Annotated in this window: 58 protein-coding genes (2 of these 58 cut by a window edge); 35 read left to right on the forward strand and 23 right to left on the reverse strand. The window is 60.8% G+C overall.

The window, feature by feature from the left end; genetic code table 11:
* Window positions 1-1032: the 5' end (the start) of an adenylate/guanylate cyclase domain-containing protein gene (locus FHT79_RS05555; protein ID WP_168333130.1), read on the reverse strand. It extends 1188 nt beyond the left edge of the window; 1032 of the gene's 2220 nt are visible here — the first part of the coding sequence; it begins with the start codon at window positions 1030-1032; its stop codon lies off the left edge, out of view.
* Window positions 1033-1265: 233 nt separating this feature from the next.
* Between FHT79_RS05555 and FHT79_RS05560 the strand changes: the two genes are divergently transcribed.
* Complete coding sequence (locus FHT79_RS05560; RefSeq protein ID WP_028759161.1) at window positions 1266-2033, forward strand: adenylate/guanylate cyclase domain-containing protein; 768 nt, start codon at window positions 1266-1268, stop codon at window positions 2031-2033.
* 71 nt (window positions 2034-2104) lie between these two features.
* Here the strand turns inward: FHT79_RS05560 and FHT79_RS05565 are convergent, their stop codons facing one another.
* A complete protein-coding gene (locus FHT79_RS05565) occupies window positions 2105-2482 on the reverse strand; it encodes a hypothetical protein (RefSeq protein ID WP_028759162.1) in 378 nt (125 codons plus the stop codon).
* Between the two features lie 207 nt (window positions 2483-2689).
* Window positions 2690-3079, reverse strand: coding sequence for a hypothetical protein (locus tag FHT79_RS05570; protein ID WP_183903040.1), 390 nt, complete (start codon window positions 3077-3079; stop codon window positions 2690-2692).
* A 362-nt stretch (window positions 3080-3441) separates the two neighbouring features.
* Between FHT79_RS05570 and uvrB the strand changes: the two genes are divergently transcribed.
* The 6 genes from uvrB (at window position 3442) to dusA (ending at window position 13127) form a co-directional block, all read left to right on the forward strand.
* Window positions 3442-6480 carry an excinuclease ABC subunit UvrB gene (gene uvrB, locus FHT79_RS05575; RefSeq protein ID WP_127430316.1) on the forward strand — a complete coding sequence of 1013 codons (3039 nt, stop codon included), beginning with the start codon at window positions 3442-3444 and terminating at the stop codon, window positions 6478-6480.
* 141 nt (window positions 6481-6621) lie between these two features.
* Window positions 6622-7008 (forward strand): GNAT family N-acetyltransferase, encoded by a 387-nt coding sequence (locus FHT79_RS05580; protein ID WP_028756377.1) that lies wholly within the window; start codon window positions 6622-6624, stop codon window positions 7006-7008.
* A 383-nt stretch (window positions 7009-7391) separates the two neighbouring features.
* Window positions 7392-10241 carry a cadherin domain-containing protein gene (locus tag FHT79_RS05585; RefSeq protein WP_028827923.1) on the forward strand — a complete coding sequence of 950 codons (2850 nt, stop codon included), beginning with the start codon at window positions 7392-7394 and terminating at the stop codon, window positions 10239-10241.
* A 230-nt stretch (window positions 10242-10471) separates the two neighbouring features.
* Complete coding sequence (locus FHT79_RS05590) at window positions 10472-10939, forward strand: DUF3828 domain-containing protein (RefSeq protein WP_028756073.1); 468 nt, start codon at window positions 10472-10474, stop codon at window positions 10937-10939.
* A 789-nt stretch (window positions 10940-11728) separates the two neighbouring features.
* Window positions 11729-11941 carry a cold-shock protein gene (locus FHT79_RS05595; RefSeq protein ID WP_003540801.1) on the forward strand — a complete coding sequence of 71 codons (213 nt, stop codon included), beginning with the start codon at window positions 11729-11731 and terminating at the stop codon, window positions 11939-11941.
* Between the two features lie 184 nt (window positions 11942-12125).
* Window positions 12126-13127 carry a tRNA dihydrouridine(20/20a) synthase DusA gene (gene dusA / locus FHT79_RS05600; protein WP_028756074.1) on the forward strand — a complete coding sequence of 334 codons (1002 nt, stop codon included), beginning with the start codon at window positions 12126-12128 and terminating at the stop codon, window positions 13125-13127.
* A 10-nt stretch (window positions 13128-13137) separates the two neighbouring features.
* Here the strand turns inward: dusA and FHT79_RS05605 are convergent, their stop codons facing one another.
* Window positions 13138-14094, reverse strand: coding sequence for a trypsin-like peptidase domain-containing protein (locus tag FHT79_RS05605; RefSeq protein ID WP_028756075.1), 957 nt, complete (start codon window positions 14092-14094; stop codon window positions 13138-13140).
* 460 nt (window positions 14095-14554) lie between these two features.
* Between FHT79_RS05605 and FHT79_RS05610 the strand changes: the two genes are divergently transcribed.
* The 6 genes from FHT79_RS05610 (at window position 14555) to FHT79_RS05635 (ending at window position 18706) form a co-directional block, all read left to right on the forward strand.
* Window positions 14555-15391, forward strand: a complete 837-nt coding sequence (locus tag FHT79_RS05610) for an alpha/beta hydrolase (RefSeq protein WP_028756076.1) — start codon at window positions 14555-14557, stop codon at window positions 15389-15391.
* A gap of 41 nt (window positions 15392-15432) precedes the next feature.
* Entirely contained in the window at window positions 15433-15702 is a 270-nt protein-coding gene (locus FHT79_RS05615; RefSeq protein WP_246713932.1) for a hypothetical protein, read from the forward strand.
* A 199-nt stretch (window positions 15703-15901) separates the two neighbouring features.
* A complete protein-coding gene (locus FHT79_RS05620; RefSeq protein ID WP_028756077.1) occupies window positions 15902-16117 on the forward strand; it encodes a hypothetical protein in 216 nt (71 codons plus the stop codon).
* A gap of 382 nt (window positions 16118-16499) precedes the next feature.
* The gene (locus FHT79_RS05625) at window positions 16500-16988 is read left to right on the forward strand and encodes a BA14K family protein (RefSeq protein ID WP_028756079.1); all 489 of its coding nucleotides are present in this window, start codon (window positions 16500-16502) and stop codon (window positions 16986-16988) included.
* Window positions 16989-17345: 357 nt separating this feature from the next.
* Entirely contained in the window at window positions 17346-17873 is a 528-nt protein-coding gene (locus FHT79_RS05630) for a BA14K family protein (RefSeq protein ID WP_028756080.1), read from the forward strand.
* Window positions 17874-18121: 248 nt separating this feature from the next.
* Window positions 18122-18706 carry a GNAT family N-acetyltransferase gene (locus FHT79_RS05635; protein WP_183903041.1) on the forward strand — a complete coding sequence of 195 codons (585 nt, stop codon included), beginning with the start codon at window positions 18122-18124 and terminating at the stop codon, window positions 18704-18706.
* Between the two features lie 129 nt (window positions 18707-18835).
* On the opposite strand, the gene FHT79_RS05640 is transcribed toward FHT79_RS05635, so the two are convergent.
* The 3 genes from FHT79_RS05640 to FHT79_RS05650 all read right to left on the reverse strand — a co-directional run bounded on the left by FHT79_RS05640 (window position 18836) and on the right by FHT79_RS05650 (window position 21826).
* On the reverse strand, window positions 18836-19657 hold the full coding sequence (locus tag FHT79_RS05640) for a DUF3313 domain-containing protein (RefSeq protein WP_206114819.1): 822 nt from the start codon (window positions 19655-19657) through the stop codon (window positions 18836-18838).
* A gap of 151 nt (window positions 19658-19808) precedes the next feature.
* Complete coding sequence (locus FHT79_RS05645) at window positions 19809-21155, reverse strand: HAMP domain-containing sensor histidine kinase (protein WP_183903042.1); 1347 nt, start codon at window positions 21153-21155, stop codon at window positions 19809-19811.
* A complete protein-coding gene (locus FHT79_RS05650; RefSeq protein WP_028756072.1) occupies window positions 21155-21826 on the reverse strand; it encodes a response regulator transcription factor in 672 nt (223 codons plus the stop codon). Before FHT79_RS05650 ends, FHT79_RS05645 begins: the two co-directional genes overlap by 1 nt.
* Before the next feature lie 139 nt (window positions 21827-21965).
* On the opposite strand from FHT79_RS05650, the gene FHT79_RS05655 reads away from it, so the two are divergent.
* On the forward strand, window positions 21966-22112 hold the full coding sequence (locus FHT79_RS05655; protein ID WP_164735916.1) for a hypothetical protein: 147 nt from the start codon (window positions 21966-21968) through the stop codon (window positions 22110-22112).
* 19 nt (window positions 22113-22131) lie between these two features.
* Here FHT79_RS05655 and FHT79_RS05660 read toward each other — a convergent pair whose 3' ends face one another.
* Complete coding sequence (locus FHT79_RS05660) at window positions 22132-22674, reverse strand: NADPH-dependent FMN reductase (RefSeq protein ID WP_028756071.1); 543 nt, start codon at window positions 22672-22674, stop codon at window positions 22132-22134.
* Between the two features lie 158 nt (window positions 22675-22832).
* On the opposite strand from FHT79_RS05660, the gene FHT79_RS05665 reads away from it, so the two are divergent.
* From FHT79_RS05665 to FHT79_RS05675, 3 genes are read left to right on the forward strand one after another with little or no spacing between them, the layout of a single operon-like run.
* Window positions 22833-23852, forward strand: coding sequence for an ATP-binding cassette domain-containing protein (locus FHT79_RS05665; protein ID WP_028756070.1), 1020 nt, complete (start codon window positions 22833-22835; stop codon window positions 23850-23852).
* Window positions 23849-24649, forward strand: coding sequence for an ABC-2 family transporter protein (locus FHT79_RS05670; protein ID WP_028759028.1), 801 nt, complete (start codon window positions 23849-23851; stop codon window positions 24647-24649). The genes FHT79_RS05665 and FHT79_RS05670 overlap by 4 nt, the downstream gene beginning before the upstream one ends.
* A gap of 2 nt (window positions 24650-24651) precedes the next feature.
* Window positions 24652-25455: an ABC-2 family transporter protein gene (locus FHT79_RS05675; RefSeq protein WP_047614029.1), complete on the forward strand. Its 804-nt coding sequence runs from the start codon at window positions 24652-24654 to the stop codon at window positions 25453-25455.
* Window positions 25456-25470: 15 nt separating this feature from the next.
* Here FHT79_RS05675 and FHT79_RS05680 read toward each other — a convergent pair whose 3' ends face one another.
* Window positions 25471-25992: a helix-turn-helix domain-containing protein gene (locus tag FHT79_RS05680; protein ID WP_028827836.1), complete on the reverse strand. Its 522-nt coding sequence runs from the start codon at window positions 25990-25992 to the stop codon at window positions 25471-25473.
* Between the two features lie 90 nt (window positions 25993-26082).
* Here FHT79_RS05680 and FHT79_RS05685 point away from each other — a divergent pair, with 90 nt between their 5' ends.
* Both FHT79_RS05685 and FHT79_RS05690 read left to right on the forward strand, forming a co-directional pair.
* Window positions 26083-26724: a dihydrofolate reductase family protein gene (locus FHT79_RS05685; protein ID WP_028758904.1), complete on the forward strand. Its 642-nt coding sequence runs from the start codon at window positions 26083-26085 to the stop codon at window positions 26722-26724.
* Between the two features lie 199 nt (window positions 26725-26923).
* Window positions 26924-27127 (forward strand): hypothetical protein, encoded by a 204-nt coding sequence (locus tag FHT79_RS05690; RefSeq protein ID WP_028756389.1) that lies wholly within the window; start codon window positions 26924-26926, stop codon window positions 27125-27127.
* Window positions 27128-27228: 101 nt separating this feature from the next.
* Here FHT79_RS05690 and FHT79_RS05695 read toward each other — a convergent pair whose 3' ends face one another.
* Window positions 27229-28104 carry a helix-turn-helix domain-containing GNAT family N-acetyltransferase gene (locus tag FHT79_RS05695; protein ID WP_028756390.1) on the reverse strand — a complete coding sequence of 292 codons (876 nt, stop codon included), beginning with the start codon at window positions 28102-28104 and terminating at the stop codon, window positions 27229-27231.
* 143 nt (window positions 28105-28247) lie between these two features.
* Here FHT79_RS05695 and FHT79_RS05700 point away from each other — a divergent pair, with 143 nt between their 5' ends.
* The gene (locus FHT79_RS05700; protein ID WP_028758905.1) at window positions 28248-29060 is read left to right on the forward strand and encodes a hypothetical protein; all 813 of its coding nucleotides are present in this window, start codon (window positions 28248-28250) and stop codon (window positions 29058-29060) included.
* 16 nt (window positions 29061-29076) lie between these two features.
* On the opposite strand, the gene FHT79_RS05705 is transcribed toward FHT79_RS05700, so the two are convergent.
* Window positions 29077-29886, reverse strand: coding sequence for a class I SAM-dependent methyltransferase (locus FHT79_RS05705; protein ID WP_028758906.1), 810 nt, complete (start codon window positions 29884-29886; stop codon window positions 29077-29079).
* 48 nt (window positions 29887-29934) lie between these two features.
* On the reverse strand, window positions 29935-30312 hold the full coding sequence (locus tag FHT79_RS05710) for a helix-turn-helix domain-containing protein (RefSeq protein WP_028758907.1): 378 nt from the start codon (window positions 30310-30312) through the stop codon (window positions 29935-29937).
* 131 nt (window positions 30313-30443) lie between these two features.
* Here FHT79_RS05710 and FHT79_RS05715 point away from each other — a divergent pair, with 131 nt between their 5' ends.
* Both FHT79_RS05715 and FHT79_RS05720 read left to right on the forward strand, forming a co-directional pair.
* Entirely contained in the window at window positions 30444-31283 is an 840-nt protein-coding gene (locus FHT79_RS05715; RefSeq protein ID WP_028757499.1) for an SDR family oxidoreductase, read from the forward strand.
* A 117-nt stretch (window positions 31284-31400) separates the two neighbouring features.
* Complete coding sequence (locus FHT79_RS05720) at window positions 31401-31763, forward strand: hypothetical protein (protein WP_028757500.1); 363 nt, start codon at window positions 31401-31403, stop codon at window positions 31761-31763.
* Window positions 31764-31780: 17 nt separating this feature from the next.
* Here FHT79_RS05720 and FHT79_RS05725 read toward each other — a convergent pair whose 3' ends face one another.
* Window positions 31781-32248: an Lrp/AsnC family transcriptional regulator gene (locus FHT79_RS05725; RefSeq protein ID WP_028757501.1), complete on the reverse strand. Its 468-nt coding sequence runs from the start codon at window positions 32246-32248 to the stop codon at window positions 31781-31783.
* A gap of 128 nt (window positions 32249-32376) precedes the next feature.
* Between FHT79_RS05725 and FHT79_RS05730 the strand changes: the two genes are divergently transcribed.
* Window positions 32377-33588 (forward strand): argininosuccinate synthase, encoded by a 1212-nt coding sequence (locus FHT79_RS05730; RefSeq protein ID WP_049812577.1) that lies wholly within the window; start codon window positions 32377-32379, stop codon window positions 33586-33588.
* A gap of 246 nt (window positions 33589-33834) precedes the next feature.
* Window positions 33835-34008 (forward strand): hypothetical protein, encoded by a 174-nt coding sequence (locus tag FHT79_RS05735; protein ID WP_168333141.1) that lies wholly within the window; start codon window positions 33835-33837, stop codon window positions 34006-34008.
* A gap of 173 nt (window positions 34009-34181) precedes the next feature.
* Here FHT79_RS05735 and FHT79_RS05740 read toward each other — a convergent pair whose 3' ends face one another.
* On the reverse strand, window positions 34182-34565 hold the full coding sequence (locus FHT79_RS05740; RefSeq protein ID WP_028758941.1) for a VOC family protein: 384 nt from the start codon (window positions 34563-34565) through the stop codon (window positions 34182-34184).
* Between the two features lie 206 nt (window positions 34566-34771).
* Here FHT79_RS05740 and ubiA point away from each other — a divergent pair, with 206 nt between their 5' ends.
* From ubiA to FHT79_RS05755, 3 genes are all read left to right on the forward strand, one after another.
* Window positions 34772-35686 (forward strand): 4-hydroxybenzoate octaprenyltransferase, encoded by a 915-nt coding sequence (gene ubiA / locus FHT79_RS05745; RefSeq protein ID WP_028758942.1) that lies wholly within the window; start codon window positions 34772-34774, stop codon window positions 35684-35686.
* Window positions 35687-35709: 23 nt separating this feature from the next.
* Entirely contained in the window at window positions 35710-36486 is a 777-nt protein-coding gene (locus FHT79_RS05750) for a phosphodiester glycosidase family protein (RefSeq protein ID WP_028758943.1), read from the forward strand.
* Window positions 36487-36644: 158 nt separating this feature from the next.
* Window positions 36645-37259 (forward strand): LysE family transporter, encoded by a 615-nt coding sequence (locus FHT79_RS05755; protein ID WP_028758944.1) that lies wholly within the window; start codon window positions 36645-36647, stop codon window positions 37257-37259.
* Window positions 37260-37294: 35 nt separating this feature from the next.
* Here FHT79_RS05755 and FHT79_RS05760 read toward each other — a convergent pair whose 3' ends face one another.
* Window positions 37295-39175: an ABC transporter ATP-binding protein gene (locus tag FHT79_RS05760; protein WP_028827838.1), complete on the reverse strand. Its 1881-nt coding sequence runs from the start codon at window positions 39173-39175 to the stop codon at window positions 37295-37297.
* Window positions 39176-39406: 231 nt separating this feature from the next.
* On the opposite strand from FHT79_RS05760, the gene FHT79_RS05765 reads away from it, so the two are divergent.
* A complete protein-coding gene (locus FHT79_RS05765; protein ID WP_028827839.1) occupies window positions 39407-39808 on the forward strand; it encodes a GFA family protein in 402 nt (133 codons plus the stop codon).
* A gap of 100 nt (window positions 39809-39908) precedes the next feature.
* On the opposite strand, the gene FHT79_RS05770 is transcribed toward FHT79_RS05765, so the two are convergent.
* The gene (locus tag FHT79_RS05770) at window positions 39909-40382 is read right to left on the reverse strand and encodes a VOC family protein (protein ID WP_018242578.1); all 474 of its coding nucleotides are present in this window, start codon (window positions 40380-40382) and stop codon (window positions 39909-39911) included.
* A 245-nt stretch (window positions 40383-40627) separates the two neighbouring features.
* On the opposite strand from FHT79_RS05770, the gene FHT79_RS05775 reads away from it, so the two are divergent.
* The 3 genes from FHT79_RS05775 (at window position 40628) to dapB (ending at window position 42554) form a co-directional block, all read left to right on the forward strand.
* On the forward strand, window positions 40628-41212 hold the full coding sequence (locus tag FHT79_RS05775; RefSeq protein ID WP_028758918.1) for a histidine phosphatase family protein: 585 nt from the start codon (window positions 40628-40630) through the stop codon (window positions 41210-41212).
* Between the two features lie 147 nt (window positions 41213-41359).
* Complete coding sequence (locus FHT79_RS05780; protein WP_028758919.1) at window positions 41360-41575, forward strand: hypothetical protein; 216 nt, start codon at window positions 41360-41362, stop codon at window positions 41573-41575.
* Between the two features lie 133 nt (window positions 41576-41708).
* Window positions 41709-42554, forward strand: a complete 846-nt coding sequence (dapB, locus tag FHT79_RS05785) for a 4-hydroxy-tetrahydrodipicolinate reductase (RefSeq protein WP_348649666.1) — start codon at window positions 41709-41711, stop codon at window positions 42552-42554.
* Here the strand turns inward: dapB and FHT79_RS05790 are convergent.
* The 3 genes from FHT79_RS05790 to FHT79_RS32045 all read right to left on the reverse strand — a co-directional run bounded on the left by FHT79_RS05790 (window position 42495) and on the right by FHT79_RS32045 (window position 44519).
* On the reverse strand, window positions 42495-43415 hold the full coding sequence (locus FHT79_RS05790; RefSeq protein WP_028827840.1) for an NAD(P)-binding domain-containing protein: 921 nt from the start codon (window positions 43413-43415) through the stop codon (window positions 42495-42497). The genes dapB and FHT79_RS05790 overlap by 60 nt on opposite strands.
* Window positions 43416-43501: 86 nt before the next feature.
* Entirely contained in the window at window positions 43502-44008 is a 507-nt protein-coding gene (locus tag FHT79_RS05795; RefSeq protein WP_028759167.1) for a GNAT family N-acetyltransferase, read from the reverse strand.
* Window positions 44009-44117: 109 nt separating this feature from the next.
* Complete coding sequence (locus FHT79_RS32045) at window positions 44118-44519, reverse strand: hypothetical protein (protein WP_028759166.1); 402 nt, start codon at window positions 44517-44519, stop codon at window positions 44118-44120.
* Window positions 44520-44828: 309 nt separating this feature from the next.
* Between FHT79_RS32045 and FHT79_RS05800 the strand changes: the two genes are divergently transcribed.
* The 3 genes from FHT79_RS05800 to FHT79_RS05810 all read left to right on the forward strand — a co-directional run bounded on the left by FHT79_RS05800 (window position 44829) and on the right by FHT79_RS05810 (window position 47927).
* Window positions 44829-46226, forward strand: a complete 1398-nt coding sequence (locus FHT79_RS05800; RefSeq protein WP_183903043.1) for an aspartate aminotransferase family protein — start codon at window positions 44829-44831, stop codon at window positions 46224-46226.
* Between the two features lie 140 nt (window positions 46227-46366).
* Window positions 46367-47032: a hypothetical protein gene (locus FHT79_RS05805; protein WP_246713934.1), complete on the forward strand. Its 666-nt coding sequence runs from the start codon at window positions 46367-46369 to the stop codon at window positions 47030-47032.
* Between the two features lie 109 nt (window positions 47033-47141).
* Window positions 47142-47927 (forward strand): class I SAM-dependent methyltransferase, encoded by a 786-nt coding sequence (locus FHT79_RS05810; RefSeq protein ID WP_168333150.1) that lies wholly within the window; start codon window positions 47142-47144, stop codon window positions 47925-47927.
* A 39-nt stretch (window positions 47928-47966) separates the two neighbouring features.
* Here the strand turns inward: FHT79_RS05810 and FHT79_RS05815 are convergent, their stop codons facing one another.
* The 3 genes from FHT79_RS05815 to tyrS all read right to left on the reverse strand — a co-directional run bounded on the left by FHT79_RS05815 (window position 47967) and on the right by tyrS (window position 51484).
* Entirely contained in the window at window positions 47967-48389 is a 423-nt protein-coding gene (locus tag FHT79_RS05815; protein ID WP_028758913.1) for a TIGR02594 family protein, read from the reverse strand.
* A 503-nt stretch (window positions 48390-48892) separates the two neighbouring features.
* Entirely contained in the window at window positions 48893-50068 is a 1176-nt protein-coding gene (locus FHT79_RS05820; protein ID WP_028758912.1) for an MFS transporter, read from the reverse strand.
* A 135-nt stretch (window positions 50069-50203) separates the two neighbouring features.
* Window positions 50204-51484, reverse strand: a complete 1281-nt coding sequence (tyrS, locus tag FHT79_RS05825; RefSeq protein WP_183903312.1) for a tyrosine--tRNA ligase — start codon at window positions 51482-51484, stop codon at window positions 50204-50206.
* 347 nt (window positions 51485-51831) lie between these two features.
* Here tyrS and FHT79_RS05830 point away from each other — a divergent pair, with 347 nt between their 5' ends.
* On the forward strand, window positions 51832-53733 hold the full coding sequence (locus FHT79_RS05830) for a potassium transporter Kup (RefSeq protein ID WP_028827843.1): 1902 nt from the start codon (window positions 51832-51834) through the stop codon (window positions 53731-53733).
* 99 nt (window positions 53734-53832) lie between these two features.
* Here FHT79_RS05830 and FHT79_RS05835 read toward each other — a convergent pair whose 3' ends face one another.
* Window positions 53833-54914, reverse strand: the 3' portion of a protein-coding gene (locus FHT79_RS05835) for a Na+/H+ antiporter (RefSeq protein WP_183903044.1). Its footprint extends 502 nt past the window's final position; only the last 1082 of its 1584 coding nucleotides appear in the window; its start codon lies beyond the right edge, outside the window — the gene reads right to left on this strand; the stop codon is at window positions 53833-53835.

A 54914-nucleotide genomic window follows, 5' to 3' on the forward strand; every position in this document is an offset into this window, starting at 1 on the left:
GTCCTGAACCGCGAAGAGATCGGTATACTGGCGGTCGTAGCGCTCGGCCCAGAGCGACAGGCCGGTGACCGCGTCGATCAGTTTGACATTGATCCGCAGCCGCGGCCCGGCGCGCTGCAAGGTGCCTTCGAGCACATAGTGAACACCGAGTTCGGCAGCCACGTCCTGGATCTTGCCGGCGGAGTCCTGGATGGCGAAGACCGAATGGCGTGCGATGACGAAGAGACCCGATACTTTCGATAGTTCGGTGATCAGGTCGTCCGTCAACCCTTCCGCGAGGTGGTCGTGCTCGGTATCGCCGCTGACGTTGATGAAGGGCAGAACCGCAACCGAGGGCCTGTCCGGCAGCGGATAGGCAAAACGTTCGCCGAGCCCCGGGGGTTTAGCCGGCATCCACGGCTGCCACCACCAGAGCGCCGCACCGGCAAGAGCGAGGATGACGGCGGCTGCGATGCCCGCAATGAGGCGGCGCATCGGCGGGCGCCTGCGGGTCTTGACGGTTTTGCCGGCAGCAGTCGGGTCGAGCAGGACGCGATAGACCCGGACCGGTTCGGTGATGCTCTTCAGCCGCTGCTCGCCGAGCGACGCGAAACCGACCGGGACTTTCGATTTCACCTGGTCGTATGTCGTGCCCGATATGGCGATGCCGCCCGGCTCCGCCAGCGCCTGCATTCGATCGGCGATATTGACGCCGTCGCCCTGGATGTCCTCGCCCTCGACGATGATATCGCCGAGATTGATGCCGATCCGGAACTCGAGCCGATGCTCCGGGACAACAGCGGCATTATGCGTGGCTTTCAGCTGTTGAACCTCCACCGCGCAGCGCAAGGCATCGACGACACTCTGGAATTCGACCAGCAGACCATCGCCCATGGTTTTGACCAGCCGGCCGTGATGACGCTCGATCGCCGGCTCGAAGACATTGTCCTGATCCGCCTGGAAACGCGCACGCGTGCCCTCTTCGTCGATCTGGCTCAATCGACTGTAACCGACGACATCAGCGATCAGGATTGCTGCAAGACGGCGCTCCATCCCCGGTCTTTCCTGGAGAGCGAATGTATTGTTAACAATATCCTACAGGATGTCCTATCGCGATGCTATCGCCGGACCACACGATATTCGACTTGGCGGCGATGTGTCTGATCAGGATGGCGCCGGACGAAATACTTCAAGCCATCATTGTCTTCGATGATTGAGAGAGTTGTCAAAAGCAACCAAGTATTGGAAGCTTGTTTTTTTGGCTATCAGGCGATGGATTTGGAAATATGACGACAGCCTCTTCCATGGAGCCGGCCAGGCACGGCAGCGCCAGGATCTGCCGCGGCTGCTGGGACCAGATGCATATGCCGATCCCGATCGGCGGTCCGCTGGCTTTGCCCTTCCGCGCCTTCGGCATCACTCGCAGCAAGATGAACCCCGATATCTGCACGATCTGCGAGCGCTCCTTCCAATACGTCAAGAAGCAGCGCCAGATCACCGTCGACGCCACCATCCTGTTTGCCGATATCAGGGGTTTCACGGATCTGTCGGAGCGCATCGAGGCGGTGCAACTGAGCGAGATCGTCAGCCTGTTCCAGGATCGCTGCGCGCAAGCGATCTGGGCGCATGACGGCATCGTCAACAAGCAGATGGGCGACGGACTGATGGCGATCTTCAATTTCCCAATCGTCCGGAATGATCACGCCGGCGCTGCGATCCTGGCCGCCCTAGAAATACAGCGAAATTGCGCCACAGCGCTGAACGGCCTGACGCTCGAGGCATTACCCGGCCGCACCCTCGGCGTCGGCGTCGGAATCCACTCCGGCGAGGTCCAGATCGGCGAATTCTCAAGCTTCCGCAGCGATTTCACCGCGATCGGCGGAGTCGTCAATCAGGCCGCAAGGCTCGAATCCCAGGCCGCCGCCGGCGAGATCCTGATCTCTGCCGAAACGACTGCGAAGGCGCCCGCTCTCACCGCAGACGCCGAAACGCGCATGCTTGCCCTGAAGGGTATCGAGCAGCCGGTGCAGGCAAGCGTGCTGGTCAAGCGCTGAGTGACGAGATCTCTGGTTTTGATGGCGTCCGAAAGGGTGCCGGCGAGGCTGGCAAAGACCCCGCCTCTGGCTCAGTACTTCATGTTCCGCAGTTCCGGAAAATCATAGTAACGCAGCCGTTCGTCGTGGCAGCGATAGTCGTTCCTTTTCAGGTACAATATCATGTTGTGTTGCAAGCCCAGGCCGATATAGGACCAGTTTGGGTTGCCGCGCTCCGTCGTGCGCGTGCAATAAGCATATATCTGCTTTTCCGGATTAAGCAGAACCACGCTGGAAATCTCCGCCTTTACGAAGTTCCCCGGTTTAATGGTTCCCCGCAGAGCGTCGACGTACTCGTGTCGCACTGCGCTGGAAGGCGGCCGTTGGGAGTCTGTAACGGATTGCGGCACCGCGGTTTGGCAGCCGGCCAATACCAGCAGGGCAGCGTAAGCAAGGAACTTGATTTTCATTCCGTTGAATCTCTCTCAATCAAAATTGTTGGATCGGGTTTCCCGAGGCTACAAGCAGCAGCGCCGCACCCTGTGCTTCGAGGCTCCGCCTGCGGGCTACGCACCTCAGCATGAGGAAGGTTGGAGGATGCCGCGCGCCCATGACGGGCATGCCGCGCTGCCGCTCATCAAAGCCTCGAACGGTGGCGCGCGCCCCTCGCTCCTTCGTCAGGTTTTCATGCCGTTCATCTCAGGAAACGGGTAGTAGCGCAGCCGCTTGTCGCGGCAGCGATCGTCATTCACCGTCGCGCCTAATATTTTGCCGTCCGTGTAGGAGACGCCGAGATAGGCCCAGTCTCCCCAACTGCGCTTGGGCACCACCCGCACACAGTAAGCATAGATCTTCTTTTCAGGATCGAGCAGAACCACGCTGGAAATGCGAGCCCATACGACTTCTCCCGCTTCGTGCCTGTAGGTTCTCTTGAACACGATGTTGACGAAGTTCTGCCGGACGTCAGTCGAGGGAGGACGCTGGGAATCTGCAACGGATTGCGACACCGGGGCATTGCAGCCGGCCAGCGCCAGCAGGGCGGCACAAACAAGGACTTTAATTCTCACTCAATTCATCTCCAAATAAGCCGACGCGCAGTCGCGATATATTTCCTACAAACATTGCGAGAATATTATTTGCAATACACGATTTTAGGACATGCTTAACGTTAGCAAATGGTTACCGCACAACGATGGTGAACTGCTGTTAGCCCGAACCTATTGCACCCGTCGTGCCGCGCGCCGGAGTGCCGACACGCAGAGAGCCTCACCTCGAAGGGCGAGGCGGGTGCTCCGGCGGCAGACCGAATGCAAGGAGCACTGTTGCGGTCCTGCGTTGCAAACTATTCACACTTTCGAACACACAGTTCGTTTCCCTTTTGTACTCTTTCCCTCTTCCCTTTCGCGCTGACTCTCTCCATATTCCGGCCATGGCCAAATCTCCGAAGAAATCCCCCGCCCCGAATGGCTTCGAGGAAGCCCCGCAATCGTCCTTCGAGGGAGCGCCGCTCTCGGGCTCCGTCGCCGATTGGGTGAAGCAACTGGAGGCGGACGCCGAGGCGGCGGGCGTCGAAAGCCAGCGCGAGATTGCCTCCAAGGCGGGCAAGCATCGCAAGACGGTGGAAAACGCGGCGCGCAAGCATTCAGAGACCGTCAGCGTCAACAAGAAGGCGACGGCGAGCAAGACTGCCCGTGGCGTCTCGATCGGCGGTTCGACCGACCCGAAGACGCGCGCCGCCGCCGGCCTGAACCCTGTGGCGGGTCTCGACATTTCGCTGGAGGATGCCGGCAACATCTCGCCGGGTGGCGTCACCGCCACGGTCGAAGCGCTGTCGGCGCTGATCGAGAGCGGCAATCCGCTGCACAAGAACGGCAAGATCTGGACGCCGCACCGCCCTGCCCGGCCCGACAAATCCGAAGGCGGCATCGCTATTCGCATGCAGTCGGATTACGAGCCGGCCGGCGACCAGCCCACGGCCATCCGCGATCTCGTCGAAGGCCTGGAGAATGGCGACCGCAGCCAGGTGCTGCTCGGCGTCACCGGCTCCGGCAAGACCTTCACCATGGCCAAGGTGATCGAGGCGACGCAGCGCCCGGCCGTCATCCTTGCGCCGAACAAGACGCTGGCCGCCCAGCTCTATTCCGAATTCAAGAACTTCTTTCCCGACAATGCGGTGGAATATTTCGTTTCCTACTATGATTATTACCAGCCGGAAGCCTATGTGCCGCGCTCCGACACCTATATCGAGAAGGAATCCTCGATCAACGAGCAGATCGACCGCATGCGCCACTCGGCGACGCGCTCGCTGCTCGAACGCGACGACTGCATCATCGTCGCCTCGGTCTCCTGCATCTACGGTATCGGCTCGGTCGAGACCTATACGGCGATGACCTTCCAGATGTCGGTCGGCGACCGGCTCGACCAGCGTCAGCTATTGGCCGACCTCGTCGCCCAGCAATATAAGCGCCGCGACATGGATTTCACCCGCGGCTCCTTCCGGGTGCGCGGCGATACGATCGAGCTCTTCCCTGCCCACTTGGAAGATGCCGCCTGGCGCATCTCGATGTTCGGCGACGAGATCGACGCCATCACCGAGTTCGACCCGCTCACCGGCCAGAAGGTCGGCGACCTGAAATCGGTGAAGATCTACGCCAATTCGCACTATGTCACCCCGCGCCCGACGCTGAACGGCGCCATCAAGTCGATCAAGGAAGAGCTCAGGCTTCGCCTGGCCGAACTGGAAAAGGCCGGCCGCCTGCTGGAAGCCCAGCGCCTGGAGCAGCGCACGCGCTACGATATCGAAATGCTCGAAGCCACCGGCTCCTGCCAGGGCATCGAGAACTATTCACGTTATCTCACCGGCCGCGACCCCGGCGATCCGCCGCCGACGCTGTTCGAATACATCCCCGACAACGCCCTCGTCTTCATCGACGAAAGCCATGTTACCGTGCCGCAGATCGGCGGCATGTACCGGGGCGACTTCCGCCGCAAGGCGACGCTGGCCGAATACGGCTTCCGCCTGCCCTCCTGCATGGACAACCGGCCGCTGCGCTTCGAGGAATGGGACGCCATGCGCCCCGACACCATCGCCGTCTCTGCCACGCCGGGCAGTTGGGAGATGGAGCAGTCGGGAGGCGTCTTCGCCGAACAGGTGATCCGCCCGACCGGCCTGATCGACCCGCCGGTCGAGGTCCGCTCGGCCCGCAGCCAGGTCGACGACGTGCTCGGCGAGATTCGCGAAACATCAGCCAAGGGTTACCGCACGCTCTGCACCGTGCTGACCAAGCGCATGGCCGAGGACCTGACCGAATATCTGCATGAGCAGGGCGTGCGCGTGCGCTACATGCACTCAGACATCGACACACTGGAGCGTATCGAGATTCTCCGCGATCTCCGCCTCGGCGCCTTCGACGTGCTCGTCGGCATCAACCTGTTGCGCGAAGGCCTCGACATTCCCGAATGCGGCTTCGTCGCCATTCTCGACGCCGACAAGGAAGGCTTCCTGCGCTCGGAGACATCGCTGATCCAGACCATTGGCCGTGCGGCGCGTAACGTCGACGGAAAGGTCATCCTCTATGCCGACCAGGTCACCGGTTCGATGAAGCGGGCGATGGAAGAAACCGGCCGCCGCCGCGAAAAGCAGATGGCGTATAACGCAGAACACGGCATCACGCCGGAATCGGTCAAGGCCAGGATCTCCGACATCCTCGACAGCGTCTACGAACGCGACCACGTCCGCGCCGATATCTCCGGCGTCTCGGGCAAAGGCTTCGCCGATGGCGGCAACCTCGTCGGCAACAACCTGCAGACCCATCTCAACGCGCTCGAAAAGAGCATGCGCGACGCCGCCGCCGACCTCGACTTCGAAAAAGCCGCCCGCCTCCGCGACGAAATCAAACGCCTCAAGGCTGCCGAGCTGGCCGTCATGGACGATCCGATGGCCCGCGAAGAGTCAAAGGCAATGGAAGGCGTCAGACGGAACGCCAAAGCGACCCGCGAATCCCTTCTCCCCGCGGGGGGTCCGGAGGACGGGTCGAGACAAGCGGCTCGACCCGGGTCGGTGCCCGGCAGGGCGGATGAGGGAGCCACCCCCTCCTACTTCACCAGGCCCAGCCTCGACGACATGGGCCCGGGCACCGACATGACCACCCCGCTCTTCCGGAAACCGGATCTGGATGAGATGGGCCGGGACATCGCCGAACCCGCAAAGAAGAGCCTGTTCCGCAAGAACGACCTCGACGAAATGACCGTCGGCCGAACGGAAAAGCCGGTCATCGGCCAGGTTCCGGAAAAGCCGGAAGCCGCCAAGGGCACCAAGCGGTTTTCGCCGTTGCTGGAAGGCCAGCCGGAGCGCGACGATGTGCGGCCGGTCGTGCGTGGGAAGACCGGCGTTGGGAGCTATGAGGACCCGGGTGAGCAGAAGCGCAAGGGGCGGACAAAGGGGAAGACTGGGCGACCGGGACGGTGATCAACGAATTCTACGTGTCTTGAAAGCGAAATTAGGTACGTGGCCACCACAGGTGCTCTTCGCCGTCACAAAATGAGTCAGGCCCGCCCCTGCCTTTGATCGGGAAGACCCTCCATGCCCGCTGAATGAAGGGAACCGCCAATGCCAGAACTGCGCATCGACCCTTTCCCCTCCGCCGCCGAACTGAACGCCCTCTGGTCAGCCGTCTGGGGCACCTCTGAAACCCGCGATTTCACTCCCATCCTGTCCCGCAGCCTCGCCCATATCGGCGCCTACCACGACGACAGGTTCGTCGGTTTCGTCAATGTCGCCTGGGACGGCGGCATCCACGCCTTCATCCTCGATACATCGGTCCACCCCGACATGCGCAGGCAAGGGATCGCGACGCGCATGGTTCGGCAAGCAACGAGCCTCGCTCGTGAGCGCGGCGCCGAATGGCTGCATGTCGATTTCGAACCGCACCTGACCGGCTTCTACCGCTCCTGCGGTTTCAGGCTGACGAAGGCAGGACTCATCAAGCTCGCGTGAGGCGTCCCGCGAGAGAGGCCGAAACATGTCGAAGCCAGCACCAACCTGCGATAGTGACACGGACGGCCGTGCGGCGCGGCGGCGCCGAAGAATCCGCTGAAAACACAATTCTGGCGAGAGTATCCCGCCCGAAAAGGAAAGATAATACCATTTAGGAGACCAAAGTATGCCTTTGAGTTCTCAAATTAAAACTCGTTTCTCCAGTATTTCATCCTTAGTTTTTCATTAAAAAAGCGATGAAAAGGCACAATTATGCATTGAAAACTTATTCTGGGATTGGCATAGATCCCCAGGGGGTTGTCGTCCGTTGAAGCTGCAAGAACAGTTCTACTGAGGATGTCTCATTTTCATAGAATGCAACGCATCTTTTTGGAAAGTTTAATATGGCCTTGAACATTCTGGACACGAACGGCGCAACGATTACCAAGACAGGCGCCGCATTCGAAGCTTACGACGTTATCCGGGACTCCGCCGCAAATCCTTCCTCGCCTGTCACTCTGGTTGTCTCTGATTCCGGCGTGGCCGATCTGGCCGACGAGTTGGGTTCGGTCTCCGCGCAGGTGACTGGCTCGAGCAACGGCAGCACGATCACGACGGGCGCAGGCAACGACACGCTATTGGGTGGTGACGGCGCGGACACGCTGAACGGCGGCGCGGGAAACGACACGATCATTGGTAATGCCGGCAATGACAAATTGATCGGCGGCGACGGCAACGATAGGATCACCGACGGTGGCTTTCCCGTCTTTCTGCCGGGACCTGGCGGCCCGCAGCCGGAACTCATCGACATTGACGCCGGCGCTGGCGACGATTCCATAACCATAGACAGACTCGCGTCACAGATTTCAGGAACAATCGATGGCGGTACCGGGATCGACACGCTGCAAGCCTCGTCACTACAGGGCCTGACGATCAAGAATGTCGAAATCCTTGAAACGGGGTTCTCACAGGTTAGCGGATCGAGCGCCCAGTTCGAAAGCTTTGATAAGATTCTGGGATCGACCTTTCCATTCGACTCTCGCCCCTCATTGACGGTGACGGACAGCGCCCATCTCGACCTTTCCGACGAACTGGGAGCCCGCGGGGCTTTCATTACCGGCTATGAGGGCGTTGACGCCAAGACCGGCAGCGGCGACGACGAGTTTTGGGGCACCGACGTCAACGACATTTTCGACGGCAGCGGCGGCAACGACACCATCGATGGCAATGCCGGCAATGACAAATTGACTGGCGGCACCGGCAACGACATCATCAATGGCGGCGACGGCACCGACACGGCGGTCTTCTCCGGCAACTTTGCCAATTATTCCTTCGCGATCGACAATGGCACCCGTGTCGTGACGAGCACGCTTGAGGGTACGGACAAGCTCACAGACGTCGAATTCGCGCGATTTGCCGATGGTACCTACGATTTCGGCACACAGACTTTCGCCGTCAACAGCCCCGGGCCGGGTACTCCGCTGAATATCCTGGACACGAACGGCGCCACGATTACCAAGACCGGCGCTGAGTTCGAAGCTTACGACGTGATCCGCAACTCAGCAATCAATCCTCTCGTCCCAGTGAACCTGGTCATCTCGGATTCAGGGACGGTAAACCTTGCCGATGAACTGGGCTCTGGCTCCGCGAATGTGACGGGCTCAAGCGGCGACAACGCGATCACGACAGGCGCAGGCCACGATAACATCAACGGCGGCGACGGTGCAGACACGCTGAACGGCGGCGCCGGAAACGATGAGATTTATGGCGAAACTGGCAATGACACGCTGAATGGCGACATCGGAAACGATGAGATCCATGGCGGAAATGGCAATGACACGCTCAATGGCGGTGACGGTAACGACCTGCTCTGGGGAGACGCCGGAAATGACGTCATCAGAGGCGGCGCGGGTAACGATACGATCTCAGATGCTGAGCACTTCGGCTCCACCCCGGAAGTTGTCGACATCGACGCTGGCACCGGCGACGATGTCATCACCATACAATTCACTCCGCCGCTTTCCGGAACAATCGATGGCGGTGCCGGGATTGATGCCCTACAAGCCACCTCGCTGCTGGGCCTGACGCTGAAGAACATCGAAGTCCTTGAAACGGTGGGATGGTCGGTTGCCGGTTCGAGCGCGCAGTTCGAAAGTTTTGATAAGATCGTTTGGTCGACCGATCCATTCGACGATTATAATCCCTCATTGGCATTGACGGACAGCGCCCACCTCGATCTTTCCGACGAGCTCGGCGATCGCGGGGCTTATATTGCCGGCAATGTCTCCGGTATTGACGTCAAGACCGGCGGTGGCAACGACGAGTTTACGGGCACCGGCGGCAACGACATTTTCGACGGCAGCGGCGGCAATGACATCCTCAATGGCGAGGCCGGCAATGACAAATTGACCGGCGGCGCCGGCAACGACGCCATCAATGGCGGCGCCGGCATCGATACAGCGATCTTCTCAGGTAATTTCGCCAATTATTCCTTCGCATTGAACAACAGTGATCACATCCTGACGAGCGCCGCGGAGGGGACGGATACGCTGCATGACGTCGAATTCGCGCGCTTTGCCGATGGTGTCTACGATTTTGCCAGGGAAAAATTCACGCTTGACGGCAGCAATAGCGCTCCGACCAATATCCAGCTCTCCAAGACCGCCCTCTCCGAGGACACCCCGATCTGGACCACGGTCGGCCTGCTCAGCGCCAAGGACGCCGATGGTGACGTCCTCACCTACAAGCTGCTCGACGGGGCGAACGACCATTTCCGGATCAAGGGCAATCGCATCGTCACCTCGAAGGCGCTGGACTACGAGACGGACAAGTCGCACACGATCAAGGTGGCCGTTTCCGACGGCAAGGTCACCGTCGAAAAGGACATCACCATCAACGTCCTCGACGTCAACGAAGCCCCGGTCAACCAGGCGCCGATCAACCTCGCCTTCTCGCGCAGCTCGATCTCCGAGAACGTCGCGATTGGCACTTCGGTCGGCCTTCTCTCGGCGGTCGATCCGGAGGGCGGCACGGTGAAGTGGCGGCTGACGGATGATGCCGACGGCGTCTTGAAGCTCGTCGGCAACAAGATCCAGACCAAAGCTGGAATCGACTACGAAAGCACCCACAGCCTGACCTTCACCGCCGAAGCCTATGACGCGGCTGGAAACGTCACCAGCCACGATTTCACCGTGGCCGTGAAGGACGTCTTCGAGTCGTCGTTTTCAAGCTTGTCGCATGAGGCGTTGATTTAGTTGCGACTGGATTGCAGGCGACGCAGCGATGCGTCGCCGATGGTTTTCAAAACGGAGGGGCTTGCGGCCAGCAAGCCCCGCAGTGTCGATCAGGCGGAACAGGGCGCCCCGCCCAATCTCTTCTCCCCGCTCGGAAGAAGGGCGAGTTCGGGCTGGCCGCCCGGTCCAAATTGCCGCTCCCCTTCGCGCCCGATTCGGCTATAATTCCTGCCGATCCGAGGAGAGCCCGTATGCGCCTGTCCACATTGATCCTCGCCCTCACCTTCTCGGCGGTCGCAGCTTTGCCGGCGTTAGCGCAGACCTACAAGACGCCGAAGGCACTGCTCAAGGCGCTTTACAGCTATGACACCGACAAGAGCGACGCCGAAGCGCCCTCGCCCTATTCCGCCTTCTTCTCCGACCATCTGAACGAGCTCCTCCAGGCTGATCTCGACAATACGCCGGAAGGCGATGTCGGCGCGGTCGACTTCGATCCCGTCATATCAGGTCAGGATGGCGCAGCCAGCGACGTCAGGATCGGCCAACCGATCCTGCTGGATGATAAGGCCGAGGTGGAGGTGCAATTCGAAAACGGCGAAGAGGTGACGCTTTTCTACACCCTGGTACGCGAACACGGCGGCTGGAAGGTCGACGACATCGCCAACCAGAAGGGGGATAATCCGTGGAGTCTCGGTGCGTTGCTGGGTGAGGCGCAGTAGGCGGGCAGGACAAAGCCAACGAGGCGCACGCCGGCAATCCCACCCTCTCCTTCATTCCTGTGCTCGTCACAGGAATCCAGCCACGGCGCGTCGGCGCCGTGAATGACTCTCATGCGATGAAGTCGTTCGCCCGCGCCCAAGGACGTGGGCGCACTGGATTCATGTGACGAGCACAGGAATGAAGGAGACGAGGGAGGTCGACGGCACCAACGGCAGTGGAAGGCGGCAGGCGCCAAAGAGAGCCCTCATGGTGAAGGTGAGTTGGGACCGCCGGCTCCACCAAATTCGGCTCCACCGCCACCAGCATCAGCCCACCATATCACCTTCGCATCCGCCAGATCCTGTTCGCCGCCATGCCTAGCCGCCCAGAACGATTTGCTGACAAAATCCATGCCCGGCTATCGAATCCGCCGCTCATCCCGTTTCGGCACAGAATCCCGATATGGCACAGCCGTGCAAGGATCCGTTAACCCACGGTCAAGTATCTGAATCTTCGGCATTTCCCGTCACGATAAGGGACATGCCACAATAATCCCGCTTGCTTTTTGCCCGAAAAGCTGGCACCAATTCACTTACTCGGGCATTTGCATGCCGGTGACTGGACTGATGTGGTAATCCCTTCCGTTATGGAAGGCGGCGCGGGACTACCCGCCTACGTAGACGTTCTTTCCCCGTACGTGACTTCTCCGACTGACCCTTCGTCCCAATCGATCGGGGCGAAAGCTAAAGCCGTCCGCTTCCTCTCGGGGGCGCGGATACTACACAGACTAAGGGAAAAGGACGATCCCAATGGCCACCAAGGGCACCGTAAAATTCTTCAACCAGGACAAGGGTTTTGGTTTCATCACGCCGGACGGCGGCGCTAAGGACGTTTTCGTCCATATCTCTGCGCTGCAGGCTTCTGGCATTCAGTCGCTGCGCGAAGGCCAGCAGGTTACCTTCGACACCGAGCCGGACCGCATGGGCAAGGGCCCGAAGGCTGTCAACATCTCGGCTTCGTAAGTCAGACTTCCGCTCACGCGGGATGAACGGCGCTCCGCAGGGGGCGCCGTTTTTGTTTGCAGCGCGGCCGCCGTTTGTCGATCGCATCGGCAAGTGTTATATGCGCGCTTATGGATGATCCCGCCCCTGCGGCGGTGCGATGCCGCATTGCGGCACCCAGAGAACAACGAACAATGGAACGTCGATGACGCAGAAGAGGCCCATTTTTGCGGTCGCCCCGATGATCGACTGGACGGATCGGCATTGCCGTTATTTCCACCGCCAGATCAGTCGCGAAGCGCTGCTCTATACCGAGATGGTGGTGGCCGATGCGATAATCCACGGCCCGCGCGACCGGCTGCTCGGTCATGACGCCGCCGAGCATCCACTGGCGCTGCAGCTTGGCGGATCGGACCCGGTCAAGCTTGCCGACGCGGTGAAGATCGCCGAACCCTATGGCTATGACGAGATCAACCTCAATGTCGGCTGCCCCTCCGACCGCGTGCAGTCCGGCACCTTCGGCGCCTGCCTGATGCTGACGCCGGAAACGGTGGCCGAATGCATCGCGGCGATGAAGAGGGTTGCGACCGTGCCGGTGACGGTGAAATGCCGGATCGGCGTCGACGAGCAGGAGCCGGAACAGGCGCTGCCGGAGCTGATCACCCGCGTTCTCGATGCCGGCGCCGACGCGATCTGGATCCATGCCCGCAAGGCCTGGCTGAAGGGCCTGAGCCCGAAGGAAAATCGCGAGATCCCGCCGCTCGATTATGAGATCGTCTACCGGATGAAACAGCGCTGGCCCGATGTCTTCATCGGCATCAATGGCGGCATCCGCACGCTTGATGAAGCCGCCGCACATCTTGAACATGTCGACGGCGTCATGCTCGGCCGCGCCGCCTATCAGAATGCCGCGATCCTTGCCGATATCGACCAGCGCTTCTTCGGTGCGCCTGCGGCCGAGCCGGACTGGGAGGCGCTCTGCGGCCGGATGATGGCCTATGCCGAACGCCACATCGCCAGCGGCGGCCGGCTGCAGCACGTGGCCCGCCACATGGTCGGCCTCTTTACCGGCCTACCGGGCGCGAGGCGCTACCGCCAGATCCTCTCGACCGACGCGGCCAAAAGCGGCGCCGGGCCGGAGGTGCTGGCGGCCGCCTTTGCGGCGGTGGATTTTTCGGGGACGGATCAGGAGGCGGTCAGCGCCTGACGCAGTAGTGTCACGATCGGGCCATCGGCAGCAGCATCTTCTTTTCGATCCGTCCCGCCACCGAAAACACCAGGATGTAAGTTTCCCTGCCGATCCTGCTGCCGTCCATCAATCGGACGATATCGTCGACGCCGCCGACCGGACTGCCGTCGATGGCGAGGATATAATCGCCCTCCTGCAGTCCGCCTTTTGCCGCCGGGCCCTCCGGCTCGACGCGGCGGATGCGAACCGAGGTCGTCTGCACCGTGCCCGCCGCAAGCGCCACCCGGCGCGGCAGTACGATCGTGTCACCTGAAATGCCGATGAAGGCACGCCTGACCTGGCCGTAGCGGAGAATCTCCGAAACGACGAAATTGGCCGTATTCGATGCCACGGCAAAGGCGATGCTCTGCGCGCCCTGGATCACCGCGGTATTGACGCCGATGACCTCCCCGCCCGAAGACACCAGCGGCCCGCCGGAGTTGCCGGGATTGAGGGCCGCATCGGTCTGGATGACGTCTTCCATCAGCCGGCCGCTGGCTGCCCGCATCGACCGCCCGAGCGCCGAGACGATACCGGCAGTAACCGTCCATTCGAAGCCGAGCGGGTTTCCGATCGCGATGGCGATGTGGCCCCGGCGCAAGCGCTGGGAATCTCCGAGCTTCGCCCAGGCGCCGGTACTCGTATTGGCGCGAATGAGGGCGATATCCGTATCGACATCGCGGCCGAGCACCCGGCCCTCGGTGACGAAGCCATCGGGCGTGGTGATGCGAACGCCCTTGGCATCGTCAACGACATGACTGTTGGTGATGATCAGGCCGTCGGGCGAGACGGCGAAGCCCGACCCGTGCCCCTGCCGGCCACCCACCCTCTCGATCCGGCTGACGGCTGGCCCGACGATGTCGACTGCAGCTGCGATCGATTGCGAATAGGCATCGATCAGCGCCCCGTCATTCTGAGGCGCTATGTTCTTGTCCATATAACCCATGATGTGATCCTCAAGCGGCGGTAACGATCGTCCCGCCGCCGGCGAAGCGGTCGCGGTTGCGACGGTTCGCCATTGTGCTGTTGTATGAGGATTAGATGGTTGGGCCTCGATCCGCGTTCAAGTGAGCGCCAGCCGCGGGGCAGCCATGCGGGCGTCGGGGGACGTGCCGTCGTGCGACCGGTGTGCCCTTATCGTCGGGCGACCGGTGTGCCCTCATCGTCGGGGGCTACGGCATCCTCCAAGGTCCTCATCCTGGGACGCGCAGGCCGCGGCGCGAAGAAGCCTCTTCCAATATAAAATTCTGTTATGTCAATTGAATACAAAGAACAGCTTGATGACGAGATCAACATATTCCAACCTGGTCCCGGGTAGTCTTGCCTATGGCCTTGTCAATTCCGCCGGCAACGGCGCAAATTTCTGCCCGCATTCATCCAATCCAACCCAACCAACGGAGCCAAAGATGAGCACAGTCACCACCAAGGACGGCGTCGAGATCTTCTACAAGGATTGGGGGCCGAAGGCCGCCCAGCCGATCATGTTCCATCATGGCTGGCCGCTGTGCTCCGACGATTGGGATTCCCAGATGCTGTTCTTCCTTGAGAAGGGCTATCGCGTCGTTGCCCATGACCGTCGAGGCCACGGCCGCTCCACCCAGGTCGGCGACGGTCACGACATGGATCACTACGCCGCCGATGCCGCGGCCGTCGTCGAACATCTCGATCTCAGGAATGCCGTCCATATCGGCCACTCTACCGGCGGCGGCGAAGCGACCCATTATGTCGCCCGCCATGGCCAGCCTCGGGGCCGCGTCGCCAAGCTCGTCATCATCGGCGCCGTGCCGCCCATCATGGTGAAAACGGATGCCAATCCCGGCGGCTTGCCGATCGAGGTCTTCGACGATCTGCGCAGGCAGCTCGCCGCCAATCGTTCGCAATTCTATCACGACCTGCCGGCCGGCCCGTTCTACAGCTTCAACCGGCCGGGTGCGAAAGTGTCGGAGCCGGTCATCAACAATTGGTGGCGCCAGGGCATGATCGGCGGCGCCAAGGCGCATTACGACGGCATCAAGGCCTTTTCGGAAACCGACTTCACCGAAGACCTGAAGATCATCACCGTGCCGACCTTCGTCATGCACGGCGACGACGACCAGATCGTGCCGATCGCCGACTCCGCCCTGCTCTCGGCCAAGCTGCTGCAGAATGCCACGTTGAAGGTCTACGAGAAATTCCCGCACGGCATGTGCACCACCCATGCCGACATCATCAATCCCGACATCCTGGCCTTCATCAAAGGCTGATCCCTGATGGTGCCGGGCGCCCATGAGGGCGCCCGGCTGCCATGATGGCTTTCACGCCGGGCCACGCCGATCGATTGACGGCCAGTTGTGCATTTTCCCATGAAACCGTTTTCGCCGATTTGCGTTTAGCGGCCATGAAAAGAGAACGTGAACCCTCATCAAAGGCTTACCGGCAGGATCGTTTCGAAAACACCGAGCGAGCCGCCAAGGAAACCATCGAGGCGGAGCAGCGGGCTCGCCGGGAGAAAACCAAGCGGCTGAAAGAGCTGCGCCTGTCGCAGCAAAGCGGCAAGGCACCCGCAACCGAGTAGATCTCGCGCTCGCACCATCCGTTGAGCCGACGCGCCGATCGGTCCGTCTCCATGCCCTGACGCCCTCGCCTGCGTCTTACGGCGTGCGCCCCGAATTGTTTTGAATTTCGGACCTTCGCCCATCTTGCGGAGCAAAGATCGCGAAATTATCTTTTTTTACTCGATAGCGATTCACGGCATCCAAAAAGGGCAGATTGCGATGTCAGACAAGCTGTTCAGCACGCGTGACGAACCGCTCGCCTCCGAAGATCTGGATGTGTGCAGGCGTGTCCACGAAGCCCTCTGTAGCGGGCTCAATATCGACAGATCAAGCGAGGCAGCCGACCGACTTGGCGCGCTCATCATCGAACTCTATCGCCAAGGGGTGCATGACGAAAGCCAGCTTCGATTGCTGGCCGGCGGAAGGGGAGCCTGACAGCGCGCGATGCCGTTCAGGTCGGATCCTATCCGGGCATTCTCGATCGGCATGAAAATCTGGATCGAGGGCGCGCTCGGCCTCCAGCTGCTCAGGAGCGCCACAAGGCAGCTTAGAGCAATTCCAGGAAAAGTGCGAAGCGGTTTTCTCGGGCAAAGCGCGAAGCGGTTGTCAGGAATTGTGCAAAAATAAGATGTTAGAACAGTTCTGCGTTCCATGGAAAGCTGAACCGCTCCAGAACCTACCCGCCTGTCGGGCCTTGGCAGAACAGCCCTGCTGCGTTAGCGCCGACGCACATATTTCCTCCCGTCCATCAAAGTGAAACCTATTTCCTTCCGCTGCGTTACCCACGCGATAGATTAGTTGACCCAAGGTGAGTGAAATGAACAGATTCGCCATCATTGCCCTGTCGATAGCGACGGCCTTCTCCGGAACGCCGGCCTCGGCAGGTCCGGTTTTCGTGCCGAGCCCGGTGCAGTCGGCGCAGCCGGCGCCTCAAAACACTGACGCCCGCGTCATGACCATCGGCTGTAACAACTTCACGAACTGCCCGGGTCAGTTCAACAATGGTCGCAAGTGGTATCGCAACCGCCACCACTATCGCGACGGGCGCTACTACCGCGACGACCGCTATGGCTGGGATCGCCGCTACGATCGCCGGTATCGCCGATATGACAATCGATATGACAATACCGGCGCCATCATCGGCGGCCTGGCAGCCGGCGCCCTCCTCGGCGGCATCATCGCTTCGCAGCCGCGCACGAGTGGCTATAGTTCGCATGCCGACTATTGCTATAGCCGCTACCGGTCCTACCGCGCCTATGACAACACCTACCAGCCGAATTACGGCCCGCGCCGCCAGTGCCGCTAGTCCGGTCCATCTATCAGAACAAGCCTCGCATGAAGATGCGGGGCTTTTTTGATGGCTGAAAGCCCGTTGCGCGGCTTGCCAGGGACATCGTTAGGCTATTCTGATAATCGTCGCAGTCTAATGGCAATGTCCAGCGCAACGGTCCTCCAACACCGACTCCCTCGCTGCCCTCTCCACTCTCACCTCACGCCCGGCCACAAATCGCCTTGCTCCCTATCACCCACAACTCTATATGTGTGAAAAGCAAGATAGGTTAGCAGATACGCACATACCTAATCCCTCCTCATGCCAAAATGAAACTTAATGCCTTCCCCTGCGTTATCCCCTCGATACATCCATTGACCCAAGGTGAGTGAAATGAACAAATTCGGCATCATTGCTCTGTCGATAGCGACGGCTTTCTCCGGAATGCCGGCCTCGGCAGGCCCGGCTTTTGTGCCGAGCTTGGTGCAATCGGCGCAGCCGGCGCCTCAAAATACCGATGCCCGGATCATGACCGTCGCCTGCAACCCATACTCCATCGTCTGCTCGGGCGACGGCGATAACCGCAGATCCTACCGCAACCGTGACCGCGATAACGATGGCGACCGCGACCGGCGCAGCTACCGCGACCGCCGCTACGACCGTGATGACCGTTATGGCTGGAATCGCCGCGATGATCGCTGGGATCGCCGCTATGATCGCCGGTATCGCCGCCACGACAACAGCGGCGCCATCATCGGCGGCCTAGCCGCCGGCGCCCTCCTCGGCGGCATCATCGCTTCGCAACCGCGCACGAGCGGCTATAGTTCGCATGCCGAGTATTGCTATAGCCGCTACCGGTCCTACCGCGCCTATGACAATACCTACCAGCCGAATTACGGCCCGCGCCGCCAGTGCCGCTAGTCCGGTCTATCCATCAGAACAAGCCTCGCATGAAGATGCGGGGCTTTTTGATGGCCGAAATCCCGTTGTACGGCTTCCAATTGCCGGTCGGTCGTGCTTGCCTGCGCGGCCAAGCTTGATTGGTTAGGCGATAGGAACCTAAAGCATGTCGCGCAAAAGTGTGGTTTTGCGACAACGACATGCGTCGGAATAAAAGGCTAAAGCGTCAGGAGCGAATCTGAAAGATCGCGACGCGCTTTAGGTGCGAAATGCCATCTGGAGATACAGCAAAGCACGCCGTCGTCCTGCTACCGCCGGATCTGGAAAACCTGTCGGGCTTCGAAGCGGCGCTCGCCGCCGGCTGGTCTCCCAATCCGCGCCGCACGGGCGACGAAGCCTATGTTCGCGGCGAGCTTCAGCGGCTGCGCCACGACAGATCAAGCTTTCTCGACGATCTCATTGCTGTTGGCAGCCGGCGCGCCGAATCCGGACTGCGGCCGCTGATCATCCGTCCGTTCTGGATCTGGGACGGCGAATTCTGCGGCAGCATCAGCCTGCGCTTTCATGCCGGCACCGAGGAACTGCCGCCCGACGTATCGGGCCATGTCGGATATTCCGTCGTGCCGTGGAAACAGCGCAACGGCCACGCGACGACCGCCCTCACCCTTCTGCTGGCCGTCGCAGCCAAGGAAGGCCTCGACCGCCTCACCATCCTCTGCAACGAGGACAATGACGCCTCGCGGCGCGTGATCGAGCGCAATGGCGGCGAATTGTTCACGCGCGGCCCCCATTCCTCCGACAGGGCCGATCAGATCAAACTGTATTTCTGGCTGAAGCCCGGAACCGCCAGCTGACATGAAATGCGCAACGGATTTCCAGACGGACGGAGCACAAGCCTTGCCCGCCTTTGCTCCGTCCGTCCCATCAGCCTGGGGCGGGCTGAGTGCTGGTCGCCGCGGCTGTCGGTGCCGCCGCGCATTGTCTCAGTAGGTCGCGGCCGGTTTCGGCTTCTTCTCGGTCCATTGCGGCGGGGCGCCGTATTTGGCGGCGACCGCCCCCATCAATCCGGGCGGCCGGCCGAAGGCGTCGCAGGCGGCGTATTTTGGTTTGCCGCCGAGCCAGGATTTCATCCGTTGCCCCGATGGGAGCGAGATATCCAATCCCTTCGGCTCCTTGCCTTTGATCAGCATCCGGGAAAACTCGCCGCTGAATTTCGAAGCCAGGCTATAGGCGTCGCCGACCTCGGAAACGCGAGGGTTGTTCTGCAGCGAGTTTGCCCCGCGCGACCAGACGATCGCCGCCCGCTGCACGCCACCGCTGTCGACAGCTTCCGCCTCTACCGCCAGTCCGCCGAGGCCCGCCGGCAGCCGCGGCACGCCGACGGGCAGCACGAAACCGGTGCCGACGGTCACGACCGTCGAAACGCCCGCCATAGCCTTGTTGGTCGGCACGATGTCGGTGACGACGGAGCGGATCGTAAGATCCGCCGGCTGGCCGGCAGAGACCAGCTGATATTTGTCGCTGAGCGAAATGCAGAGCGCCCGGTCCAGCGCATTCGCCACCATCGTCCGGTCGGCGTCCGATTTAACGCGGGTCGCAGCGCTGAAGGCGAAGGTCGTCGGCACGATGCTCACCGTCTTTGCCGGGGCAAGGCGCGTCCCATCGACATAGACGCGCGATTTCGACAGCTTGCCCTTCGGCGCGCCGAGATTGCCGTAGGAGGAGAGCGTGCCTGCCTCTTTCAGTGGCACCGAGCTGCACCCGGTCGCGGCCATGACGAGCGCCAGCGGCAGAGCGAGGGACAAGCCTCTCGAGGCCTGCGGGAAGAAAAATAGGAATGGATTGCTGCGCACGCTGTCTGGCCTCCGTCACCGATGAACTCAGGGGAAAGTGGCGTCCAAGAATTGCCGCAACATTACATCGTCTCCGGCAACATGGGCTGCCGGAAGAGCCGGTCTATCCGAGCTGGATCGTCACCTCGGTGCCGGCGGAACTGCTTTCGATGTTGACCTCGCCGCCATGGTTCAAGCAGATCTGCTTGACGAGGCTGAGGCCGAGCCCTGCCCCCCTGCTCTTCGGGGTGACGCGGTAGAAAGGTTCGAACACCAGTTCGCGGTGCTCGGCCGGGATGCCGGGCCCCTCGTCGGCGACGCTGATCCGTCCACGGCCGGCAGCCGAGACCGAAACGGTGATCATGCCGCTCCCGCCGCCATGGTCGATGGCGTTGCGCACGAGGTTGCTGACGGCCCGCGGCAGCGCCGAGGGACTCCCTTTGCATTTCAGGCTCTCGACCTCGCTCTGAAACGATATCTGATAGCCGGCGCCGATCGCCAGCGGCGCAAGATCGGCCACGACGCCGCGGCTGATTTCGACCAGATCGACGATCTCATGGAGATCGGTCGCCTGGTCGTTGCGCTCGAAATCAAGCAACTGTTCCGCCGTCTCGGCCAAACGCGCGACGTCGTCGAGCAACCGCCTGCGGTCCTGCCCCTCGGCCGTTCCATCGATCCGGGTCTGCATGATCGCGATCGGCGTCCTCAGTTCATGCGCCGCATCGATCAGGAAGTGTTGCCGTTTGCGGAACTCGTTTTCCAGTCGGTCGAGCGCCTCGTTGAAGGCGATCACCAACGGAGCGACCTCCCTCGGGATGCCGTCTAGAGGCAGGCGAGCATCGTAGCGGCGAGGCTCGATCTCCGACGCCTTGCGGGCAACCTCGCTGACACTGGCCAGGCCGCGCCTGACGATTCTGGGAACGGCGAGAAAAACCGCGGGCAAGGCAATGGCGAATAGCGGCACGTAGATCGGATAAACAGCGCCCATAAGGGTAAGAACGGGCCAGCCCTTGTCGGCGACGCCGCCAAACAGCACCCGTAGCTCGCCGATCGCGGTCTCCACGCTTTCGACCGAGGCGATCTCGTCCGTGCCGGCCGATCCCCTGATATCAGCCCCTTCGAACAGATAGGTCAGGTGCGCAAGCTCACCGTAGGCTGCAGGGATGGTTCCGTAGGACACGAAAGAACCGTTCTTCGTCGCCGCAACATACCAAAGCCCGTCATACTGCTGCTTGAGCGCGTCCAACTCCGGTGTATCTCTTATTTCAAGCCGCCCTTCGGCATCGAGCGCAACGGCCGGGGCCAACGCGGCGGTGATATGGTCCTCCAGCGCAACGTTCGGAGAAAGGATCGTCGCGCCGTAGAAGCAGAGCCCGATAACCACAGCCGTCACCACACCGACGAAGACGAGGCTGAGCTGCCAGCTGAGCCGCCACCAGAGCGACGGATTGGTGTTTCCCGCCCCTCCCATCATTCTTCCTTCATCAGATATCCGACACCGCGGATATTGTGGATCGAAACCTCGGCTCCTGCGTCGGAAAGCCGTTTGCGAAGCCGCGATATGTGGGCATCGAGGGCGTTCGACTGAATTTCCTCTTCATAATTGTAGACCGCCGCCTCCAGCGTCGAGCGGAGCACGGTCTTCTCCTTACGCCTTGCGAGTGCGGCCAGCACCAGAAGTTCTCGCCGGGGCAGATCGAGCGGCGTATCGCCGACCGTGACGCTCAGATGCAGCGGATCGATCACCATGCGCCCAGCCGCGATCTTGAGATCGGACAGGTTCGGCGGCCGGCGCAGCACGGCGCGCAGCCGCGCCATCAGCTCCTCGACCAGAAACGGCTTGCCGAGGTAGTCGTCGGCACCGAGATCGAGGCCTTCCACCCGTTCCTTCGGCTCGTTCAGCGCCGTCAGCACGATGATCGGCGTCTCCTTCCCCGTCCGCCTCAATTCCGGAATGAAGCGCAACCCTTCGCCATCCGGCAGGCGCCGGTCGAGCAGGATCGCATCGTAGAGGTTCTGCCGCGTCAGCTCGACCGCGTCGGCCAGATGCATCGTGTGGTCGGTGACGATCCCGTGTTTGCCGAGCGCCGCCGACAGCGCCTCGGCCAGCTCCCTCTCGTCTTCTATCAACAGTATCCGCATCGCCCGTCCATTGTCTCGCTCACCCCTGTGTCCGCCACAAGGGTTGCGGCAGCATTGCGGAGCTTGCAAGGCAGCCGGTCATGCTGCTGCAATTGTTGAAGTCCAGCACAAAGATTATTCGCGGCAGCTGGAGATCAAGATGATCCGACCTATCCTCCGTCTCCTGACGAGACACTTCCTTTCCGCCTTCCTCCTCGCCGCGCTGCTCGCAGCGCCCCTCGTGATACTGCACACGCTTCACGAAAAGGCGGCCTTCGAGAGCGGTCTCCTGATGGAGGTGCGATGAGCGTGCGAGCGAGCGAACCTCAGGCGGTCTCGCTGCCTGACATGCAATAGGCCGAGAACGCCTGAAGATAGGCTTGCACCCTGAAACGGTTCTCCGCGGTTTCGACGGTCCTGAGCACATCGGCCGGCTCCAGTTTCATCAGAGGAAGCCGGAGGAAAATATCGCCGGCGAACCGGTCGGTGATGGTCGCAAGGATCGTGCGAAGACCGGCCAGCATGTCGTCGCCGCGATGCGATGCGTGCAGCAGCGCGATCGGCTTATGGACGATCTCATCTCCCGATACGAGCCAGTCGATCGCATTCTTCAGCCCGCCGGGGATGGATCGCACATATTCCGGGCTGGCAATGATCACCCCGTCGCTCTGAGCGATCACCTCGATGAAATCCCGCACCGCCGCCGGCAGAAATTCCCCCTCGAGATCGGGCGAAAATACCGGCAAACCTCCCACGCCATCGAAGATCGCAATTTCGATCTCATCTGGCGCAACGGCGCGCACCGCCCGCAGCATTGATGTATTGGTGGAATTGCGCCGGGCGCTGCCGGATATGGCGAGAATCTTCATGGCCCCTAACAGGAATCGATCGATCATGGCTGTCAACGCAAAAGGCTAGGATCGATTGAGTAACGCTAAAAAAGCGACTTTTGCTTGAACTAGCCAAGCCTCGCGTTAGCCTGAGTACTGCTGCCGAATCGGCGGGAATTACCCTCGAGGAAATACACATGACGGCTTTGATCGAGGCACGGGGCGTCAGCAAACGCTTCCGGCAGCACAAGAGATTTCCGGGCCTGCTGGGCGCCCTGAAGACGTTGGTGACCAACGAATATACCGAAGTTCTGGCCGTTTCAGACATTGGTTTCGACATCACGGCAGGCGAGGCCGTTGGTTATCTCGGCCCCAATGGCGCCGGCAAATCCACGATGATAAAAATGATGACCGGCATTCTGGTGCCGAGTGCCGGCACGCTCTCGGTGCTCGGACGCACGCCGCATCTCAAACGGATGGACAATGCGCGCGAGATCGGAGTTGTTTTTGGCCAGCGCAGCCAGCTGTGGTGGGATCTGCCGCTGGTCGACAGTTTTACCTTGCACCAGCGCATCTATGATATCCCAGCCGCCCGCTACGCGGACAATCTCCGGCGATTCAGCGAGTTGCTCGATCTCACGCCCTTTCTCGACCGCGCGGTGCGCCAGCTCAGCCTCGGCCAGCGCATGCGCGCCGAGATCGTCATGTCGCTGCTGCACGATCCCAAGATCCTTTTTCTCGACGAACCCACAATCGGGCTTGATGTGGTCGCCAAGGATGCGGTGCGGCGCTTCCTCGCCGAGATCAACCGCGAGCGCGGCGTCACCATCATTCTCACCACCCATGACCTTCAGGATATCGAAACCATCTGCCCGCGGCTGATCATGGTCGATCATAGCAGGCTCATCTTCGACGGCGAGTTGAGGAGCCTGCGTGCGGCATTGGGCTCTGCCCGGCGGCTGACGCTTGAATTTGCCAGCGACCCTGGACCGCTGCCGTTGCGCACCGCGGCCCTCGTCAGCGACGAGGGCTTGCGCAAGAACTATCTCATCGAGCGTGAAGACATCTCGCTGGTCGCAATCCTGTCGGAGGTCGGCAGCGGGCGCGGCCTCAAGGACGTGGCGCTGCATGAGCCCGACATCGAAGAGGTCATCCGCACCTTCTACCAGCGCCGCAACGCCGACCAGCGTAGCAATGCCAAGGCCCGGGCATCATGAGCGCCTATTTCGCCTTTGCGCGCAGTTCGTTCCATTCGCAACTCGCCTACCGCAACGAAGTATGGGCCAACGTCTTCGGCAAACTCGTGCAGGTCTTTGCGCGTGTCGCCATCTGGCAGGCGGCCTATGCCGGCGTCGGCGCAATCGTGGTCGAGGGGGTCTCCCTGCAGCAGATGGTGACCTATGCCCTGCTCGGCGGCGCCGTGATGGGCGCAACCCGCCCAGAAAGGATCATCGGCGAGATCGGCCGGTCGCTCAAAACAGGCGATGTCGCGATCTGGCTGCTCAAGCCCTTGTCCTATCCTCTCTATCTCTTCGCCAACGAATGCGGCAGCTTTCTCTACCGCCTGGCAACGCAGGTCATCCCGACCGTCGCCTTCACCGCCTTGTTTTACGGCATGCTGCCGCCCGCAAGCCTGTTCCATGCCGTGATGTTCATCGCCTTCTGGGCGCTGTCCTTTGCGCTGCTGTTCCTGATATCAGCGCTTTTCGGCCTCGTCGCTTTCTGGCTGATGACGAGCTTCTCGCTGGACTGGATCCTGGGCGCCCTGCTGCAACTGTTCTCAGGCGTGCTGGTGCCCTTCTGGTTCTTCCCCGAACCTCTGGCCACGATTGCCCGCCACCTGCCCTTTGCCTGGATCGTCTATTACCCCAATGCCGTCTATCTCGGCAGGCTTTCCACGCCCGAGATCTGGCTTCATCTCGGCCTGGGGCTCGGCTGGGCCGCCTTGTTCCTCGCCGGCGTCCTTTGGCTGTGGCGCTGCGCCTCCAGCCGCATCACCGTGCAGGGAGGTTGATCATGCTGATGCATCACCTGCGCGTCCTGCCGCTGCTGGTGCGGATGCACGTCCGCTCCAAGATGGAATATCGCGGCGCTTTCTGGCTCGACCGTCTTGCACAGATACTCTCCTATGGCAGCGTCTTCGCCACCATCGGAATCCTGCTTGCCCGCTTCGACACGCTCGGCGGCTGGACCTGGCCGGAGCTTGCGCTGTTGTTCAGCTTCCAACTGCTGGCTTATTCGCTCGGCGCTGCGATGAGCTTCGTGCAGTTGCGCGAACTCGAAGAACTGGTGCGGCTCGGCACTTACGACACGCTGCTGGTAAAACCTTTCAGCCCTTGGGCCTATCTGGTCTTTTCCGGCCTCAATATCGGCTATACCGGTCACATCCTCCTCGCGGCGGCGCTGATGGCCTGGGCAGTTCTGTCGGTCGACTTCGTTTGGTCGGTCTGGTCCGCGTCATTCTTCATTGCTGCGCTTGTCAGCGCAACGCTGCTGACGGGTGCGCTCATCACCATGATCGGCGCCACCGCGCTGATCTGGGTGCGGTCCAACCATTTGTTCTCGATCTTCTTCGGCTTTTGGGAGTTGACCCGCTACCCGCTCAATATTTTTCCTGGCGGCATACAGCTCATCCTCATAACCGCAGTCCCGCTGGCCCTCACCAGTTCCGTTCCCGTCGGCGCCCTGCTCGGCAAGCCCATCCCGATCCTCGGGGGCTGGGCCGAGCCGGTGTCGCTTGTGGCCGGGCCGATCTGGGTCTTGCTGGCAATCGCTCACTGGCGGTACGCCACCGGCAAATATCAGGGTGCCGGTGGCTGATCGGGCCTGCCGGCGTCAGGACGCCTGCGCCGACGATCTCGCGCGGACCTCGAGGAATGCCGCCGTCAGCTTCGCCAGCACCGGTGAGGTGCAGGTGCCATTGGCGCCGCCGATCGGATCGACGATATGGATCTGCCGGAGATCCTCCATGAACGCGTCCCAAAGCGGCGGTCCGCCTTCTTCAAGAAGCTGCGCGCGGATGCTCAGTTCCTCGCTCACCGGCAGATGGCGGCGTCCCCAGGCGCCGATCATCGCGAAGACGGGCACGAGCTGGATCGCCGGCTCCGTCAGGCTGTAGATTGCTTTCTGGCTGTGGCTCGGATCGTCCCGCTTGCTGATGAATCCGAGCGAGAGCAGACGCTTCAACCGGGCGGCCAGTATGTTGGAGGCGATCCCCTCCTCCGAATGGGTCAGAAGCTCGCGAAAATGACGGCGGTTGCCAAACATGATGTCCCTGATGATGATGAGGCTCCACCGATCGCCCAGCACTTCCATCGTCAGGTTGATCGGGCAGCCCGACCGCAGTTCGATATCCACCAATTTTCTCCTTTGAAAAACTGGTTGCAATATAGGATCACTTATGCGACAAAGCAACCAGTTTCAAACAGCAATCAGATGGAGGAAAGCATGACCAAAGTGCGTGTCGCAGCGTTTTCCCTTTCCGTGGATGGTTTCGGCGCCGGGCCGGAGCAGAGCCTGAGCGATCCGCTGGGCAAGCGGGGAACGGAACTGTTTGAATGGTTTTTCCGCACCCGCACCTTCCGCGCGATGATCGGAAAGGACGGCGGTTCTGAAGGCGTCGATGAAAATTATGCCGCCCGCGGCATGGCCGATTTCGGCGCCTTCATTCTCGGGCGCAACATGTTCGGCCCCATCCGCGGCGATTGGCCGGATGACGCCTGGAAAGGCTGGTGGGGGCCGAACCCGCCATATCACGCGCCGACCTTTATCCTGACGCATCATCCCCGCGAGCCCATCGTCATGGAGGGCGGCACGACGTTTCACTTCGTCACCGGCGGCATCGAGGAAGCGCTTGCCAAGGCGAAGGCCGCGGCTGGCGGCAAGGACGTGAAAATCTGCGGCGGCGTCAGCACCGTCCGCCAATATCTGCAGGCCGGCCTGATCGACGAATTGCATTTCGCCATCTCGCCTGTCGTGCTCGGCAAGGGCGAATCGATGTTCAACGGCATCGACCTCCCGGCTCTGGGCTTCCGCGTCACCGAGCATGTGACGACCGAACACGCCACCCATATCGTGTTGGCCAAATAGACGAGCCGAAGCAATCCTGGCGGATACCGCTCTGACGGCCGCAGTCTGAATCGTTCCCGGACGCGCCGCCAGACGGTGCCAAAATAGCTTTGGTATTGCTGCGGAATGAGCGTAACATACACGCGCTCGGCCATCGGATCATCGGCGACGCCGTTTGAGAGACCATAGGTGTTCTAGCCGCTTCGTGGAGGGTACGAAGATGCTCCTGTCGCTCATCTCACTCAACGACGATGAAATAACCATCGTCACCGACACTGTTCGGCAATGGTGCTGCGAGAGGAAACTCGACATCGACAGCATCGAAGGACGCCGTGCCATCACTGTCGCCGTCGATCTCGTCCAGATGAACACCGACGGCAACAGGCTTTTTGCCGAGCTGTCGAAGCAGTTGGACCACCGGTAGGATCATCGATCCATCGAACCCGTCCCGGAGAGATGCAGGAGCAACGCTGCGGCGGGTCTCGAAGCGCGAGGCGGGCGCACAGCTTGATCGAATTTGCTTAGCTAAAGACGTTTTTCAAAGAAAGTGTCAGGGTACGGGTCGTCGTTGAAACGGTCGATCTCGTTCCAGCCGGTTCCGCGATAAAGCTGTGTTGCCTCGGGCAGCGCACTATTCGTATCCAAACGCAGGATCTTGACGGACAACTCGCGGGCGATGGTCTCGGCAGCCGTCATCAGGCGTTTTGCCAACCCGAGGCCGCGCGCGGAGGGCGCGACCCACAGTCTTTTGATCTCCGCCACCTCGCCATCACTGCCCTTCAATCCGACGCAGCCGATCGGCAGACGATCTGACAGGGCCACCAGGAATGCCCCGCGCGGACGGATCATATCCTTGGCGTCGGGATCGCGAGAAAGCGAGACATCGAAACCCTTCTCGAAGCGGCGTGCAAGTTCGCCATAATATTCACTCAGACAATATCTGGCGTCCTCGTGTTGAGGATCTTGCTCCTCGAGAATGATGTGGTCACGCCTGAGCGAGGAAGCGACGATATCCATGGCGCGCAGGAGCTCTTCCGGGCGGCGATGGCGTGCCAGAAAAGATTGAGCCTGCGCGTTGGAAAGCGCTTCATAAGCCCGAAACTCGGAACGGCCGCTTTCGGTCAGCCGGACAATACGGCGGCGCGCATCCTCCGAGTTCGCGACCGTCTCGATGAGCCCCTCCTCTTCCAGACTGCGCAGCAGTCGGCTCATCAGACCCGAGTCGAGACCGAGATAATCGCGGATCATCGCAACGTCCGATTGGCCCTTGCCGATCGCATTGAGAACGCGAGCTGCGCCCAAAGGGCGGCCACGTCCGAGGAAAGAGGTATCGAGAGCGCCGACTTCGGAGGTGACGGCACGGTTGAAGCGACGGACACGAGAGACAGGATCGAAAGCCATATTATCTGACTTAGGTCAGGTAATTGATCATGTCAATTCTGCGCACTCAAAAAGCAGATTTTCCGGCCGGTCGCCGGCTGACGCCACCTTGCGCAACACCATCCCCTCACCTATGGAAATGCAACATTCCGCAAGGCCTCTCAGTGTTCCGTTTTGCCCTTCATCTCCTGATCGCCCTCATCCTGACGTTGCTGACTGAGATCGGCGGCATCGCCTATCTTATCGCTCTCGCCGCATCCCACATCTTCGACATACGGCGATTTCCGGCGAAGCTTGCGATTTTCCTGATTTGTTATGCCGGCGCGACATTCGCCGCGAACCTTGCCGCACCGATGTTCGGACGGGTTCCCCTCTCCTGTGTCGCCAGTGCCGCGGACCGGCTCGTGGTCCGCTCTCCGATCTATTGTCTGCTGAACCGCAACTACGTCACCCCAGACGTGCGCGATCTGGCAAAGGCGCTTGCCGTCCATATGGACAAGCAATTCCCAGGCACCGTCACCGTCGCGCTAGATGCGAATTTTCCCTTCATGAATGGCTTTCCGCTGCTTCCGCATCTGTCGCATTCCGACGGGAAAAAACTCGACTTCGCCTATTATTACAAGGATGCGGACGGCGCCTTCCTGAATGGCGTCACCCGCTCGCCGATCGGCTATTTCGCCTTCGAGCAACCGAATCCCGGTGACGAACTGCCATGCGAAGGGCGTCATGACTGGCTCACCACCCGTTGGGACTTCAATGCGCTGCAGCCTCTGTTTCCGGCCTATCGCATCGAGGAACAGCGCACATCGGCCGCGATCGCCTGGCTGACCAGCGAAGGCGTGGCGCGCTTCGGCCTGCAGAAGATCTTCATCGAGCCGCATCTCAAGAACACGCTTGGGTTCACCGACAGCCATATCCGCTTTCAAGGCTGCCGCGCCGCCCGCCACGACGACCATATTCACATCCAGGTCGAATGATCCTCTCGCCGACCCGTCAAGAATGCCGGCGCGCCGTATAGATCGCCGTCGTCATAATGCGTTCGACGTGTCCGCCGAACCTGGATGCGGCGATGTCTTCCAGGGCATCGAGCAGTGCGCCACGCTCCACCGACGGCAGTGCAGTCACGTTGGAAAAAGTCGCGTAAAGCCTGCGAACGGCTGGCGGATCGAGCGTCAGCGTCCACGGGAGAAATTGCGGTGCGTCGGCAGTGAAGCCAGTGGCGGCCAGTTCCCCGACACGGGCCTCGGCGTCCAGCCCGTGAGGCAGCCGTTCGGCATCGCCGCTCGACGGGCTGGACGGGCTATTCGCGAAGAGATGAAGGGTTTCGTCGTGGAAGGCATCCGGCCGGCCGGCATCGCCAAAGACATTCCACCACAGGGCGATGGCTCCGCCCGGCCGGAGCAGATCATGGATCTTTTTCAGCGAATTGATCGGGTCAAGCCAATGGAAGGCCGTCGCAGCGGCGACGAGATCGAAGGAGGCAGGCTCGAGATCCGCGGTCTCGAAAGGAGCCGTCACGATATCAAGACGCGCGTCGTCGATCGAGGCGCGAAGGTAGTCCGCAAGCCGGCCATCAGGCTCGACGGCAACGAGCCTGCGCGGCCGGTGGCCGAGCAACGTCCTGGTCGCCAACCCTGAACCGGCGCCGATCTCCAATATGTCGATGCCGGCCTTGAGACCGGCGCGCTCGCGCAAGGCCGTCCATGTCGCTCGCGGATAAGGCGGCCGCCCGCGGTGATAATTGGCAGGATCATTCCCAAACGCTTCGCGGCCAAACCGACGGTCGAGCTTTACCGTTTCCATCGCGGACTCCATCTACAGCGTCCTTTGAATTATGCGGCAGCCAGGCTATCAAACGGGGTGGGTTTCGTCATAGGCGCGTTGTGCCGCAAAAATGGCATCCATATTCTTCTCGGCCCAGTGGGCAAGAGCGGAAACGGTATCCGTCAGGGTGCGCCCCAGCGGCGTCAGCGCATATTCGACGGTCACCGGCACGGTCGGAAAGATGGTGCGAGAGATCAGCCCGTTGCGCTCCAGCTTCCGCAGCGTCTGGGCCAGAACCTTCTGCGATATACCCTTGATATCGCGGCGGATGTGGTTGAAACGCACCGGCCCGCCTTCCAGCCGGTCGAGAATGAGCAGCGCCCATTTGTCCGCCAGCCGGTCCAGCACCAGCCGCGTCGGGCAGCGGTCCTCATAGACGTTGTAGGCCTGTTGCATCGCCGTCATCTGCTTTTCCCTTCCCGAAGCGGTTTCCCGGAGGAAACCAGGTAACAAAAAAGTGCTCTCTTTTCCAATCCGTATTTACCTGTATCTATCCAATAGTAAGATAGTTTCCAATAGATACCAAGGAGAGTGACATGAGCAACAAGATTCTCGTTCTCGGCGCGACGGGTACCGTCGGCAAGCATGTGGTGGATGGGCTTCTGGCGAAGGGCGAGGCTGTCAAGGCCGCTTCCCGCACGGGCAAGCCCGTGGCGGGCGCCGAGGGCGTCGTCTTCGACCATGGCAAGCCGGAAACCCATGGCCCGGCCTTCGAGGGCGTCGACCGCGCCCATGTGCTTCTGCCTTCCGGCTATGTCGATGCCAAGGGTCTGCTGCTGCCCATCATCGAAGCGGCGGCCAGCCGCAAGGTAAAGGTCGTGTTCCAGAGCGTTTTCGGCGTCGACGCCGACGACTCCATCCCCTATCGCCAAGTCGAGATCGCCCTGGAGAAATCAGGAACACCCTACGTCATCCTGCGTCCGAACTGGTTCGCCGACAATTTTCATACCTTCTGGAAGGCCGGCATCGACCATGGCCAGATCGCGCTTCCGGCGGCCGAGGGCAAGTCGAGCTTCATCGACGCCCGCGACATCGCGGCAAGCGCCGTGGCCGCCCTCACCTCCTCAGCCTTCGACGACAGGGCGTTCAACCTGACTGGGCCGGAAGCCCTGTCCTACGCTGAGGCCGCCGTCATCCTTTCCGACGTCATCGGCAAGCCCGTTGCTTACAACGCCATCACGGACGAAGCCTTCGTCGGCATTCTCACCGGCGCTGGCGTGCCGGCCGACTATGCGAGCTTCCTCGCTTCGATCTTCTATCCGGTTCGCCAGGGCTGGACCGCCGCCGTGACCGGCGATGTCGAGACGCTGACGGGCAAGGCGCCGCGTTCGCTGAAGACTTACGCGGCAGATTATGCCGCGGCACTGAAGGCATAAGTGCAAACAAAGTCGCAGACGGCGGTGTCCGCCGTCTGCCCTCCATGCAATGATAAAAGGAAGTCCGGCAATCGCCGCTGCAGCCGCCCCAGACGACATTCCCCAGGGAGCCATGCCATGCGTCCAGCCATCGCGATCCTCTTCCTGGTTGAAACCTGTCTTTATGCCGTTGCCTCGCTCACCCACGCCGGGCTCGTCCTCGAAGGCCATGAACACCGGCAGGCGATGATTGCCGAAGCAGTGATATCAGCCGTCCTCCTTCTCGGCCTGACCGCGCTCAGCCTTGACCGACCGTGGAGCCGCGCGGCTGCGATCTCGGCCCAGTCCTTCGCCCTCCTCGGCACTCTCGTCGGCGCCTTCACCATCGCCGTCGGCGTCGGCCCGCAAACCAGGCTCGATTACGTCACCCATGCCGTAATGATCCTGCTCCTGGTCACAGGCCTCATCTGGCTGACAAGGAAGCGGAACGCCCCGGGATAAGGATCGAGCCACGACGCCTATCGCAACGGCAGTTCGTAGCTCCGCTTCAGCGTTTCCATCGGCACGTCGGTCTTGACGCTGAGCACGCTCGGAATACGAGTCAGGTGGTCGGCCTGAAAACGCCAGTAGCTGTGCAGATCGGCGGTGACGATCCGAAGCACGGCATCGCATTCCCCTGTGGTCAGGTAGCATTCCATCACCTCGGGAAAGCGCCTCACAGCTTCTCCGAAGCGGAGCGTCACCTCGGCGTCCTGGGTCTTGAACCACACGCGGGCAAAAACCGTCAGCCCAGCCCCGATCTTGGCAGGGTCCAGCACGGCGACGTAGCGATCGATGATCCCGGCCTCTTCCAGCAGCCGCACCCGTCGCAGGCACGGCGAAGGCGACAGCCCGACCTCCCTCGCCAGATCGACGTTCGAAATACGCCCGTCACGCTGAAGCACGCGCAGGATATGGCGATCGATCGGGTCCAACGTTCCTGGCATTTCATAGCTCCAACTATTCTCTGAATGGCAGAATATGCCAATCTTTTGCAATTTTGAAGAAGCTTTGAAAGCTCATTGCGTGCGAACTGGCCTATCGTTGTTCTCATTAAATCGGAGATGGACTGATGGTGAAAAAGATAGAGAAAATCGTGCTCGCTTATTCGGGCGGGCTGGATACCTCGATCATTCTCAAATGGTTGCAGGAGGTCTATGAGTGCGAGGTCGTGACGTTCACGGCAGATCTCGGCCAGGGCGAGGAGCTCGAGCCGGCGCGAGCCAAGGCTGCGATGTCGGGGGTCAAGGACATCCGTATCGTCGATCTGCGTGAAGAGTTCGTCCGCGATTTCGTCTTTCCGATGCTGCGGGCCAACACGCTCTATGAGGGGCAGTATCTGCTCGGCAGTTCCATCGCCCGGCCACTGATCGCCAAGCATCTGGTCGGCATAGCCCGGGAAGTCGGCGCGGATGCCGTTGCCCACGGTGCAACAGGCAAGGGCAACGACCAGATCCGGTTCGAACTGGCCGTCAATGCGCTCGATCCGTCGCTTAAGGTCATTGCTCCCTGGCGCCAATGGAACATCCGCTCCCGCACCCAGCTTCTCGAATATGCCGAGAATCATCAGATCCCGGTGCCAAGCGACAAACGCGGCGAGGCGCCATTCTCGACCGATGCCAATCTGCTGCACACCTCGACCGAAGGCAAGATTCTCGAAGATCCGGCGCAAGTCGCGCCCGATTATATCTATCAGCGCACGGTCGACCCCGTCGATGCTCCCGATGCCCCCGAGATCATCACCATCGGTTTCGAGGCAGGGGATCCGGTTTCCCTGAACGGCACGGCGATGACACCGGCCGCATTGCTGACCGAACTCAACGGACTGGGCGGCCGGCATGGCGTCGGGCGGCTCGATCTGGTCGAAAACCGCTTCATCGGCATGAAGTCGAGAGGAATATACGAGACGCCGGGAGGCACGATCCTGCTTTCGGCGCATCGCGGCATTGAATCGATCACGCTCGATCGCGCCGCCGCGCATCTGAAGGATGAGATCATGCCCCGCTACGCCGAGCTGATCTATAACGGCTTCTGGTTCGCGCCCGAGCGGGAAATGCTGCAGGCCCTGATCGACCGGAGCCAGGCCTTCGTCAGCGGCGAAGTGGCGGTAAGGCTTTACAAGGGAAGCGCCTCGGTTATCTCTCGCACCTCCCCTTGCTCACTCTATTCCTCCGACCTCGTCACCTTCGAGGAAAGCGCCGTCGCTTACGATCACCATGATGCCGAAGGCTTCATCAGGCTCAATGGCTTGCGGCTCAAGAGCTGGGCAGCCCGCAACGGCAGATGACCGCTCGATCTTACGTCAGCCTGATGGGCCGATAGCTCAATGCCCACATTGACGGCACCTTCCCCCGCGGCGGGCCGAAGCAGTCAAAACCACGGAGAAGCGAGGAACCAAATTTCAAACGATCTAAAAACAGCAGCTCGAAAATTAATCGATTTTAATTTTATCGTTAAAATTTTCTTGTTGCATCGCAAAAGAATTTAGACATTAATTTTTGTGGATGCTCAGTTTATTCGTTGGAGAACTCGCATGACTGTGACATTTCCGCTGACCGAAAAGCGCGACCCGGAGACATTGCTGAAACACTTGATGTTGCACAAGCTAAGCGTTCCGGGAAATTGCGTCGTGTCGCTCAAAGCCAACGTCGCCCACGTCTCATCCTCTCATACGACCGCGCTCGGCACCGCCCGTACCGCCTGGTAGGGATCGGGGCGGCATTCTCCAACTCCCTCATCCTGAGGGGCGATCCGTAGGATCGCCTCGAAGAACACACGCAACGCCGCTTCTTGCCTGTCAGACGCCTGCGGTACCGATCCCCATGTTAGGGGAAATATGAACATTCTCCGAGACATCGGAGAGCGGAAATCGGGATGACCTCAGCCGTCGTAGACGACAGCAATCTTGTTCCCAGCCGGGTCACGCATGTACGCGGAATACCAGTTCGGCCCGTAATGCGGACGTAGACCAGGTGTGCCCTCATCCGTTCCCCCATTGCTCATCGCAGCTTCGTAGAAAGCGTCTACTTCGGCGCGGGACTGGGCCATGAAACCAACCATCGAGCCGTTTCCGGCGCTTGCCTGCTCCCCATTGAAGGGCTTGCAGACCCACAGAATAAAACCTTCGCCTTTCCCGCCTTCGGAATAGGCTCGCCATCCGGGAAATTCCTTATGTTTGCTCCATCCGATCGTTGCCAGAGCGGCATCGTAAAAGGCGTTCGATTTGTCGAAATCGATTGCGCCGAGGGTTGCATAAACGCTCATGACCTTCCCTTCCCTGCTGCAGGATCACGCAGAATTCATATCGCGCACAAACGAACATAACAAGAACAATTACAGGCAATATCGCGAAAGATCATCGCAGCAGACGGTGATTGCCGTGTCTGCAAAAACTCCTATTCTGCACTTCGCCGATGGCGATGAAACCTCGGTGTACCCCCATGACTGCGACGGGAAATTTGGATCACATCATGATGACTTTGGAACGCGGTGATCTCAGCGATATCCATCGTGGCGACTGGGTGGATCGCCGTTTGCCGGCCACATGGAGACCCTATACGCGGTTGGCGCGGCTGGATCGCCCGGTCGGGATATGGCTGACGCTTTTCCCATGCTGGGCCGCCCTCATTCAGGCATCGAGCGGCCTCCCCGACCTCAGGCAATTGGCGGTCTTTTCTCTCGGCGCTCTTCTGATGAGAAGCGCCGGTTCCACGATCAACGACATCGCCGATCGGAAGTTTGACGGCCATGTCGAGCGGACCCGCTTTCGGCCCTTGGCAAGCGGAGAGATTGCCACGCTGCCGGCCTTTGTTTTCCTGGCCGTTGAACTCGCACTGGCGGCTTTGCTTCTGTTCTTCCTGACGCCTTACACACGCCTCATTGCGATATGTGTGCTGCCGCTCGTCTTCGTCTATCCGCTCTGCAAACGTTTCACCCACTGGCCGCAGGCCGTCCTGGGTGCATCGTTCAATTGGGGAATGCTGATGGCATGGGCCGAGGCTGCGGGCCACATCCCGGTTGGTGCCATGCTCATGTGGGCCGGCGCCATCGCCTGGCAGATCGGCTATGATACCGTCTATGCCTATGTCGATCTGAAGGACGACACCCGTCTCGGCCTGAAATCGACGGCAATCCTGTTCGGCCGGCATGGCAAGATCTTGATCGGCCTGTTCTATGCCTTGGCGGCCGGCGCGTGGTCGCTCGGGGGCTGGCTGTTGGAAATGTCACCGCCTTATGCGATCGGAATGCTGGTGATCGCTGTCCATCTTGGCTGGCAGACCCGGCGGATCGACCTTGCCCGCCCGGACGTGAATTATCGCTTGTTCCTGGCGAATATCCTGACGGGGGTGCTGCTCGCCTGCACGGCGTTTTCAGGCACATGGTAAGCAGCTCGAGGACGTTAGCACCGATGACCTACTTCAAACATGGCGTGCTCGCCGCGGTCGTGACGCTGGCGGCAACGATGACATCCCTCCATCAGGCGTATGCGCAACCATGCGAGCAGCAAACCTTCGAAGAAGCAAAATATGTCGTCTGCACGCTGGAACCGGGCAAAGCCGATCTGCGATTGTTCTGGAAGAATGACGATGGCGCGCCATACCGCGCTTTTTCAAGCCTTGCCGAAGCTGTTCGCGCCGAGGGGCGAACCCTGGTTTTCGCCGTCAATGCCGGGATGTATCGGGCCGATTTTTCGCCGATGGGACTTTATGTCGAGAACAGCAGGGAATTGAACTCCGCCAATACGACGCCAGCCGAAAGCTCCGCCGGTCAGGTGCCGAATTTCTACAAGAAGCCGAACGGCGTGTTCTTTCTGAGTGAAGCAGGCGCCGGGATACTCCCGACCGCTGAATTTCTGAAGCGTCGGCCCAAGGTGCGGTTCGCCACCCAGTCCGGCCCGATGCTTGTTATCGCCGACAAGCTGAACCCGATCTTCATCGTCGGCTCGACGGACCGAACCCGCCGCAGCGGTGTCGGAGCCTGCGAGCGCGGCACGGTTCGTTTCGCGATCAGCAAAGACGGGGTGAATTTCCACGATTTCGCACGGCTCTTCCGCGACCATCTGAAATGCCCGGACGCCTTGTTTCTCGATGGCGGACGTGGGGTCGGACTTTACAATCCGGACATGGGCTACAACGACTGGTCCTGGCACGGCGGCTACGGCCCTATCTTCGGGCTTGTCGAGTAACGCAAGGAAAAGCCGGCTTCTACCTGGCTGGCCGAGGATCCTGTCAGTCGATCGTTCACTGCCGGTCCGATGCCTGTTGCATGATGTCCAGGATGACGCGCCTTTCAAAAACCGCCTGCTTCGCATAGGCTCCCGAACTTCAAAATTGGAAGGGCCGGATGGAATATATCGATTCACTCGCATTGCTCATCAGCGTCTATGTCGTCTCCCTCGTCAGCCCCGGACCGAATTTCATCATCGTCACCAACACCAGCATGACGGTATCGCGCGCGGCCGGCCTCTTTGCCGGTCTCGGGCTTGCGATCGCATCCCTGACCTGGGCCGTCATGGCGATGGCTGGCCTCGGCTTTCTGCTGACCCATTTCGATTGGCTGCATATGACGTTGCAGGTGGTCGGCGCGCTGTATCTGATCTGGCTGGGCCTGAAGATGATCCGCGGCGCGGCCAAGCCCTTGAAGACGACCGGACCGACTGAGGTCACATGGCGCTCCGCCATGCGCCGTGCTTACGTCGTCAGCATGACCAATCCGAAATCAGTGGCTTTCTTCGGAAGCATCTTTGCGCTTGTCATCCCGGCACATGCGCCTGTCTGGCTCTATTGCGTCATCGCCCTGACCTGCTTCCTGCTCTCGGCTCTCTGGTATTGCGGCCTGGCCTTTTTCTTCTCGAACCCGCGCGTTTCCGCCAGCTTCCTGCGGTTCAAGGCCGGCATCGAGCGTGTGATGGGCGCCGCCCTCATCCTGATCGGCGGCCGCCTGCTCTGGGCTCGCTGACCTCATTCCGGCATGCGGGAGGGCCGGCCACTCGGTCAGGCAGCAGGCGAGGCCGCCAAGGGTTCGTCGATCTCTTCGGGAATGAAGCCGCCGGTCTGGCGTTTCCATAGGCGGGCAAACAGGCCGTCCCGTTCGACCAGTTCATCCGGCCTGCCCTCCTCCACGATGCGCCCGTGATCGAGCACGACGATCCGGTCCATCCTGGCAATGGTCGACAGTCGATGGGCGATGGCGATCACCGTCTTTCCCTCCATGACGAGATTCAGCCTTTCCTGGATGGCGGCTTCGGATTCGCTGTCGAGGGCGGAAGTCGCCTCGTCGAGCACCAGGATCGGCGCGTCCTTCAGGAGAACGCGGGCGATGGCCACGCGCTGGCGCTGGCCGCCGGAAAGTTTGATGCCGCGGTCGCCGACGAAGGCATCATAGCCCCTGCGGCCTTCGCCATCGGAAAGATCGGCTATGAAGGCATCGGCGCTGGCCATCTTCGCCACCCTCTCGATCTCGTCCGTCGTCGCCTCCGGCCGGCCGTAACGGATATTGTCGCCGACCGAACGATGCAGCAGCGCGACGTCCTGCGCGATGACGCCGATGGCGCGGCGAAGGCTTGCCTGCGTGACCGTGCGGATGTCCTGCCCGTCGATCAGGGTCGCGCCGTCGGCGATGTCGTAGAAGCGTAAGAGCAGGCTCACCAGCGTCGTCTTGCCGGCCCCGGAGAGGCCGACGAGCCCCACCTTTTCGCCGGCACGAACCGTCAGCGACAGGTCATCGATAACAGGCTTGCCGGAGGTGTAGGCGAAACGGATATGCTCGAAACAGATCTCCCCACGGCTGACCGTCAATTCGGTCGCATCCGGCCGGTCGGTGATGGTGGGTGGTGTCGTCATGACCGGCATGGCATCCTTGATCGTGCCAAGCGCGCGGAAGATCTGCTGTCCCATTTGCAGGAAGGTGAAAGACCCGGCCGAAAGGCGCTGGAGGATGTACACCGTTGCAACGAAATCGCCCACGGTCAGGAATCGGTCAAACAGACCCCAGAAACCAATGCTGAGCATGACGAGCCAGAGCACCATGTTGAGGCTGATGACGACGAGTTCCGTTGTCCGGTAGATGCGCTGTTCGTGGTGAAGCGTGTCGACCCCCTTGGACATGGTCTTTCTCAGCGCACCCGCCTCGCTATCTTCTGCTGCGAACTGCTTGACCATCTGGATGTTGCCGTAGATGTCCGTCAGGGCACCGGAGATGAGGCTGTTCTGCTTTGCCGAGCGGCGGGCGCGCTCCGTAAAGTCCGGAACGACCTTGATCGTGAAGAGCACGTTGAAGGCAACCCAGACGACGACCGGCAGCGCAAGTTGCCAGGAGAGCGCGAGCAGAAGAACCACCGACCCGATGATCTGAAGCAGAAAGCGGGGGGCCGTCTGGAACGCGATCACGATCTGTTGCTGAACGGCATTGGCGACCTGACCGAGCCTTGATGCGACCTGACCGGCGAAAAGATCATGGAAGAAGGCGAGATCCTGCCGCTCGACGGCCTTGTGCCCCTGCCATTGAATTGCAACGGGCAGGCTGATGCCGATCGTGTGCGAGTTGAGAATATTGGTGATATAGAAAAGAACGGGCATCACCGGAAAAAGCAGAAAGGCAAGGACTGCCAGCAGCCCGAACTTGCTGTCGACGAAGAGTTCGACACCCTGCGTCGTCACTCCGTCGACAATGACCGAAAGCCCCCAGATGATCGTAAGATTGATTGCTTCGATGGCCATCGAGCTCGCCGCCATAGCGATGATGACGCCTCGAAACATCGCGATGAAGTGCAAAAGAACCGCCACAGGTCCCTTCGTGGGCAGCGGCCGGTAGGGGATATCGAGCGGCCGGATCAAGGTTTCGAAGGGACGATAGATCGCATCTGAAATCGACATGGGCCACTCGGATCAAAAAATCGGGAGGAGGCGTGGACTCAGCTACGCTGGGTCGCAGAAAATCATCTTCCGGCCGCGATCTCAATTAGAAATTTCAGAAAACGCCCGATACAAAAGGTGTCGTGAAAGCCGTTTCAGGAGCACGTGGCGCCTGAAAGCGCCAATTGCGGTCATCGCGTAATTGCGGCAGGATGTCGTCCGTAAACAGGGAGCAGGATTGAACCGGCGATCATGCTGACGGGCTCATGTCATTGCGGCAAGGCGAGCTGGACACTCGAAGGTGATCCCGGCTCGATCACCGCGTGCAACTGTACGCTCTGCCGGCGCTACGGCACGTTGTGGGCCTATGATTACGAAGGAGAGCGTATCGCTCTCACTGGAGAGACCGCCTCCTACACCCGCGCCGACAGGGACGAGCCGTCTCTAGAAATATTATTCTGCCCATCCTGCGCCTGTGTCTTGAGCTGGCGCGGCCTGCGGCTTCGAAAGGATGGCCGCCGGCGCATGGCCGTCAACATGCGGCTTGCGCCGGCCGATCTCGTTCAGGACCTGCCGATCGATCATTTCGACGGCCTTGATACGTTTGAAGACCTTCCTTCCAAAGGGCGCTGCGTGCGCGACCTCTGGTTCTGACAGCCTGTCTCGTGTCGACCGGCCGATTGCGAAAATCGCTACCCGGCCGGGTCGCACCAGACGCAGCGCTCTGACGAAAGATCGTTCCGCGATAGGCTTCTCAGCCGCGCCGCGCCGCCTCGATCGCTGCGATGTCGATCTTCCTCATGGTCATCATCGCGTCAAAAGCACGCTTTGCCTGGCCACCGCCTGCCGAGAGCGCTTCGGAGAGGACGCGCGGCGTGATCTGCCAGGACACCCCCCATTTGTCTTTGCACCAGCCGCACGCACTTTCCTGGCCGCCATTGCCGACGATGGCGTTCCAGTAGCGATCGGTTTCCTCCTGATCGTCGGTCGCGATCTGAAAGGAGAAGGCCTCGTTGTGTTTGATCGCGGGACCGCCGTTCAACCCGATGCAGGGAATCCCCGCAACGGTGAACTCGACAACCAGCACATCTCCCTGCTTACCCTCGGGATAATCTCCCGGTGCACGAATAACGGCGTCCACGGTACTGTCGGGAAAAGTCGCAGCATAGAAGCGGGCGGCAGCCTCAGCATCCTTGTCGTACCATACGCAGATCGTGTTCTTTGCCATTGTGTGCTCTCTCGCTCCTCGTTTCGCATTTCCAACTGAAATAAGAGGCAAGCCGTCTTTCTCCAGCCCACGGCAGCGATTTCCCGCGGGCAACTGCCGAGCGCTGCTAAAATGGTCGAAGTACCCGCTTCGGCCGACAGCAGAAGACTTGGCACATATGGATCGGAGCAGTTGCGGTCATTATTGATCTGTCGCATCACTTGGCCGCTGAACCAGCCTTTTGGCATTCTTTTAGGACAACACAAGTGATTTACCTGCTTCGCCACGGCGAGACCATTTGGAACACCTTGGGTCGGTTCCAGGGCCAAAAAGATTCACCACTTACAGCGCGCGGTATCGAACAGGCCGAACAAATGGCGAAGCTTTTGAAGAAGGAAATTGCAGGCAGTGAGCGATCGTTCCAGCTTCACGTCAGCCCTCTCGGCAGAACGCAGGAGACCGCGGCTCGCATCGAACGGGTATTGCCGCTGGCCGCTCGTCCGGAATCGCGGCTCATGGAGGTGACCGTCGGTTCTTGGGACGGCATGACCAAGTTCGAGATCGACAACGAGTTTCCAGGAATGCTGGACAGGTCCGACGCTTTTGATTGGTATTTCAGATCTCCAGACGGGGAGAGCTTCGATGCCGCCTGTGCGCGAGCAAAGAACTGGATCTCAGGCATATATGAACCGACAATTGCGATTTCTCACGGGCTGTTTGGCCGATTGGTACGTGGCGTATATTCCGGCCTTTCGAAGCGGGAAATGCTGGAATTGCCCGTTCCCCAAGATGGGTTTTATCGTCTTTGCGACGGTGAGTTCAGTCTGGTAAGCGCGTCGGCCGATACTTAGCACCACGACATTCATAAAAACAAAGACCTGCGACCGTCGCATGAATCAAATTCTAAACGACGCGCTTTTTCTGTCTTCGACACAAAACTCGTGTCAGAATGGGCTATCTACGCATACGCCTGCACGACGATCGAAAGGCTCGAAGCCATGCACAAGTTCACTGTCACTATTACGCGGGAGATCGAGGCTGACACCGCCGAGGAGGCCGCCCTGCTCCTCTATCAGGAACTGTCGAGGGGACCGGTCCCCGATCGCTACGCGGTCACCGACGAGACGAACGCCACCGCGGAGGTGAAGCTGGACCGCGAAAAGGCCGATGAATTCGCCAGCATCGATCACACCGCCGACCCAGGCAATTGGTAAGCATCACATGACCTGCCAGAGATCCCGCTTTGCGCCGCGAGCGCAAGTGCGGTAGTTGCGGGTCCCCTTCTCCGGCGCGAATGCTGGCTGTAAATAGCCGTTCGGCCGGAATATCGAGAGCCAAGGAAAGACCGTGATCTCACCAATCAAAATAGCCGTCGCCGGCGCGAGGGGCCGCATGGGTCGTGCCATCCTGCCACTGCTGGCGGCCGATCCGGCTTTTGCGTTCGTCGGCGGCATTGGCCGTGAGGGCTCTATGGGTGCCGGGCTGATCGATCGTTCGGCCGCGATCGGAGCGGCCGACGTGATCCTGGATTTCACGACGGGAAGCGCTGCGGCCGAACTTGCCGGCTTGTGTGCTTCGGCCGGTGGACCGGCCTTGGTAATCGGGGCGACAGGTTTCGAGCCAGATGAACTGGAACGGATCGCCGAGGCCGCCCGCACGATTCCGATCCTGCGCTCCGGCAATTTCTCCATCGGCGTCAACATGCTGATCGGTCTGGTCGCCCAAACCGCCCGCGCCCTTCCTGCGCATGAGTGGGATATCGAAATCCTCGAAGCCCATCACAACAGGAAGATCGACGCGCCCTCCGGCACGGCGCTGATGCTTGGTGAAGCAGCCGCCGAGGGCCGCGGCGTTTCTCTCGCATCCGTCGAGCGGCGCGGCCGTGACGGCATCACCGGCGAGCGGCCGCCCGGCGAGATCGGTTTCGCCGTGTTGCGCGCCGGCGGGATCGTCGGAGAACACAGCGTGATGTTTGCCGCCGCCGAGGAAGTCGTGACGCTCTCGCATTCGGCTCTCGATCGCGGCATGTTCGCCCGCGGCGCGCTTGCCGCCGCCCGCTGGATCGCGGGACGCGCACCCGGCGAATACGGCATGAGGGATGCGCTGGGGCTGGCGTCAATAAGGGAAACAAGCTCACAGCATATCGAGGATTGCCGAAGCGACGACCACTTCGGTTCCGGCCAGTCCCACTGAGCAAAACAGCGTCGTATCCTCAGGTGATCTCCGCCCCGTCGCTTTCCCGGCAATGATATCGGCAAGGTCGACCATGCGACTGTCGTTGCCCGAGCCGGCAAGGAAAAACGGCGACGCATAGGCGCGCGTCTGCTCCGGAGAATCCGTCGCGATCACGGCTGCCGCATCGGCGATATCCAGGCCGAGTTCGTATCCCCGATACGTTTTCGGGCCGACGGTGTTGACGTGCGCACCGGGCTTCAAATCTCCAGCATGAACGACAGGCGTTTGGCTCGTTGTCGCGCAGATGACGATATCGGCATCATCGACGGCTTCGATGGCGCTGCCGGCAACCTCCACCTCAATATCCAAGGCGTGCTGCATCTCGCTTGCGAAAGCCGTACGCTTTTCCTCGTCGCGGCTATAGACGCGGGCGCGATCCAGTTTTCGAACCGCGGCGGCTGCGGCAAGCTGGGTTCGCGCTTGCGCTCCGCTGCCGAGTATCCCCACGGTCCTGGCATCCGGCGCGCTGAGGTGACGGATGGCGAGACCTCCGATCGCACCGGTCCTGAGATTGCCGAGACGCTCTCCGAGAACGATACCTTTGAGCCTGGCGTCGTCGGCCGACCATACCGCCACGATCTGCGAATGCTCCACCCCCTCGAATGTTTCATAGGCCCGAAAGCCCGCGAGCGGTTTGTCGCCGAGGATGCCGCCGACGGTGAAGACGAGATCGCCGCGATCGGCAAACGAGACATGATGCCGGGGCGGAGAGATCAGCCGATTGCCGGCTCTCGCGAGAAAAGCGGTCTCGAGCGCATCGATCGCGACCGTCATCAACGCGCCATCGACCAGATCTTCGTCTCTCAGGATTTTCGCCATCCCCAAACCTCCGGTTCATGCCGGCACCCTGCAACCCCAACCCCGCTTGAGGTCAAGAGGTCAGCAAACCGATATGCGCCGGAGACTTAATCGACCAGACGGCGCGCCATCATGACGTCGTCGATCTCCCTGCCCTCCTCCAGAACCCCGCCGGGAATCCTGCCGATTTCGGAGAAGCCTTCCCGCTGGTAGAACCGTATTGCCGCCGGGTTCTCAGCGCTGACGAAGAGTTCCAGCTGCAGGATGCCGATATCGCGGGCGTGATCGGCAACCGCACTGAGCAGCCTGCTGGCAAGGCCCGTTCCGCGCAGGCTCCTTCTGACATAGACCATGATGATCGTTGCGCGATGGGCCATCTTGCTCGACCGCTGGCGAAGCAGGCCGGTTATGCCGACGGGTTCATCGCCCTGAAACGCGATGAAAACCGGCTCGTTCAGGCGATTGCGCCACTCCTCGAGAGAAAGAACCTCCCAGTCTTCGTAGCGGCTTGCAAAGAGGGACGGTTCGGTGCGAAGCGCTTCCAGACGGATGCGCCGGAAAGCCTCCACCTCGTCTGCCCTGATATGCCTGATCGCCGTGCCGCTTCCATCCATCGGAACCTCCTTCGAGATGAGAGGTACAGTCAATACAAATGGGCTCAGCCGATGCAACCGGCGTTGAAAGCTTCATACCTCAGCCTGTGGCGATCGTCTCAAGCGCCGATCACTGCGCCGGACTCCTCAGCCGGCCGCCCTTGCGGACGGCCGGTTCACGGGGTGGGTCGACGACTGTTTGATCGGTTGGGGGCGCGGCCGGTTCGCCGGTTGGGCCGACCGCTGGTTTATCGGTTGGCCCGTCGACAGGCTGCCTCGTCGACCGAACCACCAACGGATCGGCTGGCTGGACGGCAGATTGATCGGTTGTCGGCCCGTTCACCGGTTCCCCGGTTGGCCCGGCCGCCGATTGTTCGGTTGGTTCGCCCGCTGGCTCATCAGTTGGCTTGTCGATCTTGAACGATACAACTTCATGGATGATGACGAGAAGAACTATCCCGACCAACGTGCATGTCAGCGCGTAGAGAAGGAAATATTTCAGTGCATATCCCTCGCTAGTTGGCAGCACCAACTTGACAATGGTGCAAACGATATTTCAGCATTATTGAACGATACTTGAGACGAAGGCAATCACTTTCAAGCATAGCCATCAAATTTCAAAAATGGACAGCACGTAATAGAGTAAGTATTGTAGATATTTAGGAAGCCCCTCTCTGGATGCTCAACTTATCTTGAGCCTCGGCAAGGACGAGAAAGCACTCTGGATCCCAAGCCCGGGTCTCCTGGGCGAAGACAGAGCTGGCGATATGGGCTAAATTGCATGGCGCCGGCAGCCTGCCTTCGGGGGCGGCCTCTCCAGGATCGGCGGCAGGGGGAGGTTATGTCGGCAATTGAGTCTCTGTTTCAGGAAGCCGCCCGGCTTGCTGCGGGGTTCCGGCGGGCAGGGCCTGCCCGCCATGTGCCTGCCCACGATTACGCAGCCTCGCTTGCCCGCTTCGACGAACCGCTGCCGGCAGCCGGTTGCGATATGCTCAATGTCATCAGGCAGCTGGCGAGTGACGCCGAACCCGGGCTGCACGCAACCACGGGCCCGCGCTTCTTCGGCTGGGTCATCGGCGGCTCCCATCCGGTCGGCGTCGCGGCCGATTTCCTCACCAGCGCCTGGGGCCAGAACGCCGGAAACCATGCCGCCGCCCCGGCCGCGGCTGCAGTCGAGACCATCGCGGCGAGATGGCTCCTCGATCTCCTGAAGCTGCCGGCCGAAAGCTCGGTCGGCTTCGTCACCGGGGCGACAGTGGCGAACTTCACCTGCCTTGCCGCCGCCCGCGGCGAGGTGCTGCGCCGGGCGGGCTGGGATGCCGATGCGAGCGGCCTGTTCGGCGCGCCTGAGATCACCGTGCTGATCGGCGACGACGCCCATACGACGGTCTTCTCCGCACTGCAATTTCTCGGCCTCGGGCACGATCGCGTGTTGCGCGTGCGCACCGATCCAGTAGGCCGGATAGACCCGGTCGCGCTGACCGGCACACTCGATACCGTCTCCGGTCCCCTCATCGCCATTCTCCAGGCGGGGCAGATCAATACTGGCGCCTTCGACGATTTCGCCGCCATCATCCCGCTGTTGAAGGCGAAAGGCGCCTGGGTGCATGTCGACGGCGCCTTCGGCCTCTGGGCGCAGACGTCGGTGAAAACCAGCCACCTCAGCCGCGGCATCGAAGCGGCCGACAGCTGGGCGACCGACGGCCACAAATGGCTGCAGACGCCCTATGATTGCGGCTATGCGATCGTCCGCGACGAACTCGCCCATCGCCGCGCCATGACGATCGCCGCAAGCTATCTGCCGCTCGCTGGCGAAGGCGAGCGCGATCCTTCTCATTACGTGCCCGAGCTTTCGCGAAGGGCGCGCGGCTTTGCCACTTGGGCGATGCTGAAACATCTCGGCCGCGAGGGTGTAACCGCCCTCATCGACCAGTGCTGCGCCTCGGCGCAGCTGATCGCCGATCGGCTCGCACGCGAGCCCGGCATCGCCATTCTGAACGAGGTGGCCCTGAACCAGCTCGTCATCCGCTTCGATACCGACCTGCCCTCCGAAGAAGGCGACGCGCTCACGCGAAAGACCATCGAAAAGATCAAGGCGGACGGCATGATCTTCGCAGGCGGCGCCAAATGGCGCGGCCGCGACATCCTGCGTCTCTCCGTCACCAATTTCCAGACGACATCAGATCAGGCGCAACTCGCCGCAGAAAGCATCATCGCCGCCTTCAAGAGTGTCAGCTGAGAATGATGCATCAGCTCCCCTGGTTCGCCCGCGCACAGAATGGTGCTGTGGCCGGCCGCGCATCCCAAATGAAACTGTCCGCGAGAAGCCCCGGCCATTAACGCAAATGTGGAATAGTTCCTGTCGCAAGAATGAAGCTCATGACAGGCCCCGCGGGTTCCAGTATTTCCAGGCGATCAAACGAGATCGGTCCAGTCTTATCGGAAACGAGAACCATGTTTAAGAATCGCCTTGCTTCATTATTCATTGCCGCCCTTCTGCCTGTTTCGGTTCACGCAGCCGATTGTCCGTCTGCTGACACCGCCACCAAGGGTTTTGTGCTGGAAAATACCGGCGCACGGAGCGAGTTCCACAAGGCGGAAGGGCAGATCGTCAAGACTGTCAATCATTTCGGCGGTTCACAGCAGCAGACGGTGTTTTCCTTTGCAGGTCTGTTCGATCTGGCCCGCTTCAGCAAAAACGAACAATATGCGATGCACCCGCTCTCCGATCTGAGCCGCATCGCTCCGCTGAAGAAAGGCGCTCGAACCAACGTCACTTTCTTACCGCTTGGCCCGGACGAGCGGGCGGATACGCGCTGGAGCCTGGAATTGACCGTCGCCGGACAGGAGAGCTTCAGTCTCGGCGAATGCAAATACAAGGTGTTCAGGATCAAGCAAGTGACCAAGAGAGGCGACGAGCAGGTCGACATCTTGAGCGTGCTCTATTCGCCTGACCTCCGGGCCACGTTGGCGAAGGTCTATGACGAGGGCACGGCCGACGAGTACACGGTCCGCTACGACAGGATCCAATCCCTGACGCACTGATGATACAACGCATCAGTTATTGACACATTTCTTCTCTTCTGGGTTGAGGCGATAGCCCGTCTGCTCTTATAGCTCCCCGCCCGTTCCGATTGCGCAAGGAGGAAGAGCCATGAAAGCCAATGATGTCGCCGTCCATTGGGAGAGCAATGCCGAGACCTGGACGATCTATTCCAGGGCGGGCTACGACAAGTATCGCGATGCGCTTAACACGCCGGCCTTTCTGGAGATGCTGCCGTCGGTCGGCGGCCTGAGAGGTCTCGACCTCGGCTGCGGCGAAGGCTCCAATACCCGCGCGGTCGCCCGGCTCGGCGCCCGCGTGACCGGCCTCGACATCGCCCCGACCTTCATTCGTTATGCCCGCGAGAGCGAGGCAGACGCGCCGCTCGGCATCGACTATGTGCTCGGCGACGGCCAGAGCATCGATTTCCCGGAAGCGAGCTTCGATTTCGTCACCGCCTTCATGTCGATGATGGACATGGCTGATCAGCGCGAGGTGCTGAAGGGCATCCACCGCATTCTGAAGCCCGGCGGCTTCCTGCAGTTTTCGATCCTACATCCCTGCTTCGTGCCGCCGACGCGCCGTAACATCCGCAATGAGGCCGGCGAGCCCGTCGCGGTAGAGATCGCCGACTATTTCGACGAGAGCGACGGCCGGATCGACCGTTGGATCTTTTCCTCGATACCGCAAGCGGAACGGGCGGCGCTGACGCCGTTTTCCGTTCCGCGCTTTCACCGCACGCTGTCGACCTGGGTGTCGATGATCGTCGAAGCGGGGCTTACGATCGAGGCCTTCGGCGAGCCGATGGCCTCAGCCGTGGTGGCGCAGGCCGAACCCGTCGTCGCCGACACCCGCGTCGCGCCGATCTTCCTGCATATCAGGGCACGCAAGGCATAGGACCTGTTTTCCCGCCGCCATTGAGGTTTGGAACCGGCTTTATCGTCGCACGGCAACCACCGAACTGGCACGATAGCGCGACAGCTGCACCCGGTTGGATTGGTTGCCGCCGAAGAGATAGACATATTGCCGGCGCTGGTCGATGTGATCGAACAGGCTGACATGAAAGCGCCGGCCGGTGCGGATCACCACGACATCCCCTCGCCTGGCGGAGCGGACGCCGACCGGCTTGCCGAACTTCTTCCAGGACGCCGCCATGTTGGGGTTGGGCGGCGGCTCCCTTGAAGATCGTTTGGCGACAAAGGCCAGGAACGCCCCGCACCACGATACCCTGCGCGGATTGATGCTAAGGAAGGAGATGGAGCGTTCATGCATGCTTTTGTACTTGGACGCCGTGCCGAGCATATCCGCCTCACAGGGCACGGCAAGCGCCGTGAGGACGATGACGAGAATAACCTTCATAGTTACCCACCATTGTTTGTATAATGTTGAAATTCCGAAATGTGGCGAAGAATAAAACAGGCGCAGCAACGTATATGCGAATTATGGCGTGAATTAGAAACAACTAATACTGGCATTTTGGCGGCGGGAATTTGTCCAAAGAGAGGCACGGATCGGCGCTGGCCACCTCTCGTTGCGGCCGAACGCGACGATCGACGAACTCGTAGAACCCTTATTTTGCAAGCTCGAAAGGCTGACATAGGCCGTCCAGGCCAGGTGTACGCAGAGGAGATGGACCGCGCCCGCAAGTGCTTGAGTGGCAAGACCATTCACCAAGAGTTGACGATCCTGCACTGCCTCGGGCCATCACCTATACGAGCTATATTTACGACGGCCATCAGTAATACTTAGACGTCACCGGCAATACATTGCGCTCACCCTATTCGACAGCGCAAATCGGTGGTCGCCCCCTGCCGATTGCGAATATGCGCGACCTTGGGAGAACGGACGGGCGGCGCGGCGTATCAACCCTGTGGTTGTACCGGTTCGGGCCGCCCTGCGATCGGGGCAGGAGCAGCGATGAGCGCCTTGGTGACGAGGAGTGCAGCGGCAATGACGGGGACGACCACCCAGTACGAAAAGCGGATACCGAAGTGTTCGGCAACGAAACCGAGCAATGGCGGCCCAGCGAAAAACACGAGAAACGTCGTCTGCCCGAGCGCTGCAACGCTGACCGATGCGGGTCGGTCCGTGCACCGAGCCGCGGCCGAGATGGCAAGCGGATAGACCGATGAGCAGCCGATCCCCGTCAGGCCAAAGCCCGCGAGGGCGACGACAGGCTGTGCCGCCGTCGCAACCAAGACAAGGCCGATGGCCGCGATCCCGAGGAGGGTTATTGCGACGGGGCGTGGATTGAAGCGGTCGATCACAGAGTCCATGCCGAGCCGTCCGATGGCGATGAACGAGGAGAAAATGGCCACGCTGAGCCCGCCGACAAATGGTTCGACCGCAAATACGTCGCGCATATAGATCGCCGACCAATCGACGCTCGCGCCCTCGGCGAGAAGCGGAGCAGCGCCTATGAGGCAAAGGGGAAGCAGCCCGATCGTGGGAAAAGCGACGAGCGGAGCATCGCCGGGGTGAGCGTCATGCCGCCGGGGCGCATTCTCGATCCCGGAGAAAACGATCGACCCGGCAATCAAGACCGTCACGAGGACGATGAAGCTATGCAGTTCGATGGAGACGGCGGCCTGCCGCATACCGGCGGCAACAAGGGCGGTGATGCAGAAGCCGAGGCTCCACATGCCGTGAGCCCGGCTCATGATGCGGTAGCCGAGCAGCGCCTCATGGCGATCGGTTTCGAGATTTGCGTTGATCTCGAATGCGCCGGCGAAAATGCCGGCAACAAAGAACAAAGGCATCGCCAGGGAAACTGAAGGCATCCAGGGGATCAGCGCATAAAACAACGTCACACCGAAGACGGTGACGAAGGCCGTTGTGCGCGCACCAAGCCTCTCGATGAGCCTCGCCGAGAACGTCAACCCGCAGAGAACCCCGAGGGACATGGTGGCGAGCAAAAGGCCCAGCTCTCCTTCGCTCAGGCTAAACTTGAGCTGAATGTCAGGCAGCCGCGAAAGAAACGCCCCCACGGAAAGGGCCACGGCAAACTGAATGAAGAAAATACGATGGTGCGGCTTCATCTCGGGGCTCTGCTCCGATTGGCGGGATTGAAGTCCAACTATCCCCCGTGGGATAGCTGGACATTCCAACGAAATGGCGACTGGCTCGGAAACCCGCGGCTTCAGCATTGTCGACCACCATGCTGACAGCCCCTGTCAGCATGGCGGCGCCACCGCCGATTGAAGGAGGACGTGTCGCTTCTTGCCGACGGACAGCCGGATGACGCCGTCCTGGACATCGGAGTGACCAAGCTGCATTGCCTCGTCGTTTACGCTGCCGCCGTTCACCCGCACACCGCCGCCGGCGATCAATCGACGTGCTTCGCTTTTCGACTTGGCGAGCCCGGCAATGACCATCGCATCAGCGAGCGGAAAGGTGCTGCGAAGGCTATCCGCGAACCTGACGGTCGGGAGGCCGACCGGCACCTCACCTTCTTCGAAGGTACGCCGGGAGGTTTCGGAAGCTTGCGCTGCCGCATCCGTCCCGTGGCACAGGCTGGTGATCTCGTCGGCAAGTATCTTTTTCGCTTCGTTGATCTCGGAATCCCGAAGCACGTCAAGGCGGGCAATTTCACTTAACGGCAACTCGGTGAACAGCCTGAGAAAACGACCTACATCGGCATCCCCGGTGTTTCTCCAGAATTGCCAGAATTCATAGGGCGACAACCGGTCGGCGTTCAGCCAGACCGCCCCCGAAACGCTTTTGCCCATCTTCGCGCCCGACGATGTCGTCAGCAGCGGAGCGGTCAATCCAAACAAGGCGCGTCCACCGATCCGCCGCCCAAATTCGACGCCGCTGACGATGTTGCCCCATTGGTCGGAACCACCAAGCTGAAGCAGGCAGCCGCGGCTTTCTGCGAGCACATGAAAGTCGTAGGCCTGCATGACCATGTAGTTGAATTCCAGCAATGACAGCGATTGCTCCCGCTCCAACCGTTGGCGCACGCTCTCCGATGTCAGCATCCGGTTGACTGAAAAATGCGGTCCGACATCGCGCAGGAAGTCGAGGTAGTTGAGCCTGCCCAACCAATCGGCATTGTTGACCATCACCGCATCGGCCGGGCCATCCCCGAAAGCGAGGAACCGCTCGAAGACACGCCGGATGCCGAGCAGGTTTTTCATGATCTGCTCTTCGCTGAGAAGGGGGCGTGACGTGTCGCGCAAACTCGGATCGCCCAGCCGACTTGTCGCACCACCCAGCAACGCGATGGGTTTGTTACCAGTCTTCTGGAACCAGCGGAGCATCATGATCGGAATGAGATGCCCGACATGCAGGCTGTCGGCGGTGAGATCGAAGCCGTTATAGGCTGTGCCGGCTCCCGAACAAAGCCAGCTGTCGAGTGCTTCCAAGTCGGTACATTGATGCAGGAAACCGCGCTCGGTCAGGGTGCGGAGAAAGTCGGATCGGGGTCCGGTGGGCTGAGAGGATCGTGTCACGGGGGTCTCCATTGGGGCCGATGAGGCCGGAGACCTTCTGTTGACCCGCGTGCCGCCGACCATGCGGCGTCTCGGGTGTCAGGAATATGACCTTGCGCCGCTCTCTATGGGAGCAGCGTATAATAGAAGCTCGAAAGGTTCAGGGTGCAGGTCATGGATCCTTATTACCATGCGACTGCGCAATCGCAAGAGGCGACCGCCGAAGTCCAAGCCGATCGTGCGCCCCCACCTCTCTCCCGCTCACGTCGCCGCCCCTCACAAAAAATTCGCACACGCATCAATTTACTTGCCGTTCTGCAATGCGGCATATGTTTGTGTTCATAGGCAAGGGGCATAAGCGGGGAACCATGGCGTCGACGCATATAGACAATACGGGTGAAGGTGCCGGCCGGAAGGGCTTTGCCGGACTGGTCGTCGGCGCGATCGGCGTCGTCTATGGCGATATCGGTACCAGCCCGCTCTATGCCCTTCGTGAGGCGCTGAGGCCTTTTGCCGCCGATGGCGTACACGAGGCCGAGGTCATCGGTCTCATTTCGCTGATGATCTGGACGCTGACGGTCATCGTGACCTTCAAATATGTGCTCTTCCTTCTCAGGGCGGACAATGACGGTGAAGGCGGCACGCTTTCGCTTCTCGCCCTGCTGATGAAGAAGATGGGGCGAAACGTGCCGGTGCTCTTCTTCGCGGGCCTGATCGGAGCGGCGCTCTTCATCGGCGATGCGATGATCACGCCGGCCCTGTCCGTCATGTCGGCGCTCGAAGGCCTGAAGCTGGTCACGCCGGCCTTTGCCGAATACGTCCCGCTCGCGTCGGCCGCGATCATGATCATCCTCTTTGCCGTCCAATCCCGGGGAACGGCCGCCGTCTCGATGTTTTTCGGGCCGATCACGGTCTTGTGGTTTCTGGCCATGGCAGCGGGCGGCCTGATCCATATCGGCGACGACTGGAGGATTCTCGAAGCGCTCAATCCAATCAACGCGCTGTCGTTCCTCGCCCATGCCGGCACTGTCGGCCTCATTGTGCTTGGCGCCGTCTTTCTGACGGTGACGGGCGCCGAGGCGCTCTATGCTGATCTCGGGCATTTCGGGCGCCGCCCGATCCAGATGGCGTGGTTCGTGCTCGTCTTTCCGGCATTGCTCTTGAACTATCTCGGCCAGGGCGCGCTGGTTCTCGCCCATCCCCACGCGGCCACCAATCCGTTCTTTCTGATGTATCCCGATTGGGCCTTGCTGCCGGTGGTTCTGCTGGCGACGATGGCCACGATCATCGCCAGCCAGGCGGTGATAACAGGCGCATTTTCACTGGCCCGCTCGGCGGTTCACCTCGGCTTCCTGCCGAGGCTGCGCATCAAGTTCACATCGGAGACCAACACCGGCCAGATCTACGTGCCGAGCGTCAATCTTCTGCTGCTGGTCGGCGTCTTGATGCTGATCTTTTCCTTCGGCGATTCCGAGTCGTTGGCGACGGCCTATGGCATCTCGGTGACCGGAACCATGGTCATCTCGACCATGCTGGTCTTCCAGTTCCTTCGGGCCGTCTGGGGCTACTCCCTCGTGGTTGCCGCCCTCCTGCTGCTGCCGCTCTTCTTCATCGAAGTCATGTTCCTGGCGGCCAACCTGCTTAAGATCCATGATGGCGGCTGGGTTCCGGTCGCCCTTGCGCTGGCGATCATGATCCTGATGTGGACATGGACCCGAGGACAGGCCTATCTGAAGCGACTGCGGGCCAACAACGAGATACCGCTCGATTCCTTCATCCGGTCGATCGAGCGAAAGTCGGACCATTCGCCGGTCACCGTTCCAGGAACGGCCGTCTTCCTGACCAGCGTCCCGGATCGCACGCCGAATGTTCTGCTCCACAATCTCAAGCACAACCACGTGCTCCATGAACAGAACGTTATCCTGACCGTCTGGACCGAAGACGAACCTTACGTCCCCGACAACAGGCGCATCAAGCTCAGCCAGCTCTCGCCGCGCTTCGTACGTCTCGATATCACCTTCGGCTTCATGGACGACCCCGACGTCACCCGGGCACTGGCGCTCTGCCGTGAGGGCGGCTTCAAGTTCGAAATCATGAAGACCTCCTTCTATCTCGGTCGCAGGAACCTCGTCAGAACGCCGAACACCGGGCTGCCCGGTTGGCAGGAGCGCATATTCATGGCGCTGGAGGGCTTGGCGATCGACCCCTCCGACTATTTCAACCTGCCGTCCAACCGTGTCGTCGAACTCGGTGAGCAGATTGCCATTTAGAGCATGATGCCGAGGCGGGGGAGTCGCGGCTGGGATAGGAGAGATGGAAGCGAGGCACGAGTGGCTTCCGTCGCAAGCGTCACGGCGTGAGGCGCGAAATCATGCCTTGGCCGAGATCGCGCTCAATTCCTCAAGATCGAGATCCCGTTCCAGCTCCCGCAACGTCTCGTCATCGATCTCGCCGGCGCGATGGAGGCGGATGAGTTCCCGGCGTCCCGTTGCAACCGCTTCGAGAATGACGTCGAAATGCGCATGCAGCACCGGTATGTAGTGCTCGGTTCTCTCGGCATAGTCGACGATCGACGTCGCCCGGCGCTGGTAGCGCTCCAGCAATTGCGGATGGATGAGTTTCCCCTCGGCGTCATATGCCAGGCCCTGGACGGTCCCGAACTGCGCCTGGGCCATGGCGGCTTCGGCCTGGCTCATCGTCAGGCGCGCTCTTTCCGAATCCGGCTCCACCAGCCGCGCCCAGGCGATCACCCGCCCCAATGTCGTGCCCTGTATGAGCACGGTTCCGAGAATGACGGCGAACGATGTGACGAGGATGAAGTCACGACCTGCGAACCCTTCGGGCAGGCTCAGCGCCAGGGCAAGCGTGACCACCCCGCGCACGCCCGCCCAGCTCAGAACCGTCGCACCACCGGCGCCGAGCGGTCGGGCGCGCGTGAACCCCAGGACAGCACAGAACCTGAGAACGAAATCGGAGGCGAAGACCCAGGCAAAACGCGCGATCACGAGCGTGACGAGGATCGCCAGCATCGGCAGTCCCATTGTCGCGATCACAGTGGTAAAACCGCCGCCGCGTTCGACGACATCCCTGAGCGACAGCCCGATCAAGATGAACACCGCAGCTTCCATCAGGAAGATCATCACCGTCCAGAACGAGGTACCGCGCATGCGCATTGCGGCTGAAAGCACTGTGTGCTGGTGCCAGCTCATGATCAGCCCCGCGGTAACGGTGGCGATGACGCCGGAAACATGCAGCTGCTCTCCGAGCAGATAGGCAATCCAGCCGAGCAGCACCGAGGCTGCAATGATGAGATATTCGTCGCCGAGACGCCGGACGAGTTTGAACCACGCCGTTCCCACAACGATGCCGACGATGGCGCCGCCGAGCGCCAGCACGAAGAAATTGCCGATCACCTCCCCCGTGCTGAAGGCTCCGGTTGCAGCGGCGGCAA

It is taken from the genome of Rhizobium sp. BK212 (genome assembly GCF_014197475.1).
Classification (GTDB): domain Bacteria; phylum Pseudomonadota; class Alphaproteobacteria; order Rhizobiales; family Rhizobiaceae; genus Rhizobium; species Rhizobium anhuiense.

Excerpts from the sequence above, each read along its gene's own strand:
- FHT79_RS05810 (WP_168333150.1), top strand. The coding sequence starts at position 47,142 with ATGAAAGCCAATGATGTCGCCGTCCATTGGGAGAGCAATGCCGAGACC.
- FHT79_RS05740 (WP_028758941.1), bottom strand. The coding sequence starts at position 34,565 with ATGAGCGTTTATGCAACCCTCGGCGCAATCGATTTCGACAAATCGAAC.
- FHT79_RS05755 (WP_028758944.1), top strand. The coding sequence starts at position 36,645 with ATGGAATATATCGATTCACTCGCATTGCTCATCAGCGTCTATGTCGTC.
- FHT79_RS05715 (WP_028757499.1), top strand. The coding sequence starts at position 30,444 with ATGAGCAACAAGATTCTCGTTCTCGGCGCGACGGGTACCGTCGGCAAG.
- FHT79_RS05760 (WP_028827838.1), bottom strand. The coding sequence starts at position 39,175 with ATGTCGATTTCAGATGCGATCTATCGTCCCTTCGAAACCTTGATCCGG.
- FHT79_RS05685 (WP_028758904.1), top strand. The coding sequence starts at position 26,083 with ATGACCAAAGTGCGTGTCGCAGCGTTTTCCCTTTCCGTGGATGGTTTC.
- FHT79_RS05660 (WP_028756071.1), bottom strand. The coding sequence starts at position 22,674 with ATGAAGATTCTCGCCATATCCGGCAGCGCCCGGCGCAATTCCACCAAT.
- FHT79_RS05650 (WP_028756072.1), bottom strand. The coding sequence starts at position 21,826 with ATGCGGATACTGTTGATAGAAGACGAGAGGGAGCTGGCCGAGGCGCTG.
- FHT79_RS05770 (WP_018242578.1), bottom strand. The coding sequence starts at position 40,382 with ATGGCAAAGAACACGATCTGCGTATGGTACGACAAGGATGCTGAGGCT.
- FHT79_RS05595 (WP_003540801.1), top strand. The coding sequence starts at position 11,729 with ATGGCCACCAAGGGCACCGTAAAATTCTTCAACCAGGACAAGGGTTTT.
- FHT79_RS05695 (WP_028756390.1), bottom strand. The coding sequence starts at position 28,104 with ATGGCTTTCGATCCTGTCTCTCGTGTCCGTCGCTTCAACCGTGCCGTC.
- FHT79_RS05610 (WP_028756076.1), top strand. The coding sequence starts at position 14,555 with ATGAGCACAGTCACCACCAAGGACGGCGTCGAGATCTTCTACAAGGAT.
- uvrB (WP_127430316.1), top strand. The coding sequence starts at position 3,442 with ATGGCCAAATCTCCGAAGAAATCCCCCGCCCCGAATGGCTTCGAGGAA.
- FHT79_RS05720 (WP_028757500.1), top strand. The coding sequence starts at position 31,401 with ATGCGTCCAGCCATCGCGATCCTCTTCCTGGTTGAAACCTGTCTTTAT.
- FHT79_RS05670 (WP_028759028.1), top strand. The coding sequence starts at position 23,849 with ATGAGCGCCTATTTCGCCTTTGCGCGCAGTTCGTTCCATTCGCAACTC.
- dusA (WP_028756074.1), top strand. The coding sequence starts at position 12,126 with ATGACGCAGAAGAGGCCCATTTTTGCGGTCGCCCCGATGATCGACTGG.
- FHT79_RS05765 (WP_028827839.1), top strand. The coding sequence starts at position 39,407 with ATGCTGACGGGCTCATGTCATTGCGGCAAGGCGAGCTGGACACTCGAA.
- FHT79_RS05690 (WP_028756389.1), top strand. The coding sequence starts at position 26,924 with ATGCTCCTGTCGCTCATCTCACTCAACGACGATGAAATAACCATCGTC.
- FHT79_RS05780 (WP_028758919.1), top strand. The coding sequence starts at position 41,360 with ATGCACAAGTTCACTGTCACTATTACGCGGGAGATCGAGGCTGACACC.
- FHT79_RS05705 (WP_028758906.1), bottom strand. The coding sequence starts at position 29,886 with ATGGAAACGGTAAAGCTCGACCGTCGGTTTGGCCGCGAAGCGTTTGGG.
- FHT79_RS05635 (WP_183903041.1), top strand. The coding sequence starts at position 18,122 with ATGCCATCTGGAGATACAGCAAAGCACGCCGTCGTCCTGCTACCGCCG.
- FHT79_RS05800 (WP_183903043.1), top strand. The coding sequence starts at position 44,829 with ATGTCGGCAATTGAGTCTCTGTTTCAGGAAGCCGCCCGGCTTGCTGCG.
- FHT79_RS05795 (WP_028759167.1), bottom strand. The coding sequence starts at position 44,008 with ATGGATGGAAGCGGCACGGCGATCAGGCATATCAGGGCAGACGAGGTG.
- FHT79_RS05580 (WP_028756377.1), top strand. The coding sequence starts at position 6,622 with ATGCCAGAACTGCGCATCGACCCTTTCCCCTCCGCCGCCGAACTGAAC.
- FHT79_RS05625 (WP_028756079.1), top strand. The coding sequence starts at position 16,500 with ATGAACAGATTCGCCATCATTGCCCTGTCGATAGCGACGGCCTTCTCC.
- FHT79_RS05710 (WP_028758907.1), bottom strand. The coding sequence starts at position 30,312 with ATGACGGCGATGCAACAGGCCTACAACGTCTATGAGGACCGCTGCCCG.
- FHT79_RS05655 (WP_164735916.1), top strand. The coding sequence starts at position 21,966 with ATGATCCGACCTATCCTCCGTCTCCTGACGAGACACTTCCTTTCCGCC.
- FHT79_RS05805 (WP_246713934.1), top strand. The coding sequence starts at position 46,367 with ATGACAGGCCCCGCGGGTTCCAGTATTTCCAGGCGATCAAACGAGATC.
- FHT79_RS05565 (WP_028759162.1), bottom strand. The coding sequence starts at position 2,482 with ATGAAAATCAAGTTCCTTGCTTACGCTGCCCTGCTGGTATTGGCCGGC.
- FHT79_RS05590 (WP_028756073.1), top strand. The coding sequence starts at position 10,472 with ATGCGCCTGTCCACATTGATCCTCGCCCTCACCTTCTCGGCGGTCGCA.
- FHT79_RS05790 (WP_028827840.1), bottom strand. The coding sequence starts at position 43,415 with ATGGCGAAAATCCTGAGAGACGAAGATCTGGTCGATGGCGCGTTGATG.
- FHT79_RS05725 (WP_028757501.1), bottom strand. The coding sequence starts at position 32,248 with ATGCCAGGAACGTTGGACCCGATCGATCGCCATATCCTGCGCGTGCTT.
- FHT79_RS05585 (WP_028827923.1), top strand. The coding sequence starts at position 7,392 with ATGGCCTTGAACATTCTGGACACGAACGGCGCAACGATTACCAAGACA.
- ubiA (WP_028758942.1), top strand. The coding sequence starts at position 34,772 with ATGATGACTTTGGAACGCGGTGATCTCAGCGATATCCATCGTGGCGAC.
- FHT79_RS05630 (WP_028756080.1), top strand. The coding sequence starts at position 17,346 with ATGAACAAATTCGGCATCATTGCTCTGTCGATAGCGACGGCTTTCTCC.
- FHT79_RS05815 (WP_028758913.1), bottom strand. The coding sequence starts at position 48,389 with ATGAAGGTTATTCTCGTCATCGTCCTCACGGCGCTTGCCGTGCCCTGT.
- FHT79_RS05665 (WP_028756070.1), top strand. The coding sequence starts at position 22,833 with ATGACGGCTTTGATCGAGGCACGGGGCGTCAGCAAACGCTTCCGGCAG.
- FHT79_RS05615 (WP_246713932.1), top strand. The coding sequence starts at position 15,433 with ATGATGGCTTTCACGCCGGGCCACGCCGATCGATTGACGGCCAGTTGT.
- FHT79_RS05560 (WP_028759161.1), top strand. The coding sequence starts at position 1,266 with ATGACGACAGCCTCTTCCATGGAGCCGGCCAGGCACGGCAGCGCCAGG.
- FHT79_RS05645 (WP_183903042.1), bottom strand. The coding sequence starts at position 21,155 with ATGGGAGGGGCGGGAAACACCAATCCGTCGCTCTGGTGGCGGCTCAGC.
- FHT79_RS05820 (WP_028758912.1), bottom strand. The coding sequence starts at position 50,068 with ATGAAGCCGCACCATCGTATTTTCTTCATTCAGTTTGCCGTGGCCCTT.
- FHT79_RS05750 (WP_028758943.1), top strand. The coding sequence starts at position 35,710 with ATGACCTACTTCAAACATGGCGTGCTCGCCGCGGTCGTGACGCTGGCG.
- FHT79_RS05735 (WP_168333141.1), top strand. The coding sequence starts at position 33,835 with ATGACTGTGACATTTCCGCTGACCGAAAAGCGCGACCCGGAGACATTG.
- FHT79_RS05830 (WP_028827843.1), top strand. The coding sequence starts at position 51,832 with ATGGCGTCGACGCATATAGACAATACGGGTGAAGGTGCCGGCCGGAAG.
- FHT79_RS05675 (WP_047614029.1), top strand. The coding sequence starts at position 24,652 with ATGCTGATGCATCACCTGCGCGTCCTGCCGCTGCTGGTGCGGATGCAC.
- FHT79_RS05620 (WP_028756077.1), top strand. The coding sequence starts at position 15,902 with ATGTCAGACAAGCTGTTCAGCACGCGTGACGAACCGCTCGCCTCCGAA.
- FHT79_RS05605 (WP_028756075.1), bottom strand. The coding sequence starts at position 14,094 with ATGGGTTATATGGACAAGAACATAGCGCCTCAGAATGACGGGGCGCTG.